Origin of the sequence: uncultured Agrobacterium sp., from assembly GCA_913777615.1 — a bacterium.
Classification (GTDB): domain Bacteria; phylum Pseudomonadota; class Alphaproteobacteria; order Rhizobiales; family Rhizobiaceae; genus Agrobacterium.
In genome coordinates, this window is record CAJYTK010000021.1 from 172,735 (window position 1) to 230,405 (window position 57,671).

Here is a 57,671-nt window from a genome sequence, read left to right on the forward strand (position 1 = left end):
CGAAGAAGCTACTCGCCCGGCTTGGCCTTTCGCAAGAGCAGATCGACGTCATTGAACTCAACGAAGCCTTCGCCTCCCAAGGCCTGGCGACGCTGCGTGATCTCGGCATCGCCGATGACGATCCGCGCGTCAACATCAACGGCGGAGCAATCGCTCTCGGACACCCTCTCGGCATGTCCGGTGCCCGCATTGCCGGCACGGCGGCGCTTCAATTGGGCTTGTCCGGAGCGCGTTACGCGCTTTCCACCATGTGTATCGGCGTCGGGCAGGGCATCGCAATTGCTCTTGAGCGGGTTTGACGTCGATGACAAAGAAGCAAAATACGGCTCCGCCCTGCACTGGCTCGATTTCAAAGCTGATCAAAAGGCTTCCCAGCCATAGGCGCTGTTTTGGTGAAGAGCAGGTCCTGGTGTTGCCATTGCTCCTCGAAATCGGCGATGGAGCGTGCGCTCATTTGAGGGTTTAGCGCGCCCAACTCTGCAGAGATGGCTTCCGCAAGCCCGATGCCGGGGACGACGGTCGCGTAGAATGAGGTGCTTTCTGCTGGCGCCAGCAGCAAATAGTCGGCATTTTTTGCCAGCGCATCCACGGCAGCGTCAGTGATCACGCATGTGGTTGCGCCCTTGGCCTTGGCCTGAGCGGCAGCTCTGATTGCGGAATTGTAGAGGCGCCAGAAGGTGAAGATGATGACGACATCGTTTTCCTTCACATCGCCTAGCGCATTGGCGATCATTACCCCGTCGGTCGCCAGTTCCATGCGGTAGCCGCAAAGCGTGGCGTGGTGCGCGAGTATATTGGCAATCGAAGCGAAGCTGCCCGACCCAAGAACGATTCTGCGTTTTGCGCCTGCAATAAGTTTTGCAATCTCTTTGATCGAGTTGCGGTCGGTACGCCGACGCAACGCCGTCAGTTGCTCGATCTGCCGGTTCATAGCCGCATCGAACGGGCGCTCATTGCCGGTTTCCTGTTGGTGGACGACGCTGACCTCAGGTGCCGAAAGCTTGCTCATGAAGCGTGTACGGATTTCCTGGCGAAGCTCCGGCCATCCTGAAAAACCAAGACTCTGCGCGGTCCGCGTGATCGTCGCAACGTTGACGGAAGCCTTTTGAGCAAGTTCGGCGGCGGATGCAAAAGAGGCGTGCCGCGGGTCGTTGATCACGGCCTGTATCACCTCGTGCGCTGCTGGCGTCAGCGAAAATTTCTCATCGAGATGACGCAGCCAGTCCTCTAGCGTTCCCGCAAAATCGTCTGCAGCGTTTTTTGCATATTGCATTAATTATCGTTCCCGTGCAAAAAATGTTGCGCGACGAAAAGACGCGCACACCATCCGCAACGCGGCGGAGGTGACACACTATAATGGTGGGAACCAAAAATGTATAATACTGCTGCAAGACTGGAGAGGCTGCCCGTCGGGCGCTTTCAATACAAGCTCCTCATGATGGGCGGGCTGGGCTACATGTTCGAGGCGTGGGACGCGGGCATTATCGCTTTCCTGCTTCCGGCACTTCGGGCGCAGTGGCAACTGACGAGCCTTCAGGTCGGCTATCTTGCCAGCAGCACCTATGTAGGCTTCCTCATCGGCGCTCTCATTGCCGGTGCGATCGGCGATCGCTATGGCCGCAAGAACGTCATGCTCTGGGCGCTCGTCCTCTTTTGCCTGGCGAGTCTTGCTGGTGCTGCCGTCAATGACTGGCACCAGTTCTTTGCCTTGCGCGTTGTCGGCGGTATCGGCATGGGTGCCGAGGCGGCGATCATCGCGCCGTTCCTCTCCGAATTCGTTGGCGCCAAGTATCGCGGACGCTTCACGGCTTCGCTGGCGGCCTTCTTCTCCTTCGGCTTCGTCATTTCGGCGGTTCTCGGATATCTGCTCGTGCCCGCCTCCGACGATGGCTGGCGCTATGCTTTGATCGTCACCGCGATGCCGGTCGTCGTGGTCTTGTGGTGGCGCCGTGGCTTGACGGAATCGCCGCGTTGGCTGGAAAGCCAGGGGCGTCATCAGGAAGCAAACGACATCGTCACCGGCATCGAGCAGCAATATGCGGCGCGCGGCATCGTTCTGCCTGCACCGGAACCTGCGGCGCAGGTCTCTGCAACGCCCAATACCTCGCTGATGGCTAACTTCAAGGCGCTGCTGTCGCCCCGCTTCCTGCGCATCACCATCATGACCTGGCTTCTCTGGGTATCGGTCACTTTCAGCATATACGCCTTCATGACATGGATCCCGAGCCTGCTTGTCGAGCGTGGCATGACCATGACCAAAAGCTTCTCCTTCTCGATTCTGATCTATGCGGCGCAGATCCCTGGTTACTTCACAGCCGCTTGGTTCTGCGAGAAGATCGGTCGTCCCTATACGATCGTGCTCTATATGGCGTTGGCCGCTGTTTCGGCGCTCTCGCTTGCTTTTGCCACTGGTGATACGCAGGTCATCGCGCTTGCCATGACACTCTCCTTCTTCATCAATGGCGTTGCCGCTGGAGAATACGCCTACACGCCGGAAGTGTTTCCAACGCGCATCCGTGCCACCGGCGTCGGCACCGCCTCGGCCATCGGACGTATCGGAGGAATCGCAGCACCGATCCTCGTGGGAGCCGTCTATCCGATTGGCGGTTTCGCTGGTGTGTTCGGCATGACGACGGTCATCCTGTTCATCGGTGCGATGTCCGTGCTCGTTCTCGGCATTCCGACAAAGAACCGGTCGCTGGAGGAAATCGAGGCGGAAGAGTTTGCCGCGCGTTGAGGCTTAGATCGAAGAAGATGGAGCGTCCTTCGAGCGCCCAATAGGACGCATGGCGTTCCAGGCACATAAGGGAGCGGCAATTGCTGCTCCCTCATCAGCAAAAAGGATCACGACATGCACAATGAGATCAGCCTTTACGAGGCCATGAAGCTGCCCGATCAGCCAGCACCCTTCTTCCAGGCACTCGACGAATTGTTCCAGCGCGAGGTGGGGCATGTCCTCTTCACGCTGCTCGCGGTCGATGGTGGTGAAGTCGTCCGCATCTACTCCTCTGACACTGAGCATTATCCGGTCTCGGGCCGCAAGCCTATGACGGACACGCCTTGGGGCCGCCACGTTATTGGGCAGCACAAGAGTTTTCTCGCCAAGGATATGGACGGCATCAAATGGGCCTTTTTTGACCATGAACTCATCGCAAGTCTTGGCGGCGGCACGCAGATCAACGTGCCCGTTGTCTTCGATGGCTCCTGCATTGGCACGATCAATCTGACCCATCGCGCTGGAGTTTATGACGAGCGTCATCTGGACCGTGCGGAGGCGCTAGCGCCGTGGTTGGTTCCATACTTCTTGCTGACAGCGAACCAGCGTTGAGCCGCTGTGCGCCTTTCTAAGACATCGATCGAAAGTGAATCCAATGAGTTCAATTCTTCTCAAAAACGCCCGCATCGTTGATGGATCGCAGGGTGAACCGACCGCTCCCACGGATGTGCTCATCCGTGACGATTTGATCATCGAAGTTGGCCCGGCGCTCTCGGCCACTGCCGACCGAGTTGTCGATCTGGCTGGCAAGATCCTCATGCCGGGATTGATTGATGGACATGTCCATGTCATCGCCACCAAACTCGACCTTGGAGCCAATGCGGATCTGCCGAATTCTCTGGTGGCGCTGCGCTCGGCGACCATCATGAAGGCGATGTTGATGCGTGGCTTTACCACGGTTCGTGACCTCGGCGGTGCCGATCACGGTCTGGTTGAAGCGCTTCACGAGGGCACGATTGTTGGCCCGAGACTGATCATCTGCGGCAAGGCGCTGTCCCAGACGGGCGGCCATACCGATTACCGAGGCCGGTTCAATCGTCGTTCGGTCGAGCATTATCCTGACCAACTGGGTGCGCTCGGTCGCATCTGCGATGGGGTCGATGCAGTTCGCCAGGCCTGTCGTGAAGAGGTCAAAGGTGGCGCACAGTTCATCAAGCTCATGGCCAATGGCGGCGTGTCTTCGCCGACCGATCCGATTGCAAACCTAGGCTTTTCAAAAGAAGAGGTGCTCGCCGCCGTTGAAGAGGCCGAGAACGCGCAGACTTACGTGGCTGCCCATCTTTACACCGATGCCGCCATTCGCCGCGCGATCGAATGCGGGGTTAAGTCGATCGAGCACGGCAACCTGATCACGCCGGAGACGGCAAAACTTGCCAAGGAACGCGGTGCCTTCGTCGTGCCGACCAACATAGTCTATGATCGCCTGGCAAAGGACGGTGCTTCGCTCGGCCTGCCGCCAGTCTCTGTCGCCAAGATCGAGGATGTGCGCAGCGCTGGCTTCGAGGCGCTGAAAGTGCTGCACAAGGCGGGCGTGACCATGGTCTATGGTACGGATTTGCTGGGTGAGATGCACGAGCATCAGTCGGAGGAGTTCGTTCTTCGCGGCCAACATCTACCGGCCGCAGATGTCATTCGCTCTGCAACGCTTGATGCGGCAAAGGCACTAGGTTTTGAAGGCAAACTGGGAGCTGTGGCGCCAGGGGCTTACGCCGATCTGATCGTCGTGGACGGCAACCCACTCGACGATCTCTCACTTTTGACCGGTCAGGGTAAGCACATGCCGTTCATCATCAAGGGCGGAGAATTCGTCAAGCAGAGCTGATGCGGTCAAAGGTGTGGGGTGTTTTGTGTTCACCCTGCCATTTTCTGCCACGTTTCGGCATAGGCAGCGAGGTTTGCAATCGTGTCGCTCACTCGCTCGACAGGCACATTCGACTTTGTTCCGGTGAGAAAGCTGGCGCCAAGCGATGTGCCTGTGTGCGAGGCCGAGGCGTACACCTTCCGGGCGGACAAGGTGGCGAGTGCTGCGCGGAACACGCGGTTGGCGGCAAAGGGGCCTTCCACCACGATAGGGCCGCGTGATCCAATCAGGTCGAGGCAGGTCATCGTCATCAAAGCTTGATAGAGGCTGGCAGCCGCGCGCCGGCCTTCATCCGTTTGTGGCTCATTGCGCCACCCGCCCGTCGTGCCCGGAAACGGGCCGGTGCCGCTGACGACACTCGGGAGCAGCATCTGGCCTTGCGCTATCACGTCGTTTACCGACGCCCACTCTGATTCCGGTGTGACTGGCCCTAAGGTCTTGTTGACCAGTTCCCATTCCCGGCCACCCATGTACCGGGCAGAAGGCACGGGTTTTCCGAATGCATCCACATTGACCAGCGTGTCACGCTTTTCGTCAAGATCGACCGCCTGTCCGCCAGCGGCAAAACACACCACCCATGTGCCGGTCGATACGACGGTGCAGGGAATGCCAAAACCCACGAGATGCGGGAGCAATGAAGCATTGGAATCATGGATCCCGCAATAAACGGGAACCGGTGCGGGAAGGCCGAGTTGCTCTGTGACGGCAGGCGTCGTTTCTCCCAGAACATCGAAAGCAGACCGGATGGGCGCCATAAGGTCGGCAATACCGAGACGCGCAACGAGGCTTGAGTAGCTTCTCTCAAAGGGGCGCCATAGATCGGTGTGGCAGCCGAGCGAGGTGGCCTCATTCGCAGCAATCCCGGTCAAGCGGTGGGCCCAATATTGCGGGTAGGTTAGGATGGTCGCGACGGGGGCGAACTCCTCAGGAAAGCACGTACGCTGATAGTGGAGCTGCGCACCGAGGTTCAGACCTCCTGTCAGCCGCGGCGAAAATGTCTCCGCAAAATCCGGGCGGATCGTCTCATAGGCTTGGACAATCTTGTCCGGGAATGCGAACTCGTAATCGAGAACGGGCAACGCCAAATCGCCCGAAGCATTCAGGAGCGCTGCACTTGCGCCATGTGTGGTGATCGAGATTGCCTGATAGCCGAGCGACTTGTGCAGTCCGGCAAGCCCTCCCAGAATGAAACGCCACAGCGCATCGGTATCGTAATGCGGATATGGCGGACCGCTGACGATCCTGTTTGCAATCTTGCGGGATGCCAGTTCCTGGCCGCTTTCGCCATCAACGACGATCAATTTGGCATGCGTCTTGCCGATATCGATGACGGCAACGGTTTGGATCGGCTGGCTCATGGCAGATGAAAGACGGTAACGAGATCGGTCGCGACTGGAGAGTTATCCGGATTGCTTTCCATGATATCGGCCATATGTGCCCACCATTTCTTCATCACGGGATGGTGGGGCAGCGCCGCCATGCCGTGATCTTTCGGACGTGTAAGGACGCCAAAGAGCACATTGGTCTCAGGGTCGAGGTGGATCGAATAATCGGTCACGCCAGCCTCGTGCAGCAGGTCTACGAGCTCCGGCCAAATCTCGTCGTGACGCTTCCTGTATTCCGCTTCCTTGCCCGCAAAGAGCTTCATCTTGAAAGCGTATTTTTCAAGCTCCTGCATCACTTACCTCATGGCTTTCAGGCGGCGCACGACGATTGGAATGGCGATGGTGATGATCAACAGAAGGCCGACAAAGATCGACATGACAATGCCCGGAACGTTGAGGAGACCAAGACCGAATGTAACCAGCCCCATGACGAAAGCGGCAATCACCACTCCGCCGATTGTTCCGGAGCCGCCCAGGATCGACACGCCCCCGAGCACGACCATCGTCACGACTTCCAATTCCCACCCTTGAGCGATTGAGGGGCGCGTGGAGCCGAGCCGCGAGGTGAGGCAGACGGCGGCGATACCGCTCATCAGGCCGGTAAGGAGAAAGAGAATGAACTTGACGCGCTCCACGGCGACGCCGGAAAATCTTGCGGCGAACGGATTGTTGCCGATGACATAGACCTGTCGTCCAAAATTCGTCGCATGCAGTAGGATCGCAAAGGCGATCGCCATCAGCACAAAGAGAACGAATTCGAAGGAGATCGCCCAGAACACGTAGCCCTGGCCGAAGTAAGCGAAGTCTTCGGGATATTTGCCGAAGGCCTGGTCGCCCAGAACCATGTAGGAAACGCCGCGAAACAGGCTCATGGTGCCGATGGTGACGACGATGGACGGAAGCTTAAGTCCTGCAACAAGAAAGCCATTAAAAGCGCCACAGGCCAAGCCAACGCCAATGCCGATTGCCACCAGCCCAGGCGTTCCCACACCCATCTGTACCGCGTAACCCATAGCAGTGGAGGCGAGTGCGATGATGGCCGCAACCGACAGGTCGATTTCACCGGCGATAATGAGAAGCGCCATGGCAAAGGCGATCATCGCCTTTTCGGTGAAGTTGAAGGTGGCGTCAGAGAGGTTCCAGGCGTTGAGAAAGTATGGTGAGGCCAGCGAGTTGGCGATGAAGATCAGGATTGCGACGCCAAGCAGCAGCACTTCCCAGCTTGCCATGATGCGGCGGAAAGGCGTGCCGAGCTTGTCCGGAATGATGCGAGGTGACACCTGCGGTTGGAATTGATCGATGCTCATGCCGCAGCCTCCTTGCTATGTTCCGTGGCGGCTCTGTCACGCAATATGATGCGGCCTTTGCGCGCTTCTGCGCGCGCGTTGAAGACCACGGCCAGCACGATCACGATGCCGGAGATCGCCATCTGCGCGAATGGAGAGATCCCGATCACCGGAAGCGCGTTCTTGATGACGCCGAGGAAGAGCGCTCCAAGCACGGCGCCAAGTACCGAGCCGATACCTCCCGCAATCGAGATGCCGCCGATCACATTTGCCGCGACACTATCCAGTTCGAAGCCTTGAGCGATATCCACATAGGCAACCGCATAGCGTGACACCCATAGATAGCTTGCGAGACCGGCCAGCGCCCCGGACAGGACAAAGGCGAGAAAGCGCGTGTGACCGACATCGATGCCAGCATAGATCGCAGCATTGGGGTTACCGCCTGACGCATAGGCCGCCCGACCGAAGGCGGTTCGCTTGAGGATGATCCAGGCAGCGACGATGACGAGGATCGCCACCCAGGAGAGAACCGGCATTCCGAGGAGCGGCGTGCGGGGCACGTTGAGAAATGTCGGGGACATCTGATGGGCGTTGACCCATGCGCCGCCCGACAAAACGAAGGCCATGCCGCGATAGATGGTGAGTGTACCAAGTGTCACCACGATGGAGGGAAGGCCAAGCCACCAGACGAGAATACCGTTAATCGAACCGAGCAGCGCTCCGATGCCGACAGCCATGGCGATCAAGAGGGGAAGTGGCACGCCGGGGAATGCGGCATTGGTCATCGCCACCGCCATGCCGGTAAATGCAAGATTGGCCGCCACCGACAGATCGATCGATTTCGTCAGTATCACCGTCATCTGTCCCAAGGCCAGAATGATCAGGATCGAGGTATCGTTGAAGATATTGACAAGATTGGCTGGTCGCTCAAAGCCCGCAGACCGCTGCGAAAAGCCGATGATGAGCAGAATGATGATGCCTGCCAGCAGCCATTCACGGTTCTTCAAAAGTGTCTTCATGCGCATTTCCCCTCACGCATTTCCGGTGGCGGCGCGCACCAGCTTTTCCGGCGAGAACTCCGCCCGGTCGAATGTGCCGGCCATCAGCCCTTCACGCATCACGATCGCGCGGTCGGACATGCCAAGGATTTCCGGCAGTTCGGACGAGATCATGATGATGGACAGGCCCTCCGCCGCCAATTCACTGATAAAGCCGTGGACAGCGGCTTTCGAGCCGATGTCGATGCCTTTTGTAGGCTCGTCCAAAATGATGACCCGCGGCGCAGTCGCCAGCCATTTGCCGATCACCACCTTTTGCTGGTTGCCACCGGATAGTGTTCCTACAGGCACGGAAAGCGCGGCTGCACGCAAATCAAGGCGCGTTGCATATTTGCGTGCGAGCGCAAACTCGTTTGCCGCTTTCAGAAATCCCTTGCGCGATGTGCGGGAGAGGGAGGGTAGAGACATGTTCTGGTAGATCGGCATCTCCAGCGCCAGGCCATGACGTCCCCGCTCTTCCGGCACATAGGCGATACCGGCCCGGATTGCGTCTTCGGGTGAGTGGATTGTCACGGTTTTGCCGTCCATCTTCAGTGTACCGGATGCAGGTCGGGTCATGCCGAAGATAGACTGGCAGACTTCCGACCGCCCAGCGCCGATCAGGCCATAGAGCCCAAGAATTTCGCCCTGTCTCAATTCGAAGGAGATGCCGCGAAACTCCGTTTCGTGGCAGTAATTATCGACTGACAGCACCGTGCCGCCAATGTTGACGGCTTGTTTCGGAAACGCGTCCTTTACATCGCGACCGACCATCAGCCGAACGATTTCGTCCTGGGCTGTTGCGGCGAGCTTTCCCGCGCCGACCATGCGTCCATCGCGAAAGACGGCGTAATTTTCGGCAATTTCGTAAACTTCATCGAACTTGTGGCTGATGAACAGGATCGCCTTTCCCTGCCGCTTGAGATTTTCGACAATGCGGAAAAGATCGTCGATTTCCTTGCGTGACAAAGCCGCCGTCGGCTCGTCCATGATGACGATGCGCGCCTCCACCGACAGGGCACGGGCAATCGCCACCAGATGTCGCTGTGCGATGGACAGATCCTTCAGCCGGATGGTGGGGTCGATCTTGCTTTCCAGCCGTTCCAACAAGGCGCGGGATTTCTCGTTGATCGTTTTCCAATCGATCAGCCCAAAGCGGCCCTTTGGGGCATGTCCGAGAAAGATGTTCTCGCCAACCGAAAGCTCGTCGAACAGAACCGTTTCCTGATGGATGGCGGTTACACCCGCATCGATGGCATCCTGCGCGCTTTGAAACTGAACGGGCTTGCCATCCAGAAGGATCTCGCCCTCATTGGGCCGATAGATACCGGTCAGAATCTTGACCAGCGTGGATTTGCCCGCGCCGTTTTCGCCGATCAGTGCCGTCACTTGTCCGGGGTAGAGCTGAACGTCGACATTATCCAGGGCCTTTACGCCTGGAAAAATCTGGCTGATGCCGCGCATCTCGAGAACGGGGTTCAAACGTTCCTCTTCCGTCGCGTAAAGCGCTGCCGTTTCGGTCATTGTCTCTACTGTCATTTTCTCACGGACCTGCGCGCTCATGATCGAGCAGAAGAAGCGAAGCCTTCACTCAACGGCATCCCGATGGGTTTACTGATGCAAACATCCGGCATGCATGATCGATGCTTGGTGCACGCTCGAGGATGACGTCGACTGAGGGCTGTTGGAAACATCTCCCGGCGGCTGGTGTCGCCGGGAGATGTCGTCGAGGATCAGAAAATCTTGGAGAACTGATCGATGTTCTTCGCGTCATAGACGAACGGATCGGCCATCGCGGCTTCGCTGTTTTCGCCGACCTTGATCTTGCCCATGCGGCCAGCTTCGATTTCCGAGCCCGGCTTGCCGTCGGCATCACCCTTCACGAGGTGGTAGGCGATCTGGGTCGCAGAATAGCCCAGGTCGATCGGGTTCCAGATGGCGAATTCCTTCGTCGCGCCGGACTTGATCGCGCCCGCCATTTCAGAAGGAAGACCAAGGCCCGTCACATAGACCTGGCCGATCTTGCCGGCATCCTTTACGGCCTGCGATGCGGCCAAGACACCGACGGTCGTCGGCGCGACGATAACCTTGACGTTTGGCTGCGAGGTCAACAGACCTTGCGCTTCACGGTAGCTCTTGTCGGCCAAGTCGTCGCCGTAAACGGTCGTCACCAGATTGAGGCCGGGGAAGTCCTTCAACTGCTTCTTCATCTCCTCGATCCAGATATTCTGGTTCGTGGAGGTGGTTGTGGCAGAAAGAATGGCGAAGTCGCCCTTGCCACCTTCGAGATGATCCGCTGCAAGCTGCAAGCACATCTTGCCGATCAGCGCATTGGAGGACGGGTTGAGCTGGAGAGTTCGACCTGCCGGCGCTACACCGGAATCCCAGGAAATAACCTTGATACCACGCTGAGCGGCCTTCTTCAGTGCCGGAACCACGGCGTCCGGATCGTTTGCCGAGATCGCGATCGCATCGACGCCCTGGGCGATCAGCGAGTTGATGACTTCGATCTGGCCTTCCGCGGTGGTGGTTGTCGGGCCGGTATAGATGATCTCGACGCCGCCAAGTTCCTTGGCTGCTTCCTGTGCGCCCTTGTTAGCCGCCTCGAAGAAGCCGTTGCCGAGCGACTTGACCACGAGTGCGATCTTCATGTCTTTCGCCTGGGCGACACTGCCCATACCGGCAACGCCCAATGCCACACCGAGCGCCAGGGCGCGGGTCAGTTTTCTGCGTGTAAGTTTCATTCCCTTTTCCTCCCGTTAAACCTTCCCTTCGGTGCTCCTCAAGCAACCGAAGCGGAATCCTCCTCTGTCGGCGGTTTGTCCTCCGCCGGCGCGGCCGCTGTTCCGGCGATGACCAGCGTCACTCCCGCGGCCTCCACCATGCGTGCGGCCTCGTCTGAAATGTCCTCGTCGGTGATGATGGTCGATACCGTATCCAGTGGCGTCAGGATCAGGCTGGAGCGTTTGCGAAACTTTGAGGAATCGACCATGACGATCAGCTCCTCTGCTTGGCGCATCAGCTTCTGCTCACTCTGGATCACCATTGCATCGGATTCCATGATGCCGAGCGCGCCCACGCCCTGCGCACCGATAAAAATACTCCGCGCATAGAAATTGCGGATCGCATCATTTTCAAAAGGCGACAGGATCAGACTCTGGTCGCGATAGATCGCGCCGCCAGGCACACTGACATTGCACTTCGAGTGCTTCACCAGATGCTCGGCAATGGCGAAAGAGTTGGTCATCACCTGCAGGCGCCGGGCCGACATGTAATGCACCATCTGGAAGGTCGTCGTCCCGCCATTGATGATGATGGCGTCACCTTCCTCGCACAAATCGACGGCCTTGCGTGCAATTGCGCGTTTCTTATCGATATTGACCGATTCTGACACGCGGAATGGACGTGCCGCCAGATTTCCAAGCTGTGGCGGATGTACCGCTTCGGCGCCGCCGCGCACTCGGCGCAGTTTTCCCTGAACATGAAGCGAGGCAATATCACGCCGGATCGTCGCTTCCGACGCATCCGTCAGCTCGGCGATATCCTGCACCGTCACCACAGGCTTTTCCTGTATGGCGCTCAAGATGATGCGATGGCGTTCGCTCTCGTACATGGGGTCCTCCTGACCGCAATCTTTCGTAAACTTCTTTCGTTGTCAATCAAGTTCGATCAAAAATATCAATGTTGCGGCGCACAATGAAAATTTATGATCGTTTATGATTGACATGAAGCTTTTAAATGCGCGATATCTGCGCTTAAGGGAGGCGAGTTCCTTTGAGAGACTCGCGACAATCGATGTGGGAGGATACTGCGATGGGACAAACCCGTCTTCTCGAAAATCGCTGGGACGACGCTTATGCAGGAACGCTGGATGAGCCGGGAAAGCTGCTCTATCGCTCCAACCTGCTCGGTGCAGACAAGCGGATCACCAATTATGGTGGCGGCAATACCTCTGCCAAAGTCTGGGAAACCGACCCGCTCACCAGCAATAAAGTCCGTGTCATGTGGGTCAAGGGATCTGGCGGCGATGTCGGCACGATCAAACTTGACGGTTTCGCCACCCTCTACATGGAGAAACTTGAAGCGCTGAAGGGCATTTACCGCGGCGTAGACGATGAAGACCGTATGGTTGGCTTCCTCCCCCATTGCACGTTCAACCTCAATCCGCGCGCCGCCTCCATCGATACGCCACTGCATGGTTTCGTTCCGTTCGATCATGTCGATCACATGCATCCCGACGCAATCATTGCCATTGCGGCCTCGAAAAACTCCCGTGAACTGACAAAGGAAGTTTTTGGCAGCGATATCGGCTGGCTACCGTGGCGTCGCCCCGGCTTCCAGCTCGGTCTCGATCTTGAAGCTTTCGTCAAGGCAAACCCTGATGCCAAGGGCGTCGTGCTGGAAAGCCATGGCTTGTTCACGTGGGATAATGATGCAAAGGCCTGCTACGAGCTGACGCTTTCGATCATCAACAAGGCGATCGAATGGTTCGCCGCCAAGACCGAAGGCAAGACGATTTTCGGCGGTGCCGTCGCGAGCGCCCTCCCCAAGGAAGAGCGGCGGGCGATCGCCGCGCGCCTCATGCCGGAAATTCGGGGACGCATCGGGAAGGACGAACGCAAGCTCGGCCATTTCGACGATCAGGATGCGGTGCTGGAGTTTGTCAACTCGAAGGAATTGAAGCCGCTCGGCGCGCTTGGAACATCGTGCCCAGACCACTTTCTGCGCACCAAGATCCGGCCCCTTATCCTCGACCTCGATACGTCGAAACCCGATGTCGATGCGCTGCTGGCTGGCCTCGATCAGGCCCTTGAAGACTACCGCGCCGACTACACCCGCTACTACGAGAGCTGCAAACACGCAAATTCGCCGAAGATGCGCGATCCGAATCCTGTCATCTTCCTTATCCCCGGTGTGGGTATGTTCTCTTTTGCCAAGGACAAGGCAACGGCTCGTATTGCCGGTGAGTTCTACGTCAACGCCATCAACGTGATGCGTGGCGCCTCCGCCGTTTCGGAGTACCAGGGACTGCCGGAACAGGAAGCCTTCGACATCGAATACTGGCTACTGGAAGAAGCAAAGCTTCAGCGCATGCCGAAGCCGAAGAGCCTGGCCGGGAGGGTGGCATTCATCACCGGTGGCGCCGGAGGTATCGGCCGGGCCACGGCAGAGCGGCTTGCAAGCGAGGGTGCATGCGTCGTCCTTGCCGATATCGATGAAGGTGCACTCGACAACACAAAGGGTGATTTCGAAAAGAGGTTCAGCGCTGATGCCGTTCGTACGGTCAAGCTGGACGTCACGCAGGAAGATGCCGTCCTTCGGGCGTTCGCCGAGGCGACCGTCGAGTTTGGCGGCATCGATATCCTTGTTTCCAATGCGGGCATTGCCTCGTCTGCACCGGTTGAAGACACCACACTTGCCATGTGGAACAAGAATATCGACATTCTTGCAACGGGCTATTTCCTCGTGTCGCGAGAAGCCTTCCGTCTGTTCCGACGTCAGAAGCTAGGCGGAAATGTCGTGTTCGTCGCGTCCAAAAACGGTCTGGCATCTTCACCCAACGCATCTGCCTATTGCACGGCGAAGGCCGCAGAAATCCATCTTGCCCGCTGCCTGGGGCTTGAAGGCGCTGATGCCGGCATTCGCGTGAATACGGTCAACCCCGATGCGGTTCTGCGTGGCTCGAAGATCTGGAACGGCGAGTGGCGCGAGCAGCGCGCGGCATCCTCCAAGATCGAAGTGGACGATCTGGAAGAACATTACCGCAAGCGCTCCATGCTGAAGCTGAACGTCTTCCCGGAAGATATTGCCGAGGCAATCTACTTCCTGGCCTCGGACGCCTCCGCAAAATCGACGGGTAACATTATCAATGTCGATGCCGGCAACGCCCAGAGCTTCACGCGCTGACGCTAAAACGCCCGCCTGTTAACGCGCGGGCGTCTCTCAGATGAGACCGATACGTTCAAAAAAGCAAGTTCCACAATCGAGCTCCGGTCCTGCGCGCCAAGAATAATGACTGTGCGGGCAGCTTGAAAAAAGTGGTGCAGAGGGAGGATGAAATGACGGAACTGAGGATTGCCGCCGATGTGGTCGGTCGCGAAAACGAGAAGCGCGCGAAGGCTCATGAGGCCGACTATTCGGCTCTCGGTGAACATCTGTCGCGCCGCAATGTCGATATCCATGCAATTACCGCCAAGGTCGCAGAATTTTTCGTCGCCGTTCCCTCCTGGGGGGTCGGCACCGGTGGGACCCGCTTTGCACGATTTCCGGGCCTGGGTGAACCACGCGGTATCTTCGACAAGCTGGACGACTGTGCCGTCATCAACCAGCTGACGGCTGCCACGCCGACCGTCTCTCTCCATATCCCGTGGGATAAGGAAGATCCTGCAAGGCTGAAATTGCACGCCGACGCCCTTGGCCTCGGCTTCGATGCGATGAATTCTAATACCTTCTCCGACGGTGCGGATCAGCAGCATTCCTACAAATATGGCTCGTTGAGCCACACGGATGCTGCAACGCGCCAGCAGGCCGTCGAGCACAACATCGAATGCATCGAGATCGGTAGAGCACTTGGCTCTAAAGCCCTGACCGTCTGGATCGGCGACGGCTCGAATTTCCCAGGCCAAAGCAATTTCACCAAAAGCTTCGAGCGCTACCTTGCCGGGATGGCCGAGATCTACAAGGCTTTGCCGGACGACTGGCGGATTTTCTCCGAACACAAGATGTATGAGCCTGCCTTTTACTCGACCGTGGTGCAAGACTGGGGCACGAATTACCTGATCGCCAACACGCTGGGTGAGAAGGCCTTCTGCCTTGTCGATCTTGGGCATCATGCACCCAACACCAATATCGAGATGATCGTCGCGCGTCTGATCCAGTTCGGCAAGCTCGGCGGCTTCCACTTCAACGATAGCAAGTATGGCGACGACGATCTCGATGCGGGAGCCATCGAGCCGTATCGCTTGTTCCTCGTCTTCAACGAACTGGTGGATGCAGAGCATCGCGGCGTGAAGCAATTTCATCCCGCCCATATGATCGACCAGTCGCATAATGTGACCGATCCAATCGAAAGCCTGATCTCCAGCGCAAACGAAATTCGCCGGGCCTACGCGCAGGCATTGCTCGTAGACCGCCAGGCGCTCGAAGGGTTCCAGCAGGAGAATGATGCGCTCATGGCGTCCGATACGCTGAAGCGCGCTTATCGCACTGATGTCGAGGCCATTCTTGCTGAAGCACGAAGGAGGGCGGGTGCGGCAATCGACCCGATCGCGACTTACCGCTCCAGCGGCTATCGCACACAGGTTGCAGGTGAGCGGCCCTCACAGCGTGGCGGATCCGGTGGCATTGTCTAGGCGTGGCGAGATAAGGAACTTCATGATCAAATCGTGCTCAACGAGTGAATGAGCGCGACGCAGCCATCATCCGACCGAAACCACCTCATCGTGGCGGATTGCACGCTCTTCCCGGCATCCTCGACTTCGTTGCCGGCCGACTACTCCCACTCCCCGGACCCATCATCGCCAGCCGTCGCCCAGGTTCTACATCGTGCGCGAAGTCGGCGCCGGGGATGGTGACGCCAGGCCAAATGGGCAGCGCTTTCAATGATGGTAGGCGTTCCAAAACGCTCGGCCATCTCGCCGACAAAATCGATGTTGACTTCGCGCAGTACTGATCTGAATCATACCTTTCCGGTTCGGTGCTCGATCACGCCGGGCGGGCCGGCAAACCCTGTCGACGTCCTCGAGCGAAAACCCTGCATCGACAAAGCTTGGAGGCCTCAAGACGCTCGGTGCTCTGCCTCTCAATCCCTTCAGTGTGTCAACTGAATGGCAGGGGGCGAACGACGAAGATATCCTGCTTGGAAAGCGCTACTGGCCGGGCACTTTGTCTGAATGTTCGCGGCGCGTGCAGTTGTCACGAGCGCCGGGAAGTCTTGTTGCCAGACCGTTATCATGTGACCGGAATTTAGTAAAAATCCCCGGAATGATCGCATCTTTCCGGGAATTTGTTTGACATGCCGCAATTTCAGACGGCTTCGCTCATCTTATAGTCTGTGTTGGCAGGCTCTTCCTTATGCTGGACCAGCGGTCGGTTGCCCGAAAGTCTGCGGACGAGCACGTAGAAGACAGGAGTCATGAAGATGCCGAAGAATGTGACGCCGATCATGCCGGAAAATACCGCAACGCCCATGGCCGCTCGCATTTCCGCCCCTGCGCCAGTGGAAATGACCAAGGGCACCACGCCCATGATGAAGGCGAGCGATGTCATCAGGATGGGACGGAGGCGAAGTCGGCTTGCCTCAATTGCGGAAGCGACAGGTGAGCGTCCTTCGAACTCCAACTCCCGCGCAAATTCAACGATCAGGATGGCATTCTTTGCCGAGAGCCCGACGAGGACGATGAGCCCGATCTGGGTGAAGATGTTGTTGTCTCCGCCCGTCAACCAGACACCCGTCATGGCCGCAAGCACGCCCATTGGCACGATCATGATAATCGCGAGCGGCAGAGTGAGGCTTTCATACTGCGCAGCCAGTACGAGATAGACCAGCAGCAACGCCAGTGGAAAAACGAGAAAGCCTGAGCTTCCGGCCAAAATCTGCTGGTAGGTCAGATCCGTCCACTCGAAGGAGATGCCCGAGGGCAGCGTTTCGCTTGCGATGCGTTCGATGGCGGCCTGGGCTTCGCCGGAGGAGAAGCCAGGGGCCGGGCCGCCATTGATGTCGGCCGAAAGAAAGCCATTATACCGTGTCGTCCGCTCTGGTCCCGTCGTGGCATCCACCTTTAGCAGTGCGGACAAGGGGATCATCTGACCGTTAGATGACCGGACCTTCAAATGACCGATATCTTCCGGTTGCGAGCGAAATTGGGCATCTGCTTGTAGGCGAACGCTGTAGGTGCGACCAAATGCGTTGAAGTCATTTACGTAAAGAGAGCCTAGATAAATCTGAAGCGTCTCGAAAACGTCCGTCACTGAGACACCCAACTGCTCGGCCTTGGCGCGATCGAGATCTGCATAGAGCTGGGGCACGTTGATCTGGAAGCTGGAGAACAAGCCGGCCAGTTCGGGTGCCTGATAGGCTTTCCCGAGAAAGGCCTTTGTGACCTCGTCAAGCGTCTGATAGCCAAAGCCCGCACGGTCCTCGATCTGCATTTTGAAGCCGCCGGTGGTGCCGAGTCCGTTGACGGGCGGTGGCGGGAACATTGCGATGAACGCGTCCTGGATAGCGCCGAATTTCTGGTTGAGGGCCATGGCAATGGCGCCGCCGGAGAGGTCCGCTGTCTTGCGTTGCTCAAACGGGCTCAATGCAACGAAGACGACACCCGCGTTTGAGCTGTTCGTGAAGCCGTTGATGGACAGGCCAGGGAATGCAATCGCATGCTCCACGCCTGGCTGGTGCATGGCGATGTCACTCATACGTTTGATGACGTCTTCCGTGCGGTCCAGACTTGCGGCATCCGGCAACTGGGCAAAACCGATCAAGTACTGTTTGTCCTGCGCGGGGACGAAGCCGCCGGGTACTGCACTGAACATGCCATAGGTAGCACCGGCGAGAGCGAGATAGACGACCATCACAATACTTTTGCGGTTGAGCAAGCCGCCGACGCTTTTACCGTAGCCGTTGGACGCTGCGCCAAAAGCGCGGTTAAAGCCACGGAAGAAGCCACCGAACAGCTTGTCCATGCCACGGGTCAACCAGTCCTTCGGCGCATGGTGATCCTTAAGCAGAAGAGCAGCGAGCGCAGGGGATAAAGTCAAGGAATTGATGGCTGAGATGACCGTAGAAATCGCGATGGTAAGCGCGAACTGACGGTAGAACTGTCCCGAAAGGCCCGAGATGAAGGCAAGCGGGACGAAAACCGCCACAAGTACCAGCGCGATCGCTATGATCGGACCGGACACCTCCCTCATGGCGCGATAGGTGGCATCGCGTGGCGACAGGCCGTTTTCAATGTTTCGCTCGACATTCTCCACGACGACAATAGCGTCATCCACGACAATGCCGATCGCAAGAACAAGCCCAAACAGGCTGAGCGCATTGATCGAAAAGCCGAAGACATACATGACCGCGAAGGTGCCGATGATCGATACCGGAACGGCAATCAGCGGGATAATCGAGGCACGCCATGTCTGCAGAAAGAGAATGACGACGATGACGACGAGCGCGATGGCCTCGAGCAGCGTGTCGATAACCTTGTCAATGGAAGCGCGGACAAACTGCGTGGTGTCGTAGACGATTTCATATTTTACACCGTCAGGCATAGCCTTTTGCAAATCCTGCATGGTTGAAGCGACCTGGTCGGAAATGGTGATGGCGTTGGAGCCGGGGGCCTGGAAGACCGGGATCGCCACGGCGGATTCGCCGTCAAGCAGCGAACGCAGAGCATAATCTGCGGCACCGAGTTCGACACGCGCGACGTCACGCAGACGGGTGATTTCACCGTTCGTGCCGCTCTTGACGATAATATTGCCGAATTCTTCCGGAGTGGAAAGGCGGCCCTGAGCGTTGACATTCAGCTGCAGATCGACGCCGTTCGGGCTTGGAGAAGCACCAATCGTGCCAGCCGCCGCCTGAACATTCTGTTCGCGGATCGCGTTGCTGATATCGCTCGCCGCAAGATCATGCTCGGCGGCCCTCTGAGGATCGATCCAGACTCGCATGGAGTAATCCCCCGCGCCGAAGATCTGGACTTGTCCGACACCCTCGATGCGGGCCAGCCTGTCCTTGATGTTGAGAACGGCATAGTTGCGCAGATAGGTGAGGTCATAGCGGTTGCCCGGGGACACGAGATGCACGACCATCATCAGGTCAGGCGAGCTTTTGACCGTGGAGACGCCAAGGCTTCTTACTTCCGCGGGCAGGCGCGGCTCGGCTTGCGAGACGCGGTTTTGTACCAATTGCTGCGCCTTGTCCGGATCCGTTCCCAGCTTGAAGGTGACAGTCAGTGTCATGACGCCATCCGAAGTCGCCTGGCTGGACATGTACAGCATGTCCTCGACGCCGTTGATCTGCTCCTCTAATGGCGTTGCCACAGTCTCTGCAATGACCTTTGGGTTCGCACCCGGATAAGTGGCGCGGACGACGATGGATGGTGGTACGACTTCCGGATATTCAGAAATCGGCAGCGCGCGCATGCCAATGAGGCCGGCGATAACGATGAGGACCGATAGGACCCCAGCAAAGACTGGACGGTCGACAAAAAATCTGGAGATGTTCATGGGTTTGCCCTCTCCTGGTGAAAATTGGATGCAAAAGATCTTTCCGGTGACGTTTCGCCACCAGTCGAAGGTCTTTCTGTTGTTACTGGCTCTAGGCGGACCGGGACGATCCGCCGGATCGACTATTGCGCGACGGCGACCTTGTCTTCGGCCTGCGGAGCGACGATGGCACCGGGCCGTATGCGCTGCAGACCGTTGACGACGATCCGGTCACCTGCGGTAAGACCGCTCTCAACGACCCGCATTCCCTCTTCCGAGGGACCAGGCTTGATCTGCCGGTAGCCCACCTTGTTTTGGCTATCGACGACGAACACGAACTTCTTGTCCTGATCGGTGCCAATGGCGCGGTCTGTGATGACGATACGTCTCTCCGATTTCGGCTCGCCGAGGCGAACACGTACAAACTGGCCAGGGATGAGGTGCCCGTCAGTATTGGCGAAGACCGCACGCACTCCGATCGTTCCGCTGGCGCCATCGACCTGGTTGTCGATCAGGTGGAGCGTGCCTTTGATCGGCGTACCCTCATCGGCAAGCGTTCCAACCTCTACCGGGATCTGCTCAAGCGGCTGGACTGGGCCGTGCGATGTCGGAAGTTGCGACAAGGCTTTGGAAACGACCTCTTCGCTTGCATTGAAGCTCGCATAGATAGGATCTACCGACACGAGCGTGGTAAGCGCGGGAGAGGCAGACCCGGCGGCAACCAGATTACCCACAGTGATATCAAGCTTGCCAACGCGCCCCGAAATCGGTGCGCGAAGTTGCGTGTAGCTCAGATCGAGCTGCGCGGTGGTCAGGGTTGCGCGGGCTGCCCGCAGTTGTGCTTCTGCTTCTGCAACATTGCTCTGACGCTGGTCGAAGTCGCTTTGCGAAATGGTGCGATTGTCAGATAGGCGTTGGCCACGCTCAAGTTCGGTTTTGGCGAGATCAACTTTTGCTTCCGCTGAGGCAACTTGTGCTTCTGCTCCCGCGACTGCTGCCTGATATGGTGCCGGATCGATCGTGAAGAGCAGGTCGCCCGTCTTTACCAGCGCGCCCTCCCGGAAGTGGACCGCTTGAATCTGGCCCGCAACACGGGAGCGGATTTGAACTCGCTCGACAGCTTCCAGCCGACCGGAAAACTGCTCCCAGTGGGTGATGTCGCGGTCTTCCACCACCGCAACAGTGACAGGGATTGCAGGCGCGGGCGCCTCTGGTGCTGCGGCCACCGCGCCGGTGCTCACAGGAAGATCGAATAGCAATGCCGCTGCTGCAACAGACATAGCAAGGCCGATGCCGGCACCCGTAAGGGCGCGGCGCTTGTTCTTGACCGTCATGGGATACTCCTTGGCTTCATAAGGAAGCCGATCAGTGATTGTCTTTAATGCTAATGCTTGAGGTCTTGAACAAACCCCGAAAATTCATCGCAAACCGCCGAAAGCCATTTGCCACCTTCACATCGATAAAGCCCCGTCCAGCCGGAACCGGAGGGGAAAACATGCAGCCTGACAACTATTCCTGCATCGCGCAGCCGACTGGCATAATTGATAGTCTCGTCACGCAAAGGATCATCTTCTGCGGTAAAAATCATGGCTGGAGCCACACGGTCCAGCCTCGTACACAGACATGGTGCCGCGTAGGGATGCGCCGCCCCACAGGCCTTGGCCAAATATCGGCTCCAGCCTTCTGCCCAGCGTTGCCGCATGCCGATCCTGTCTGCATCTCTCATCGATATCGATGCCATAAGCGGATCGATCATCGGCGACAGAAGGATTTGCCCAGCGAGTTTTCCCGGCATACGATCCCGCGCCTTTAACGCCAACCCTGCAGCAACATTGCCACCTGCTTCTTCGCCCGCAACGAACAGCAGAGATTTGGCGCTGCCATACTGCTTTCGGCTGTTGCTTAAGCAATCAAGCGCTACAAAAGCACGATCGATCACCGCTGGGAACTCATTGGACGAGCCAGTGCTATAGTCCGCCTCGATAACGACGGCACCGCTACTGGCCAGCGCCTTTGCAACAGGCAGTTCCGCTGGCTCGGCCTTATCTTCAAGGAAAGAGCCGCCCCTTAGATAAAGGACCAACGGAGGCGTACGAGCTTTCCCCTCAGCACTGTACACGCGCACGGAGACAGGCGGGCTCGCTGTGCAGCTTATCTCGATCGTGTGCCACCGGCTGTCCATCTTTCATCCCTCAGAGGAGATCGCTTCCTCTCTTGTAGTGATTTCAAATATTGATATATTGTTCGGCGTAAGTCGCGCAAGCGCGCAAAATCGAAAACACTATTCCAAATTCGTGGATAATCTGTGGGGATGACATGGATCAGTTGGCGGCGATGCGCGTATTTGCGAGGGTGGTGGAGACGGGAAACTTCACCAAGGCAGCCAATGCTCTCAATATTCCGAAGACCACCGTGACGAATATGGTCCAAGGGCTTGAAGCACATCTGCGCACTACCTTGCTGAACCGCACGACGCGGCGCGTGATGGTGACGACTGACGGCGCTCTCTACTATGAGAGAGCCACTCAGATATTGGCGGAGATCGACGAACTGGATGGCAGTGTCTCAAACGCCAACGTACAACCTTCGGGTCGCCTGCGTGTTGAAATGTCTGGAATGTTTGCAGATGAGATCATTATTCCCAACCTGTGTGATTTCCATCAGCGCTTCCCGCAAATCAGGCTCGATATCGGGGTCGGAGACCGCTTGGTGGACTACATAGCAGAAAATGTTGATTGTGCCTTGCGCGTGGGAACACTGCGCGATCAGTCGCTTATTGCCAGGAAGGTTTCCGAACTCAGTTTCCTCACGGTCGCTTCGCCTGCTTACATCGAACGCTTCGGCATGCCCCAGGCGCCAGAAGATCTTGAGGTCGACCATCACTGTGTCGGATATCTGAATGCCAATGCGGGCCAAGTCATGAGCATGGCCTTCGACAATGGTATCCGTTCAGTCGAAATAAATCCGCGCTACATTGTCTCGGCGAATGATGCGCGCACTTATCAGCATGCCGTTTTTGCCGGAATGGGAATCGGGCAATTGGTGCCATTCGCGATCCGAGAGGAAATGAGGCAGGGGCAGTTGGTTCGCGTGTTGCCGGAATGGAAAAGCGAAGCCATGCCGATCTACATCGTCTATCCACAGACGCGCCACGTCACGAACAAGGTTCGCGTATTCGTGGACTGGGTGGCAAAGCTCCTGAACAAAAACGCACTGGGAAGTTTGTGAGCGGTATCACTACGATCACTATCGATTGCCTGGCAGGCGCTTGAAGCTAAAAAATCGCAGTTCTTCGATCATAGCGCGGTGTCTGGTGTGGATACTCCAGTTCTGCGCCCGAGATATAAAGCGGCTTGGGAGGAGAGTGATCGCCTTTTCGTTTCTGCTGGAGCATCCTTTGTGCGTTTTAAGAGATGCACAAACGGTGCTCCATCTTCTTTAAACTACGCAACGTGCTTTCTGGAAAGTCGTGTTCGATTTTCGGGCCGTTGGCGTAGAGCTTTTCCCGCTTGCGAGAGAAAATCTTCGAAATACTTCAATCGTTCATCACTATTGTGACTAGCAATCTCGAAGATAATTCGGTCATCGGTGCGGCGACCGGCGAACTCTTTCACCAAAAGCGCGATGGCCTTGGCTGGCGCTTTTGCAGTGACGCTCAAGGCCAGTGCCTTCGGACCAGCTTCAAGCCTCGAGAAGCCCAGCCGTGCTGCGGTAAGCTGAAGCCGAGTCGTGCGTAGTAGAAGCAGGACCTGTGGCGGTGGTTCACCGAAGCGATCTTCGAACTCTGCTTCAAGATCGTCTACTGCGCTCAGATCAGACGCTCGAGAAAGCTTTGCATAAAGATTAAGCCTCGTCGCCGGATCCGCCACATATGCTTCCGGTATTGTTCCTGACGCGTCGAGTTGTAGAACCGTTCGTTGAAGAAAAGGGGGAGGGCGCTTGGTGAGGTCTGCGACCGCAGCGGCCAAGAGCTTCTGATAAAATCCGACACCGAGCACCCTCATATGACCGGCCTGATCATCGCCGGCCATGTCGCCGCCGCCACGCAGATCAAGATCGCGCAGGCTGATCGCCAAGCCGGACCCAAGCCGGTCACCTTCAATAAGGGCGGTAAGTCTGGAGGACGTATCGTCGTCCAACTCCGCATGCTCATCCGTCAAAAGAGTGACGTGGCCTTGCGCACCTGAACGACCAACGCGGCCACGCAGTTGATGGAGTTGTGCAAGTCCGAAACGCTCCGGGTTAAATATGAACATCGTGTTGGCTCGTGGTATATCGAGCCCGTTTTCAATAATATTCGTCGCGAGTAGTATGTCCCCGTCACCTGCTGCAAAGCTGACAACGGTCTCATCTATTAGCGCTGCAGGCATCTTTCCGTGTGCTACTTTGACCGACAGCTCCGGAACAGTGGTCTCAAGCAGTCGTTGGATCGCATCTATGTCCTCGATCCGAGGCACGACGACAAAACTTTGCCCGCCGCGGCGGTGTTCCCTCATCAGTCCCGCTCTAATTGAGGCATTATCGACCGCAGTGATAGAGGTTCGCACTGCTCGCCTTTTCGATGGCGCTGTTGTGAGAAGGCTGACCTCCTGAACGCCGACCATTGCCGACTGGAGAGTGCGCGGAATTGGTGTTGCCGACATCATCAGGGTGTGAAGCGAAGGCGCGAGCTTCGTCATGGCTCTCTTTTCCCTCAGGCCGAAACGATGCTCTTCGTCCACAATCAGCAAACCAAGCTTGGCAAATCGTACATCCTTCGCAAAGATCGCCTGTGTCGCCACGATCACGCCCAGCTTCCCTTCCGCCAGAGCCGCTTTCGTTTGCTTGGCTTCAGCAGGCTTAAGAAGGCGAGACAGCATGCCGACCGAAATGCCTGTACCCCTAAAGCGTTGCTCGAACGTGTGAAAATGCTGGCGTGCCAGCACGGTGGTGGGAGCGATAACGACAACCTGCGCGCCGCAGAGAGCCACAGCGGCTGCTGCTCGTAAAGCCACCTCTGTTTTTCCGAAGCCGACGTCTCCGCAAACAAGACGGTTCGTGACGCGTCCTGACCCGAAATCAGAAAGGACGTCACGGATTGCGCTGGCTTGATCGCCGGTTTCGACAAAGCGGAAGCGACGGGTGAAGGCCGTGAATTGCGCACGTGGAGGGACGAACTTTTCCGCTTCTAATTCCCGCCTCTCTTTTGCAACCTTGGAGAGATGGCGCGCAGTGGAAGCGATATCCTCGGCGATCTTCTGGCGTCTTTTGCTCCAAGCCTCGGTATGAAGGCGATCGAGAGACACCGCGTCGGGCTCGGAACCGTAACGCCAGAGCTTGTCGAACTCCTGCATGGGCACGAGGATTGAATCACCATCGCGATACTCCAGTCGAGCGGCGTCGCGTGGTACATCCTCGACGATGATGGTCTCTAGCTCCTTAAGGACCCCAATACCGTGGTCTTCATGAACGACAACGTCGCCGATCCGAAGCTCGGGCTCCGATAGCAACTCGTTGGGATTTTCGGCAGGCGATCCGCTGGGCGCTGCAATGACGACGATGTTAAGCGATTGATCGCAAAATCCCTCTTGTAGCGAACAGCTGCTTTTGAGCAGGCTACCCGGCTTGGCTCCCAACAAATCGCTCCACTGAACGAAAGAATCGGTCTTGAATTTTGCGGCATTCCCCAATCGCCGATAAAAAGCTTCTGCGCTCTTTCCTTCACCAGCAACCAGAACTTTCTTCTCCTGCTGCAATGCCTCCCGTGCAAATTTTGTAGCCAACCTTCCATAGTTAGCCTCATACGTCCGTACCGGCAGGCCGCTGCCCCCTTCGAGGTCCAAGGTCTGTGTTTTGAAACGGTCTACCTCCTGATCCCATTCTTCGCGACTGAGGTAGAGCGAGCGCCGCGGCGAGGTGTTAGTTTCGTCGAGGTCTGCACTGCCCTGATAAGCGTCTGCAATTATCTCCAAACACCGTTCGATCCTCGTATGCATGTCTTGGCCCAGGATCAGGTCTGCGTCGCCAATGAGATCGAACACACTTGCCATGACATCGTAGTGGCTCAGCAGCAAATGCTCGATGTTGCGAGCCGACAGGCCAGTATCTTCGCAATTCTCGGTGGCCCAAACAACTTCCGATGCAGGGCCGATCGACACGTTTTCCAAAGAACTTTCTGTCCGTTGAGATATGCGGTCAAAGCCGTGCAGCTCCAACACTTCGTTATTCTCGCCAAGCACAATTCGCAGTGGACCAGGGGCGCCAGCAGGATAAACATCGATTACGTCCTCATGAAGAGCGAATTCTCCGGGATCGTCCGCAACGCCTTCTTCGGAATATCCATGACGCACGGCAAAATCGACGAATGCGTCGCGATCCAACGTCTTTCCAACTGCCAGCTCAAAGTGCGCGTGCGCGATCACGTGTAATGGCGGAACACGTTGAAGCAATGCCTCCAAAGATGTCAGAAGCAATCGTTGGGCGGATGTCTCATTGGTCCAGAGCCTCAACGCGTCCATTCGTCGTCCCATGGAATGTCGCGAGGGCGGCGCACGATCATACGGCGGGCAGTCCCAAGGCGGGAGAACGACGTGATCTATCGCCGGAAAAAGCGCGCTAATCGTCTGCGCGATGCCGTCTGCCTCTTCCTCATTCCTTGCAATATAACATATCGGCTTGTCCGATCTGCCGAGCCATTCTGCAAGCCTGGTCGCTATGAAAGCGGGCGGTGCCTTCAAAACTCTGCCTGCTTCAAGCTCTATTGTGGGCGCAGCGGCCCTTTTTTCCCGGCGTTTCGTCGCGCTCACGTCCATCGGCATTTCTTTCATTGGCAATTCGACCGTCAGCGCGAACAAAGTTCACCGCGACTTGTTCCGTTGCCAGTACAATACGTGCTTATAGGGCTCAGCCTTCCAGGCGCTTTAAGACAGGAAGCGCCTTGACGAGACGGATACTCTCTCTGCGGGCAGGTCCAACCTCAACAACATGCCAGTAAAGTCATTCAGCTTAGTCTTGCCGACGCTAGCGAAGGCAAAAGCTGAGCGTATTGGTATCGAACTATAAAACTTGCACCATGATATGCGCCCAGCGTCAATCGGATACGATGTGTCGTTGATACTGCGGCTGCAGTAGCCTTGAATTCGCCGACATTTAAGGTCGTGTTAAGGAATACAGTCCTCTTCCGGAGAAAAATTTATGGCGCTTGGCGCATCGCATCGCTTGCAGGAGAGCCTGGCGGCGGTCGAAACGATGACACGTTTTGCCCTTGCTGTTCTTGCTCTCGCTTCCGGCGTCTACACATATCTTGGTGTACGTAGTATTCTCGACGGCTCGCCAACAGCGATCTTTTTCGCGGCCATCATCTACTCCGCTTCAGTTTCTGTCGGAATCTACGCGTTTTGGACCTACATGGCGCGATTTTATCCGCACGTCACCAGCCGTTCCAGCCGCACCGCAATGCTGGCGGTGATGGCCGTTGGCTGCGTAATGATCCTGGCGATGTCGAGCTGGTTGAATGCTGCTGCGCTCGCAGGATCGGCAGCTCTCGAACAGCATCTGGCAGAGACGGTCGAGGATTACACGTCGGATCTGGAGCAGGCACACCAAAACGCGCTGGCTGCACAAAGCCTGCTGCCGGACATTCAACGCGCAAAGGAGCGTTTCGCCCAGCTGGCGTCCTCCGAGCAACAGTCTGGGGCGCTGACGGGCACGACAGGTTCCGGTAGCGTTGTCTCGCTGTTGTCGCAGATGTCTTCGCAACTAAACGAGTTGGAAAACGGCATTAATGCATCGCGTGAGCAGGTCACCAGCTTGTTCAACGAAGGACAGAAGCGCCTTGAGACCATGCGTGGTCTCGTCTCAGCACCCGGTATTGTCGAACCCCGGGCAGATAAGTTTTCGTCGGAAGCCGTGGCTCTAACCGGCGTAATCACCTCGCTCCAGCAAACCTCTATCGCTCCCTCGATCCGCCGCGCGGCAGATGATCTGTCGCTCGGCTTCATAGCTCCAATCCCGGATGGTGGCGAACAGGATCTCATATCGCGCCAAGATCGGGTGATGGAAACGATCCGCACTTCCGTTGCAGCACAATCAAAGGTGCTGTCCGATGCCGCAGATGAAATTCTATCGCGTTCACCCGTGGCGGAGCGGAGGTTCGTGCCGCTTTCATCGGCGGAAGCCGTTCTGCGCTATGCGTCAGACTTCATTCCTGCATGGGCCGGTGCTATTTCCATCGATCTGTTGCCAGGGGTCATGGTTTTCATCCTTGCTGTCGTGAACGGCGCGATCCGCAGGCAAGAGGAAACGATGCCTCTTGCTGAGAGGATCACAGTGGCAGAGCTGATGCAGGCGCTCGCCATGCAAAAGGCGATCGCCGGAGAAGGCATGTCAGCCAGAGAGGAGCAGGATATCGAAGACGCTCTCGCCAAGGCCGGAGATGACAAAGACGACGCCGAGGTCAATAACATCACGAGTCTCGGCCTTAACAAAGCACCGCGCAAAGGCCCCACGGCATGAAGCCGGCAACTGCGCTAAAGGCCATGACGAACATCAACGATGGGATGCTTATGCGCGGCGCCTTCTATCTGCTGCTCGCAGCGGCGGCGACCTTTTTGGTAATTGACATAAGAGAGATCAGCGAAGTCGAAGCAGCCCGACCAAGCGTGGAAACAGTCCCGGACGTGCCCACCTTTTTACCGCCGAAGATTGCGCCAGATGCCCCCGGAGCTCCACCGGTTAAACCCTCAAGCCCTGAGGCGGTTCTTCGCAAACCAATGACGTTCAATTTGATTTCGGGCGGAGTGCTCTATGCCGAGGGAACAATCGATCCGGGCGCAGCCGAACGTTTCGCCCACGAGATTGAGGCCCGAGGCGAATACATCAAATTTGTCGCGTTGAACTCGCCGGGAGGTTCGGTCGATGATGCAATCGCGATGTCCAAGCTGATCCGGCAAAAGGCAATCGGTACGAAGATCGACGAGAGGGCGCTTTGTGCCTCATCCTGCCCAATCGTTTTTGCTGGTGGTGTGACGCGAACAGCCGAAAAAGACGCCGTGATAGGCGTGCATCAGGTTTTCAATGGCGGCATCGAGCCTGTTTCACCAGACCAAGCTATGTCCAGTGCTCAGGCCGTCACCGCACGGGTCGCGCGACATCTCGACGAAATGGGTATTGGCGCTGGCTTGTGGATTCATGCGCTGGAGACTCCCCCCGATCAGCTCTACTATCTCACGCCCGAAAAAATGGCGGAATACCGGCTGACCACAAACGCAGCTGCAGTTGTGAAACCGAACCAAGGCTAACACTGATAAGATATATAAATTAGGGTTATGGCACACGATTTCTATGCCGCCCCGTCTGAATGGCCACGTAATCTATGGGTTATGGATTGAGAAACGGGTTCGATCGCGCCGAGCTTGGTAACCAGTAGTTTTTCGGTATTTTCCGGGCAGGGAGTGTAGTTTGCCTGATGCTATGCAGTCAGATCGGATTTCAAATTTGCGACAGGTCTTGCATCTGATACGCGCCAGCGGTCACCTGGCGCGCCATACCAACGAGGGCGGAATTTCATTCGCCGGAGCTCGCGACATTCCTGCGTGACGCCTGGACGAACGAAGCGTCTGAGGTAACGGCGAGGGACGTGGAAGCAATCAGAAGCCCAGTAACGCACACTGATCTCAACGCACATTTGGGTAAGGAGCCTGCTGCCAATACAGCGGACTCCTTCGCATCCCAATGACATCAATCTTTGAGTGGATCGTGGCCCCAGTTCATGAGCGAGTGCCGCCAGGTGGAATTCTCTACATCTTCTTTGGGCCCGCCTTGGGCCACGTGACGGTGAACATAGCCGACGACCTTCTTCATGTGGGCAAAGTCGTCATCCGTGAGTTCCGATTTTGATTTGTGCTTGATTTCCACGATACGACGACCAGACTTATGACCAACGGTTTCGCTCTTGCCGTCTCCGGACCAGCCAGCTTCCTTGCTTTCTTCAGTCTTTAGCCACTTCTCTAACGCGGATGGTGTCATATTGACGGCGTCGGAAAACTCTTTCCAAATCTTCTCGTGCTCGGTCTGCTCGCTACTCACACTGCACCTCTCATGGCGGCACTGCTTGCTCGCTCGATTGTTCCGTTTTCCTCGCCATCCCAGAATTCGATGGTGCCGGCCGATACCTTGATCAGAACGATTCGTGGCGTATCGGCGCCGTGCGGAAACCATCTGTCTAGATCGCGCGACCAGTGAGCTTCGAATTGTGCCTTGTCTCGAATCAGCCTCGCCTGACCGTTCACAGATATAAAAATTCCGGGCTTGCCGAGCATGCTTGGTGGAGCGGTAAAAGTCAGAGTGACCGACGCGTCTTGCTCGATCTCTTGAACCTTCTTGGTGTCTTCATAGGAGAAGAACCATGAGTCACCGTCATATTCCACATCGCCATTATTGCTCATCGGTCGGCTGTTAATGTGCCCAGCTGGATCGTGCGTGTTGAACATGCAGAAGTCGATCTTGCTGAGCTTTTTAGAAAGCTCTTCCATCTTCATTGGCAAATCCTCGTTTCATATCGTGAATTTCAACCCATGATGACGCTCGAAGTTCCTTCGGATCCGTTCGCGGATCGTTGCAAACCGACGACTTTCCTGCGGTCGTTCTGTCCAGTCTTGAGCTATTTCAGAAACCAGCGGATAAAAATTGCTATTGCGGCGAGCGTCCCGACGCCGGCGAGCCACAGGACGATGAACCACATTGTCTTTCGAAGGCCATCGCTCATCAATGATATCCTTCCTCCGGGTCGATTTTGCCGCGAAAGACCCAATACGCATAAGCCGTGTAGGCGAGGATCATGGGGAGGAGTACCACGGCGCCCACGAGGAGGAACATCAGTGAACTCTCCGGAGCCGCGGCCTCCCTGATTGTGAGGACGCCGGGGATAATATAGGGATAAAAACTGATCCCAAGTCCGGCGAAGCTCAACACGAAGACGCCGAGCGCTGCCAAGAACGGTTGCAGGTGCTTCCCACTGTTAAGGCCGTTCCAGAGCAAGAAAGCGCAACCAGCTAGCAGCAGCGGTACTAATGACGAGAAGAACGCGGTGGGCCAGCCAAACCACCGTTCGAAGTAAATCCGATTGATGAACGGTGTCCAGAGAGAAACGATTCCGATCAGCACCAAGAGCGCGACGCTCAGAGGACGCGCGAGCAGTGCCGAGCGTGCCTGGATATCGCCGGAGGTTTTCAGATTGAGCCACGTTACGCCAAGCAGCGCGTAGCCTGTGAGAACGGCGACGCCTGTCAGGATCGAAAAGGGCGTCAGCCAGTCCCACCAGCCGCCCGCATACTGCCTGCCATTAACTACGATGCCCTGTACCAAGGCGCCAAGGGAGATGCCCTGCATGAGGGCCGCGATCGAGGATCCTATCCAGAAGCCGAAATCCCAGAGATGCGATTCGTCATGGGTGCGCCATCGAAACTCGAATGCGACTCCTCGGAAGATAAGGCTGACCAGCATCAATATGATCGGCATATAAAGTGCTGGCATGATGATGGCGTAGGCGAGCGGGAACACGGCCATGAGGCCACCGCCGCCCAGCACCAACCATGTCTCATTGCCGTCCCAGACCGGAGCAATCGAATTCGTCATGATGTCGCGGTCGCGACGCTTTCGGAAGAATGGGAAGACGATCCCGATCCCGAGGTCGAAACCGTCCAGCACAACATAGGCAAGCACGGCGAAGGCAATGATCCCCGCCCAGACAAAGGAAAGATCAATGTCCATGGCGGCCTCCAGGCTGATGGTCCTGCGTTACGCCGGGCGCAATACCAGCAGTTCGGATTGGGCCGGCGTCGAGCTCCTGATCCATATCGAGCGGGGTCGGTGGCCGCCGCATAAGCTTCAGCAGGTAGTAGACCCCGACGCCGAAGACCACGAAATAGACGCCGATGAAAATGAGCAGGGAGGTCCCGACCGCGAGGGCGGAAACCGGTGACAGACTGTCGACAGTTCGCAGATGTCCATAGACCGTCCAAGGCTGGCGACCGACCTCGGTCGTGTACCAGCCGGCAAGCACGGCCATAAAACCAGAACCGCCCATGGGCACAGCGATGCGATGGAGCCACGGCGTGCTATACAGCCTACCCTTCCATCGAGCCCAGAGCGACCACAGCCCAACGCCGATCATAAGGAAGCCGAGGCCGACCATGACGCGGAAGGTTATGAATGGCATGAGTGCAGGAGGGCGCTGATCGCGGGGCCATTCCTTCAGGCCTTTGATCTCCCCGTTAAGTTCGTGGGTCAGGATCAGCGAGCCGAGCTTCGGAATCTCGATTGCATAGCGGGTGGTCTCTGCCTCGTCGTCCGGTATGCCGAAAAGGACGAGAGGGGCACCTACCTTATGTGTCTCGTAATGTCCCTCCATTGCTGCAATCTTTGCGGGCTGGTGTTCGAGTGTATTCAGACCGTGGAGGTCACCAACGAAAATCTGAACGGGTGTGACGATTGCCGCCATCCACATCGCCATCGAGAACATGATGCGAGCCTGGCGGTTCGTATTGTCCTTCAGCAGGTGCCAAGCGCCGACCGCGCCTACGGCGAAAGCGGTGGTTAGGAAGGCCGCCAGCACGGTATGGGTCATTCTGTAGGGGAAGGAGGGGTTGAAGATAATATTCCACCAGTTTTCGGGCACAAAGACGCCGTTAGAATCGATGCTAAAACCTGCGGGCGTGTGCATCCAACTGTTGGCTGACGTGATCCACGTAGCGGAGATCAGCGTGCCTAAAGCGACCATGGCGACGGACACCATATGTGCTGAGTCCCCGACGCGCTTGCGACCGAAAAGCGCGATACCGAGGAAGCCCGCTTCAAGGAAAAACGCCGTCAAGACCTCGTAACCCATCAGCGGTCCCATGACCGGTCCGGCCTTGTCTGAAAACGCGGACCAATTCGTCCCGAATTGATAGCTCATCACGATTCCGGACACGACACCCATCGCGAAGGTGACTGCGAAGATGGTCTTCCAGTACTCGAAGAGCTTCAGGTAGGCTTCGTCACGCTTCCACAGCCATAACGCGTTGAGAACGGCCAAGTAGCTCGCCGTCCCTATCGAGAAGGCAGGAAAGAGAAAATGGAATGAGACGGTGAACGCGAACTGTATCCGCGCCAGCATGTCCGCTTCTAGGCCGAGGAAGGTCATGGTAACTCCATCATGCAAACCCTCGAACTTTGCAACGCGACCCCATGTTCCGGGCGGGCACTGCAGTTTCACAGAGTCGATGGCGAGCATCTTAAGCTCATGTCAAATGAGCCCAAGCCCCCATAGTGTCGCGTGACGCAATGTCACGTCTAGAGGGGGCTCAGAAAAGGTCCACCCACGGAAATACATTGCCCGTTCCCCGAGCTTGTACAAGAACCTATAAGGCCTCGTGTGTGGATATGACCTTTGGTGACATCTGGTATTTATAGAAGAGCCGTGGGCGTCATTACCCAGCTTCGTCCAAGCAGTGCCAGTTGGGCCAATGCCACTCTAAATCATTTTCCGCTTCCCTCATTCTATGGTGCGATGTCGTAAATAGACGTATTCCCACTTCCCGCGTTAGCCCTCAAATCTCGCGACCCGTTGGTTGCTATCAAGAGGTTTTTGTCAGTCTGACGAGACTGGTGCTTCTGCCAAAGGACCTCTCAAACGCTCGCGAAAACTCACTTCGCGAAAAATATTTAGGGTTTTTTTATGGACATTGGAAAAAAATTATCTTATGTAGCGCCTATCAGTGAGTTTGATGCTCACTATCCCGCGTCTTTATCGGACCAAATCGTGCGTGTGCGAAGTCGTCATCACGAATTTGGATCCGCGTTTTTGAAGCTTGCGCTATCGGTGATGTCGCAAACGAGCTTTTATCCTGTCGATATCCCGCGTCTTAAGCGCTGAGGGTGTCAGGTGCAATTGCGGTAAGAAGGAGAGCGCCCCTGCTCTATGCTGGGCTGAATAAAATATATGAATTCTCAAACTGAAAATGACGCACTGGCTCCGCCGGTTACGACCAAAATCAGTCTCAATAACGTCTACAAGATCTTCGGTGAGGATACCGACAAGGCGCTGGATATGGTTCGCGCCGGGAAGACGAAATCTGAAATCCATTCTTCAACCGGATGCTCGGTCGGAGTCAACAAGGCAAGCTTTGACATTCAAGCCGGCGAAATTTTCGTCATCATGGGCCTCTCAGGCTCGGGCAAATCCACCCTCCTACGCCTGCTCAACCGACTGATCGAGCCCACAGCGGGTTCAATCAAGATCGACGGCCAGGATATCACGAAGATGTCCCGCCGCGACCTAATAGAGGTGCGTAGGCGCGATATCAGCATGGTATTCCAGTCCTTTGCTCTTCTGCCCAACCGCACCGTTATCAACAATGCCGCTTTCGGGCTTGAGGTTGCCGGTATGGGGGAAGACGAACGTAAAGCAAAGGCGCTTCTGGCGCTCGAGGCTGTTGGTCTCGCCGGTTACGCAGACAGCATGCCCGATCAGCTGTCAGGTGGAATGAAGCAGCGCGTCGGCTTGGCTCGCGCACTTGCCAGTGAACCCACAATTCTGCTCATGGACGAAGCATTTTCCGCTCTCGATCCTCTAATCCGTACGGAAATGCAGGATGAGCTGGTCCGCCTTCAGGCCGAACACAGCCGAACCATCGTTTTTGTCAGTCACGATCTCGACGAAGCCATGCGCATCGGTGACCGGATATGCATCATGCAGAACGGCGATGTCGTTCAGGTCGGCACGCCGGACGAAATCGTCATGAACCCGGCAAACGACTACGTCCGCTCCTTCTTTAGGAACGTTGACGTGAGTCACGTCTTCAAAGCTGGCGACGTCGCTCGAAAAACACAGGTGACGATCATCGAGCGACAAGGTGTAACCGCTGCCGCAGCACTCGAGCGAATGAAGACATTCGATCGCGAATATGCGATCATTCTGGGGCGCGACAAAACCTATCATGGCGTTGTCAGCCAAACCACGCTCGTCGAGAATATGCGTTCTGGACATTCGGATCCCTATAGAGCGGCGTTTCTATCCGAGATCGAACCGATTTCGGCTGACGAGCCATTGTCGAACGTACTGGGACGCGTAGCGGCGAGCCCATGGCCAGTTCCCGTTGTCGACAACTCCAGGCGCTACCTCGGCTCTATCAGTAAATCGACACTGCTTGAAACGCTCGACCGCGCGAGCTGATTTCAGCATTTCCCCCAACCGGCCAACAACCGGAGTCTGACTATGAATTTCGATATAGGGGACGGCGTCGATGCCGTCGTCAATTACATTCTGGACAATTTTTCACCCCTCTTGGATTTCGTCGCCACTCTGATCGGGTTCGTGACCAGTAACATCCAGGACACGCTCACTGCCATTCCCATGCCAGTGGGCATTCTCATCTTCGTCATCCTGTCATTTTGGCGGGTCGGCGCAGTTTTTGGTGTCTTGGCTGGACTTGCGCTCTGGCTCGTCGACCACATGGGTCTTTGGACCGCGATGATGGAGACTCTATCACTCGTCATAGCTTCAACGCTGATGGCTATGATCATCGGTCTTCCGCTTGGGATCGCCATGGCGCGGAAGGATTCGGTTGCTGCGATCATCCGACCGGTCCTCGACCTGATGCAAACCATGCCTGCATTCGTCTATCTTATTCCTGCGGCGATGTTTTTCGGACTTGGTGCAGTACCCGGCGCTATCGCAACTGTCATATTCGCTATGCCGCCGGTGGTCCGCCTCACCAATCTAGGCATTCGCCAGGTGCATGTAGAGTTCATAGAAGCTGGAAACGCATTTGGCTGCACGCCCTCGCAGTTGCTCTTCAAGGTCCAACTGCCGAACGCCATGCCCTCCATTATGGCGGGCATCAACCAGACGATCATGCTGTCGCTTTCCATGGTTGTCATTGCATCCATGATTGGCGCAGGCGGTATTGGGAACACGGTTCTCACCGGCATACAGCGCCTGGACGTGGGCACCGGTTTTGAGGGCGGTCTTGCTGTCGTGATTCTCGCGGTGATCCTCGATCGCCTGACACAAAGCCTTGGAAAGCCTCAAGCTGCCTTTTGGTCGGGGCTTTTCAACAGAAAGAGCGAGCGCAAACACTTGTCTCCGGCAACTGTCTGAGCACCGCGCCGCCCAACGATGCGGATGCTGAATCCGCAAATTCAAACCTCCCAAAAGGAGAACATATGTTCAAGACACTTTCCTCGACCCGCCGGGCTGCACTTGGTGGCGCCATTGGCTTTGCTGCCGCTGTGCTTTTTGGCTCAGCAACGCCAACGATGGCTGAAGATGCGAAAACTGTGAAGCTTGGCTTTGCCCCGTGGTCCGACGCTGAGTTCGTCACCAAACTCGCCGCCAAGCTGATCAAGGAGAAGCTCGGCCAGGATGTGGAACTCGTTCAGACGGATGTCGCGCCGCTTTACCAAGGCGTCAGCCGAGGCGATATCGATGCAATGATGATGGCGTGGTTGCCGGCAACTCATGCGGATTACTTCGCAAAGGTGAAAGACAAGGTAGAGACGCTCGGCACGGTCTATGACGGCGCGAAGCTCGGTTGGGTCGTGCCTGCCTATATTCCTGAAGCAGAGATTTCTTCGATCGAGGACCTGAAGAAGCCTGAGGTTCAGAAGAAGTTGTCTGGCACGATACAGGGCATCGATCCGGGTGCTGGTTTGACCCGCCTTTCGCAACAGGCGGTCAAGGATTATGCGCTCGACCAGTACAAGCTGCAAATCTCCAGCGAAGCGGGCATGCTCACGACAGTTGACCGCGCGATGCGAGGTGAAAAGTGGTTCGTCGCTACGTCCTGGAGCCCGCACTGGATGTTTGGAAAGTACAAGCTCCGCTATCTTACTGATCCGAAAGAATCCTTGGGTCAGGCCGAGCATGTCGATATCCTTGCATCGAAGAAATTCAGGCAAGAAAACCCCAAGGCTGCCGACTTTCTTTCGCGCATGAAGGTGCCGCTTAACGACCTGGAAGCGGCGATGTTCACAGCCCAAGAGACGTCTTACGACGCAGCTATCGAAAAATACATCAAGGACCATCCAGATCAGGTGAAGGCCTGGGTTGGGGAACAGAGCTGATGCAATCCGGCCTTCTCGTAAGATATTCGAGGAGGCCGGATCATTTTCGGGGGCAGGGATGGCACTAGAAACCAATCATAGAGCGCTCACCGAAACTGACACGCTCGGGGGACGCATCTCATTGGCGCGAGATGCATCTACGCTCTCTATCGATAATGCTGCGAAGATGGTTGGGGTGGAAAGCGACGTTTGGAGCGCTTGGGAGAATGATCGAAGCGAGCCGGGCTGCGAGTACCTTGAGCCGATCGCCGCTTCTCTCGAGGTCAGCGAAGCATGGCTTTCTACAGGCATCGGTGTCGGGCCGCGATGGCCAGATAATGAGACGTTGTTCTAAAATCTGTCCAGGTGGATTTGGACGCTTGAAGTGCTGTGGACGGCCTGCTCATCGCCTCTGACGAATTCGATCAGACCGTCGGCCGCGTTGTCAGAATCCTTTGGCAGCCATTGTTTTCACGGATCGCCTTGCGCGAAATCGCGTTGCTTACCTTCAAATCGAGCTCTGTTGCTCAGTCTGGGTATTTGTCCGCTTCGAAGATGTTGTTGCAGGATAAGCTAGACGCGTGCTTGGCTACACATGGCGCCCCTCGATCCAGACACTCGCTAGTGTTCTAGATATTCGGGACTGGAGCCGCTTGCTACGATGTCGCTGGACACGATCATGTCCGGCTTTGTGCCGACCATTTAGCACAACCTATCATTCGAGCCCTCGAGGAAGCATCTTTACGGGGTGCAAGGTTTCTGAGCGAATAGGTAGGGAGTACAAGAAGTCACTAAGCAGCATCGCTTGCCTGTTCTGTTTGCGAACAGGCTGCGGGAAAGCTGACGAAAACGGATAGGGTGTTTATTACGTCATAGCCATTAGAGACGACTTTGGGGCTGCTTGGATAGCCGGATCGAATAAGGTCATAGGCGCCGTCAGTCTTCTCTACGGAACATTGGCATGGCTTGCCCGTTTTATCGCCAGAAATGTACGGGGCCTCCATCCATGAAAATCAGAGTGAACTCTGTCCGGCTTAGCCTTTGGGCCTTGCCGACAGTCGGGATGTTAGTGACGTGCGGCGCCGCCTTTGCCGCCGATGGAAAATCCCCCGGCCCCTCAGAGGCCTTATTTCTAATCCAGATCATTGTACTTGTGGTCGTCGGGAGATTGCTCGGCGAGGCTATGGTGCGCATTGGGCAGCCGTCTATCATGGGCCAGATCATCGGCGGTGTCTTGCTAGGTCCTTCAGTATTTGGCCTTGTGTTTCCCGAAGCCCAGTCGACGCTGTTTCCGGATGGCGAGGCGCAAAAGGCGATGGCAGACGCCGTTGCTCAACTCGGTATTTTGTTCTTGCTTTTGCTCGCAGGTATGGAAACGGACCTTGGTCTGGCGTTGCGGCTGCGTCGTGCGGCGGCTGGAGTTTCGCTCTCTGGGATCGTGGTGCCTTTTGCACTCGGTTTTGCTTTGGGGGAGGTCATCCCCGCAAGTCTGTTGCCTGATCCCGACGCGCGATTGGTCACGTCGCTCTTTCTTGGAACCGCACTGTCGATCTCTTCGGTGAAGATTGTGGCGTCTGTGGTGCGGGAGATGGACTTCATGCGCCGTAATGTCGGTCAGTTGATTGTCGCTTCTGCTATTATCGATGACACGATCGGCTGGGTTATCATCGCTGTGACCTTCAGCCTGGCCACGAGTGGCGTTGTTGATGTTGCAATCCTCGCAAAGAGCGTCATTGGCACGATCGCGTTCATGGCCTTCAGCTTCACGATCGGACGGCGCATCGTTTTTGAGATCATTCGATGGGTCAACGATACCTTCAAAAGTGACCTGCCAGTGTTGAGTGCGATTATCGCCATTATGGGTGGCATGGCGATAATCACCAATTTGATCGGTGTTCACACTGTCTTGGGCGCATTTGTCGCGGGCATTCTCGTCGGTCAATCCCCAATCCTGACACGCCAGATCGAAGGACAGCTACGTGGATTGACGACCGCGCTGTTCATGCCGGTCTTCTTTGGTCTGACGGGTCTGAATACTGATCTCGGCCTCTTGGCTGACCCATCTATATTGCTTCTGGCGGTAGGACTGATCCTGATCGCCAGTCTTGGAAAATTCGGTGGTGCCTTTGTCGGTGCTAAAATGGGTGGGTTCTCCAATCCAGAAGCTATCGCGCTTGGGTGCGGAATGAATGCCCGGGGATCAACTGAAGTTATTGTCGCTTCCATAGGGCTATCGGTCGGCGTGCTCGACGAACGTCTGTTTTCCGTGATTGTTGCTATGGCAGTCGTAACGACGATGGCTATGCCACCCACCTTGCGGTGGGCATTGGCGCGGTTACCGATGCGGGAAGATGAGGAGGATCGCCTGCGGCTTGAATCCTTCGAGGAAAAAAGCTTCCTGTCCAATTTCGAGCGTATCCTGCTTGCGGTCGACCATTCAGCCAGCAGCGATCTTGCTGCCCGCATCGCTGGACATTTCGCTGCCGTGCGCAAGATGCCAATTACCGTTCTGGATGTCTTGGACGAACCCGGCGATGGTCGAGCTGACGAATTGGCGGGACGTATGCCGGACAGTCGCGCGAAAGAGGTCAGCGAGCGCGTGCAGAGCACTGCTGATGCGGCCCTGCAAATGGACGACGTCAAGCAAGCTTCGGCCGATGGCGAGGTCCATGTTACGATCCGAGCAAAGGACGGAGAACTGGACGACATCCTGTCGGAGACTGCAGACAAAGGCCATGACATGATGTTCGTGGGCGTTGAGCCGAGCACTGCCGAGGGCGGTGGGTACGGTGGTCGTCACACAACGATGGTGGATGCATTCGGCGGGACGACGGCGATTGTTTCGGCTCGAGGACATCTTCCAGAAGCGGATACTCAACTGCGTATACTTGTACCTGTCAGCGGGACAGAGCGTTCGCTGAACGCAGCAGAGTTTGCATTTGTCATCGCAAAGGCTACCGGCGGATCGATCGCTGCAGTGTATTTCAAGGATCCTGCACAGGCAGCGTCTCTGTCAAGAGTGAGTGACACGAGTGGTGTCCAGCAATCGGCGTTCGAGCAACTTGACCAAATTGCAGAGTTCTACGGTCTGCCATTGGAGAAGGTCACGTCGCAGCAAGCATCACCGGAGTTGGCCATACTTAAGCATGCTCGAAGAGGCCGCTTTAATCTGATCATTTTGGGGGTCAACAGGCGGGCAGGCACTGACCTTTCGTACGGCACTGTTGCTGACACGCTCTTGGAAACCGCCGACCGCTCGGTCGTCTTTGTCGAAATTTGATGGCCCTATTCCTAGGAACAGAAATCGCTCAGAATGACACTCCTTCCGCGATAAAGGAGATCATCCTCGCGCGTCATAACACGGGACACTGATCAGAATGCGTGACACAGGGGCGCGAAGCTCGGCAGGCGGACATCCTTGCTTGCGTGACAGATGCGAGCCGCTGTGTCACTTTCTGCTGTCTAGAGAGCGAAATTATTGAAAGCTTGTCGGTGAGCGGTAGCTGAAACTCGGATTGTCAGACCCCAACTCGAAGACTGCGCCTGTGAAAAAATTCGGTGTTCCGTCCACGTCTTTGATACACCGGCCGAAGGCGCCGAGCCTTAATAGGCCTGATCGTCTTGTGACCCTGAAGGATATTGTGCCGAATAATCCATCAAGAATGGAGGCATGGGTCCGCTCGGCGACAATTTCTCTATCCTCTTGCAGGATTTTGGACAAAAGGGTCTCGATGTCGATTCCAGCAGCAAGTTTGTCTGGATCAAACCCGTAGAGATAAGAGTAGTACTCATCGCCAACGAGGCTGTTTCGAGACAGATCCCACGTGTACATACCGAGCTTCGCACCATTCAATTGAAGCCACATATCGTTTGCCAACTCTGCCCCCAGCGGTAGTCGTTACAGTTTTTTACAATATACTAGAACATTATTCGCACACTACACTCTTTCGACACATGGACTGTGCAAGGATCTGTAAACAAGAATGCCTGCAGGCGGACACGGGCCAGATGCTGGTGTCGCTGCGTAGTTGAAGCCAAATCATTCCTGGCGTCGCTGACGGCGAGGTTACATTCGAGCTGAAGAATTCCTGCCTGCTGGCGAAGCTCTGGCTCTGCAAGCGTAGACTTTTCGCCAGTAGTTCGAAAACGCTTTTTTGGCTCCTCACAAACCACGCGACTTTCTCTTCGAAGGAGGCAGCCGTCATTGCTTCAGCCGGCGTCAACGTAGCGTCGGCCAGCCGTTTCCTAGCCCGTGGGACATCTCTTGTATCGATCCTTGCGCCGATCTCCATTCTTTCGAGAATTTCCTGACGTGCCTGCTGCTCAGCAGCGACCAGAGCTTTGACGCCGCGGCACGATGCTCGCGTGTTGCGAAGAACGAGCTGCGAGCCTTTAAGGGGCTTCGCGTCCCATGTAGGTCGATAGCTCGATGACAGACAAATTACATCGAGCCCTAGGAAGGCTTTCACTTCCGCGGCAAACACGATTTCCCTCAGCCTCTCTCCCGTCATCGCCAAGACAAGTTCGGTTATCTGACGCTGCAGTTCGGCAATCCGTTTTACCGCGAGTGGAAGCGCCTGCGCCTTTAGTCCGATGTCTGCCAATGGAGTTGCTCCATTCTTGAGACGTCCATAAGACATCGGACCCTTCATGGCCGGTGAAGCGATCGCTAAAATGCGAACGCCGGTGAACGTTCTGAGGACGGCGGTAAGCTCGGTATGTGGCTCCGTCGGTTAGCGCTCTCACACCGGATTTATCCTGCGGCCCGTCTTAGGATCAAAAAGATGAAGACTTTCGGTGCGCACTCGGAAATGTAACGTCTCACCAACATTCACGTCACTCGTTCGAGGGAACTCCGCGCAGAGCATCTTCGAATGACCGATCTCCACGTAGCCATACGTCTGACTGCCCAAGCGTTCTGCAACTACTAACTCTCCGGTTACCCAGGCGTCTTCCTCAGAACACTGTATAAGGTCTTCAGGCCGAATGCCGACCACGATCTGACCGTCGATCCTGCCGTAACCAACCGCATCATCTAGGTGGATCGACTTGTTGAGTAAAGTGAGCAGGCCACGAGCAAGGCTCGCAGGAAGGGTATTCATAGTCGGGCTGCCGATAAAGCGGGCGACAAACAAGCTTGCTGGTCTGTGATACAAATCCAGAGGTTTGCCGATTTGCTCGATAAGGCCAGCATTCATCACAACGATGCGGTCCGCTAATGTCATCGCCTCCACTTGATCGTGCGTAACGTAAATGGTGGTCGCCTTCATGCGATGATGGAGCTTAGCAATCTCAAGCCGCATCTCGACACGGAGCGCTGCGTCAAGATTGGACAATGGCTCGTCAAAAAGAAACGCGGCAGGTTCCCGGACAATTGCTCGACCCATAGCGACGCGTTGGCGCTGACCACCGGAAAGCTGCGCAGGGCGGCGGTCCAAATAGTCTGTGATCTTGAGGATATCAGCCGCGTGAGAAACACGGTGACCGATTTCCTCGTCTTTGCTGCCACGCATCTTCAGACCGAAAGACATATTGTCTCTCACGCTCATGTGTGGATAAAGCGCGTAGTCCTGGAAAACCATTGCGATGTTGCGTTCTGCAGGCGGCAGACGATTTACTGCCCGTCCTTCAATGTGCAACTCCCCACCGGAAATCTCCTCCAGTCCGGCAATCATTCGAAGAAGGGTGGATTTTCCGCATCCGGACGGGCCAACCAAGACGAGAAATTCGCCGCTTTCAATATCAATATCGATGTCGTGAATGACTTTTAGACTGCCATAAGACTTCTGGATTTCCTTCAGCGCAATTTCGGCCACGTTTTCCTCCCTGGTCGCAACTTCGTGCTTGACGATCATTATCGATGTCAATATCGATAATGATAAGTTCATCGATACGCAACAGCGCAGGCACATTCGGATGGCATATTTTCCACCCAGGCAAACCGCGACGAAATCCCTCAAATCCAGCGCAGCGTTTGACACGCTGAAACGGGACATCATGCTTGGCGTGCTTGAACCGGGAACGGGATTGACCGAACTCGATCTTGCGACGCACTTTCAATGCAGTCAGGGCACTGTGCGCGAAGCCTTGTTGCAGTTGCAGGAAGAGGGCCTTGTGCTTCGAAAGGGTCGTCGGGGCACGCAGGTTTCCGAGTGTACCGCTGACGAGGCAATCGAAATGTTTCGGCTGCGGCAGCAGATCGAGGGTAGCGGCATTGCCAGGATGATGCGCGCTCCGAGCCGAACCCTGGTCAAAGACCTTGAGGACCTGTTGAGCAAAATGTTGGATGCCGCGGACGCTGCCGACGAACTGGAGCTTGCAGCTGTCGACCGTGATTTTCATCGTCGTATCTTCGAGGATGCCAATCTGCCCGCCCTCGATCCCATTCTTCATCGCTGCCTGGTTCATAATCATCGGTTCAAGATTTCGCGTAGCCCGATGTCGCGCGACTTGAAGGCAACCGCACTGCGTCACCGCAGCATCATCGAGTCTATCGAAAGCGGTGACGCGCGGCGCGCAGCCGCTTCCATGCATCACCACATTGCAACGATCGTCGATTTTGGTCCTGAGGTATTTCCGGAGAGCGTTCAGTGAGCGCCGCCCAGGTGCTATCGGGTGCGTTGTCGGCAGAGACCGCTGCTTTGATGGCAAAGACGCTGGCGGAGCTTGGCCCGTTACCAGACCCAACGACGTTGGCGGCTAGAGAGGGAAGGGCCCAGGCGGCGTTCGCGAGCGCGCGTTGCAATGTCGATCTGCCGCCGATGCAGAGCGTCTCGGAAGTCTGGGTCGATGAAGATCAAGAACTTGGTGCCGCCCGCTGTCGCTTGAAAATTCTGGTGCCGAAAGGTGCTGGGCGCGGAGCAATCCTGTTCGTACATGGCGGAGGCTTCGCATTCGGTTCTCCGGAGACGCACGAGCGCTGTGCACGAGTCCTTGCGATTGAAAGCGGGATGCCTGTGGTGTTGCCGGACTACCGGCTTGCGCCCGAATGTCCGTTTCCTGCAGGTCTGAAGGACGTGGTATCGGCACTCCGTCACGTCTTTAGCACAACATCTGCTTTCGGAGTTTGCCGTGGCCCTTTGCTAGTAGCTGGCGACTCCGCGGGTGCCAATCTCGCATTGGCAGCCATGCTGCACGAAGAGCAGGATGGACGGCCACTCCCAGACGGTGGGCTGCTGTTCTACGGGAACTATGCGTGTTCATTCGAGACGGCCTCCTACATGCGCTTCAGCGAAGGGCCCGGACTGACGCGTGGCAAGATGCAGCGTTATTGGGGCTTCTATGCCGGGGGGGAGAAGATCGAAGCTGACCCTTTGGCATGTCCGCTCGTCGCAACCGATCTGCAACTGTCATCGCTGCCGCCTCTTCATTTGATGGCCGCGGAGGTTGACCCTCTTCTGTCGGACACGCTGGCTCTTAGCGAGCGTCTTCAATCGCTTGGTCGCAGCGATGAGTTGTTGATCATCCCGGGCGTGATTCACGGCTTTTTGCAGAACACATCCGAGCTGTCTGCCGCGCGGGAGGCGTTGGCGGCAGCGGGCAGTGCAGCTAGGCGACTAACCAGCCGCTAAAACAAAACAAACCTGGAGGAGGAAGGCATGAAATTTCTGAAAGCAATGGCGCTCGGCGCTGCACTGGCGGCGTCGGCGGCGCTATCCCAGGCAAAGGCGGAAACGGTCCGCTTTTGGTATCACTTCGACAATCCAGCCAACCCGATGGCTGACCTGGTCAAAAAGTTCGAAGCAGCCAATCCGGGCATTACAATTCAGGCCGAGAATGTCCCGTGGAACAGCTATTACGATAATCTATACACGTCGCTTGTGGGCGGTAACGCACCTGATGCCGCGATGGTGAAGCTTTTCGCTCAACCGCGTCTCGTCGAAATGGGCGCGCTTGAGCCGATCGGCGACAAGATCGATGCCTGGAAAGGCAAAGCCGATCTTCTCGATAACGTACTCGAACTGAACAAGGGGCCGGACGGCACTCAATATTATCTGCCTATCCAGTATGTCGCTCTTTATCTCTATTATCGGAGCGATCTTTTTCAGGCGGCTGGTCTGCAGCCACCCAAGACCTGCGAAGATTTCAGAAACGCCGCTATCAAGCTGACAAAGGCACCTGACACCTATGGATTTGGCCTGCGCGGCGGCAAGGGAGGCTGGGATCAGTGGGGCGCGTTTGTCTTTTCTCAGGGAGCAGAACTGAAGCCAGGCGGCCTGATCAAGCCCGAGGCGATTGCGGCCAATCAGTGGGTGATCGACCTCTTCCAGAAGGACAAGGTAATTCCGCCATCCGCCCCCAATGATGGGTTCCAGGAAATCATTGCAGCTTTCAAATCGGGCAAAACGGCGATGACGATCCACCACATCGGTTCATCGAAGGATCTCGTTGCTGCGCTGGGCGATAAGGTATCCGCGGTGCCCGTTCCGAAGTGTGGCAACGGTCAGTGGACGTCCTATGGCGACGAGTCTCTTGCGATCTTCTCCAGTTCCTCAGTCAAGGACGCAGCCTGGAAGTGGATTTCATTTCTCGCAGAGGGTGAGAACAACGTCGCTTTCAATAGCGCCACTGGCCAGATGACCGTGACCAAGAGCGGTTCGGCGAATTGGAAGCTTCACGAGCGCCGCTTCGTTGATGCGACGGTCCAATCGCTGCCGTTTGCGAAGGTACTGCCCCAAACCTCGAATGTTTCCGAATTCGTCAATAGCGCGTGGCAGACGAATATGCAGCAGGCGCTGACGGGGCAGGTAACCTCTCAGCAGATGATGGAGCAGCTGCAGGCGCTTTTCGCTGAGTAGTAGCCGCCACCTCCTTGCCCCGACAACTGTGTCGGGGCTTCTTCCCGGCAATGAAACGGACGCAGTATGTCTTTGTTAGCAACATCTTCCTCGCAGCGCCGCGCGATTTTCGACTGGCGCTCGGAACGGCTTCTTCCATATGTCCTGCTTGCGCCTGCATTTGTCGTGACGCTGGTCATTGTCTTTATGCCGATGGTGCAGGCGGTGTGGACGAGTTTCTACGATCTCATCCTTTTTAAACCGAATGCCAGCAAGTTTGTCGGTTTCGGAAACTATGTGAAGCTCTTCAACGATCCCGTTTTCTGGGCCGCACTCTGGAACACCCTGTTATGGATCGGTTTGACCGTACCGCTTCAGATGGGGCTCGGCCTTCTGACGGCTTTGCTCTTGAACCGGGAGTTTCCGTGGCGTGGTCTGGCGCGAGCGCTGATCATTATTCCCTGGGCCCTACCCAGCGTGGTGATCGCCCTGATGTGGCGTTGGATTTATGATCCCAATACAGGTGTGCTGAACGACATCCTCATCTATCTGTCGGTCGTCCAAGCGGCAGTTCCTTGGCTCGCCGATCCAAAGGTCGCGATCTATGCGATTATAGCAACGCTGACATGGCAAGGCTTCCCCTTTTTCGCGGTCATGATCCTCGCGGGGCTGCAAGGCATACCGAAGAGTCAGTACGAAGCTGCGTCGATCGACGGAGCGTCATCATGGAGGCAGTTCCTGCATATAACGTTGCCTGGGATCGCGCCGGTTCTTGCGACCGCAGGGCTGTTGCGCGTGATCTGGGTCGCGAATTCGATGGATGTCATCTTCGTGATGACCGGGGGTGGGCCGGGATATGCCACCTACACCCTGCCGCTCTATGCTTTCATAAAAGCTCGCCAAAATCTCGACTTCGGATACGGCACGTCCATTGCCGTTACCTTTACCATCCTTCTTGGCGCGTTCGTGGTTCTCTATCTCGCTCGCACCATGCGCGAGGTAGAAAGATGACACAGAAAAGCACGCTTCGCCGGATCCTCACAACAGATTTGCCTGTTCTTGCGATCGTCCTGTTCGCCATGGCACCGTTCGTGTGGATGATACTAACGTCACTCACGCCAACAGCCGTCCTTTCGGCTACCGGGGTCTCGCTGTCGCCCATGGGTTGGAGTATGGACAACTATGTTCGGCTCATCGAGCAGACGTCGTTTCTAAAAAACATGGGAGATAGCCTGATCATCGCCGGAGGCACGGTCGTCATCGGACTGATCGTTTCGGTCACCGCTGCCTATGCATTCTCGCGCTTTCGCTTCCGTGGGCGGAAACTATTGATGATGCAGTTCCTGCTAATCAACATGTTCCCGATGGTCCTGCTTATCCTGCCGCTTTTTGTGCTGATGCGCCGGTTCGGCATTCTCGACACGCATATTGGGCTTATTCTCGCGAATGCGACGGTCGCCATTCCGTTCGCGGTCTGGATGCTGACAAGCTATATCGCCGCGATCCCTAAAAGTCTCGATGAAGTGGCGATGACAGACGGATGTTCACGTCTGACGGCTCTCCGGAAGGTGGTTCTGCCTCTGACAATGCCGGGGATCATTTCGACCGGGATCTACATCTTCATCACTGCCTGGAATGAATATCTCTACGCGTTAACGCTTGGTGGCCGCAATGTTCGGCCTGTGACAGTCGCTATCCAGACGTTGATCGGTGAGTATCAAATCGAATGGGGCCTGCTTGCCGCAGGTGCCGTGGTCGGGGCCATGCCAGCAACAATTCTTTTCCTGCTCGTTCAGCGTCGGCTGATCGGCGGTCTGACGCAGGGCGCCGTGAAGGGCTGAGCGTCCTCGCAGAGGTCTTCGCGGCAATGGAATTTTATTCAATCATAAGGACACAAAGATGAACCCCATAGGGTTGATATCCATGCAGTATGCCCGCCCTTTCACGGCTGAGCATTTCCCGCTGTTCATGAAAATGCGCGATCATGGCTATGATTTCGTTGAGCTTCTTGTTCCAGAAATCGGTGAGCTCGCTATCACTGAGACAAAAAAGGCTCTCGACGATGCCGGAATTGGCGTTGTTCTCGCCGCTCGTGTCAATCTGCAGAGGAACCTGTCGTCCGCCGACGTGGATGCGCATCGTGCCGGTATCGATTATCTCAAATACACGGTCGATTGTGCTGCTGGTCTCGGCGCGACGGTGGTTGGGGGGCCATTGACAGGAAACCCGCTGGTCTTCGCAGGTCGTGCCCCACAGGTCGTGGAAGAAGCTGAGCGCCTTGCACGAAAAGATCGATGTGTCAGAGGGCTGAAGGAGGCGGGAGACTACGCGCAGAAGGCCGGCATTGTTCTGGCGGTGGAGCCCCTCAACCGTTTCGAGAGCGACGTGCTATGTACGACGCAGCAGGCGATGGAACTGCTTGATGCCGTCGATCATCCTGCTGTGAAGCTCATGCTCGACACCTTCCACATGCACATGGAAGAAAGTTCGCTATCAGAGGCCATCCGGCTCGCAGGGGATCGCCTTGTCCATTTCCAGGCGAACGAGAACCATCGTGGCTTCCCTGGGACGGGCTTGACGGACTGGGTCGACGTCTGCCGCGCCCTCCATGAGGTTGGTTACAAGGGGCCGATCTCGCTCGAACCTTTTCGTCGTACCGATGACCGTTTCGGTGTTCCGTTCGCCCAGTGGCGGGCGCCCCACGAAGACGAGAGCAATCGCCTGTCTGCCTCGTGCGCGTTCATGAAATCTCACCTCCTGCTGACGGAGTATCGTCGATGACTATAAAAATCGGTTGGATCGGCTGCGGCATTCACGCCACGCAGATGCTGCTTCCGCAGCTTGTTCGCCATGACGTCGAGCTTGTCGCGCTTTGCGATATCGACGGCGCGCGCCTTAAAGATGCTGGCCGGCAGTTCGGAGTGACCAATCTGGTCAGTGACGTTGCCGATCTGCTGAAGACGCCGGGCATCGACGCCGTTGGCATGGCGGTTGGCCCCGACCAGCACCTGGCTTTCGGAAAGATGGCTCTTGAGCGAGGCTTGCCTGTTTTCATGGAAAAGCCGCCGTCGGGTAGCGCTGCAGGCGCTCGTGAACTTTTGGCTGCTTCGGAAAAATCCAAAAAACCGCTCCTTCTGGGCTTCATGAAACGGTACTCGATCGGTAATCGCATGGCCGCCAATATCGTCAAGTCGGGTCGTTTCGGCGATGTACTGGGATTGACTGGCTACTACATGACCGCACCGGGCTACTTCGTCGGTAACGTCGACTATACCGGCTTCTTCCTTCACCATTGTGTTCATTACATGGATCTCGTGTCTTTCCTGGTTTCCCCCGTCCGCTCGATTAACGCCCGCAAAGTCGAGAAGACACCGGGGCGCGTACTCTTCCATGTTGGCTTCGAATTCGAATGCGGGGCTATCGGGAATGTGGCGATGGGCACCATCCAATCGCGCGGCACGCCGGTCGAGCGCATTGAGCTCATGGGCGATCACCAGCGGATCGAAGTGGACGACGTGATCGATATCAAATGGCACCGCAACCCGCCGTTCAAGATCGATGATCTCGGTGCAACACTGAACGAGGATTGCGACACGCTGACATGGAAGCCGAATTTTACGGCAGCGGCCAATGAGGATCCCAAAGGCTACCATTCTCTGCTTGCAGATGTGGTTCCCGCCCTTGCTGGAGCAAGTACCCCCGCGCCGACGATCGTCGAGGGAGTTATCGCGATGGAGCGTCTGGAAACGCTTCGCCGTCAACTTGCGCTTTGATATACGTGGGGGAGTGTCGTTCCGAAGATCGGAGCGACCTCATTCAATGATAGTCTTTGCGTCGAGTAACAGGCTAGTGCCCGCTATTGATCTTTCGAATGCGGTGCGCTGCCTGATTTGGTAGATACACGAGAGGAAACAGCAAATGTTGGTCATCAAGCGTTTGGACATAGAGGACGCGCGCAGCCTGATTGCAGGAGCGCGAGCGAAAGCAACGGAAATTGGCGTGCCAATGTGTATCGCTGTTGTCGATGAATCCGGTCAGTTGATCGCATTTGAACGAATGGATGGGGGTAAGATAACCAGCACCATCATTGCCCAGGACAAAGCGTACACGGCGGCCGGCGCCAAGCGCACGACCGAGAGTTACGGCGCGGCAAGCCAGCCAGGCAACCCCGCCTATGGCATCAACTCTGCGATCGGTGGGCGCCTGGTGGTTGTAGGCGGTGGCCTGCCAGTGATCGTTAATGGCGAGGTCGTGGGCGGAATTGGCCTGAGTTCAGGCACGCCGGCCCAGGATACGCAATGTGCTCAGGCCGGCATTGACCACTTCCTGGCGTCCAGACTACAGGCGTAGGACAAGTCGCGGTGATGCTTCGCTTGTTGTTGGGCATTACCCGACTGGAACCACCGCAGCAGGCGGACTTGCTTGTCACCCAGCAAGCATCTTTGCCAGCATGAAGCCAGAGCCGGCTCCCGTTCCTGCACCCGGCCACGTCGCGGCCCCGCACATGTACAGGCCATCGATGGGGCTCTTGTAGCGCGAATAGCCTGCAACGGGGCGAAAGAGGAAGTTCTGGTCAAGATGATGCGAGCCGGACAAACTATCGCCGCCGATGAGATTAGGGTTTTCCGCCTGTAAATCGACGGGTGACCAGACCGAGCACCCTCGAATTTTAGACCGAAAGCCTGGCGCGTAGTTCTCAATGATCGAGATGACGCGCTCGGCATAGGCGTCTTTTACCGACGCCCAGTCCGTGGCGTTGATCTCGCCTGCAGCGTCGCCCTTGATCTCTGCCGGGAGCACGCGCACCTGTACCCACAGCACATGCTTGCCATCAGGCGCGCGGGTTGGATCAACCGCGGTAGGCTGACCGACGACGAGAGCCGGTTCTTGAGGCAGAAGACCAGAGATTGCTTCGTCGTAAACCTTCGTCATCATCGAAAGAGTGGGCGCTATGTGGACGTAGGCGTAGGTTTTCAGTTCTGGAGAGGCTATCCAGTCCGGCAAGCCGTCCAGCGTCAAATGGATCATCATTGCGCCTGGTCCAGACCGGTAGGACTTGATGCCTTCGGCGAATTTGGGCGGCAACCGACCGGTCTTTACGATTCCGTCGAAGAGAAGCTTGGGGTGAATGTTGGAGATGATGGCACGTTTCGCCGTAAGTCTGCGTCCATCTGCAAGTGTGACGACTTTCTTTGTGTTGCTGAAGATTTCCACAGAGGTGACAGGAGAATTGAGGAACACCTCGCCACCTTTGCTCTCCAGCAGGCTCACCATCGCCTTGATGATGATATCCGCGCCGCCTTCACCGATCACCATGCCGAAGGCCTGATCAGCCATCGTTTCCAGATAAGGAAAGAGTGCGCCACCGGAAGCATCTGGCGGGAAATCCAGATGGAGGCCCCACGTCGCCATGGTGACCTTCAGCTTCTCATTGTCAAAATGCCGATCGAGAAAACCGCGTGGCGAGGACAGTAGCAGGCGGAGCAGGTCGGTTAGCAGCGGAATGCCACCTGCTCGCCAGGCTTTCCAGATCGTCTTGACGCTGAGAAACGAAGGCATGGGTGCCCCAAGCAGTCCAAAGAGATGCGGAGCCTTGGCGCCGAACTCTGCCGACATGGCGGCGAAGCTTTCGGCATCTTTCGACGAAAGGGCAGCAATTGCCGCTTTATTGGCTGCAAGGTCAGTGCCAATGCCGAGATGGGTTCCGTCTGGAAAAACGCTGGCAAAGCACTTCGCGGCGGGGACGAACTTCAGACCATGCGTTGCGAGGTCTTGAGCGTAGGTTTGATGAAAAGCGGAGCCAGCGAACATCGAAAGGTTCATCGCTGCCAGATCGTGCCGGAAGCTAGGTTCGATCACTTCCTGCGTCTTCACCGCACCGCCGGCAGTGGCCTTTGCCTCGACTACTGCGACCTTCCAGCCCCTCGCGGCCAGATGAACCGCCGCTGCCAGCCCGTTGTGACCTGCTCCCAGAACCACCGCATCGAATTCAGCCATCTCATTCCACCAGTATTATGATTTTATTTCTGTATGCATACATTTTCTCGATAATGCATCAAGCTTAAAATAAATTGCCTATGTGAGAGCTCGATGGTTTGCGATCAGCGCGGCGTTTTATGTTGCGAACCGCTCGGCCCAACAAGCCTTTGCATAGCTGTACTATCCAGAAGTACCAGCAGAAACGCGACTGGCGGCGTGCCGGAAGTGCCGCCAAGAAATATTCCCTTTCATATTATTTTCTAAAAATGGATGACGTGGCTCTTGTCAAAATCCTGATTTTAATTTTAAGTTTAAAACAATAACTAATCCGGGAAACACCGGAAGTCCTTCAAGGGGAACTTTAGGAGTCCAAAATGACTGACATGACGCGTCGTGGCGTACTGGGACTAGGTGCGGCTACCGTTCTGACCGGCATCCTTGCCGGGCGCATCCCGGTTCAAGCTGCGCAAACAAACACTCTGACGATTGCCTTCAATTCTAACCTGCCATCCTTTGACGGGACAGTTGGGCTTTCCGGCGTTAACCCCGCCATCCAGGCGATCTACCGCTCCATTTACGATCAATATATTGGCCAGAAGCCGGATCTTTCCTTCGAGCCCGGTTTACTGACCGACTGGGGCTGGAACGACGACAAGACCAAGGTCTGGATGGATGTGCGCGAGGGAGTGAAGTGGCATGATGGCTCGGACTTCACCCCAGAAGATATAGTTTGGTCCCTGACCCGCGCCGGCAAGCCAGACAGCGGCAATCCTGTCGCGAGCGTCTGGGCCAGCATCGGTAACTACAAGGTCGAAGGCAAGCGGATCACAGCCGATGTTCTCAACTTCGATCCGACCATATTCAAGTGGATGGCGTTCCTGACCGGCTATGTGTTGCCCAAGGCCTATTACGAAAAGGTCGGGGCAGAAGGCTTCGAAAAGAAACCTATCGGCACGGGGCCATACTTGTTTGACGCCTATGAGGGCAATTCTTTCCTGCGCCTCAAAGCCAACCCGAACTACTGGGGCGGCAAGCCTGCGTTCGAAACCGTCATTTTCAAATTCGTCACAGATCCGACGAGCCGTGTAGCCGAAATCGAATCCGGCTCCTCCGATGTCACGCTCGAAATTCCCTATGAAGAATTCGACCGACTGAAGGCGAAGAAGGGCCTTGCTGGCGTCTCTTCGCCGATCTCCGATATCGGCATGATCTTTATTACCAATGTCGAGCCGATGCTGGACAAGAACGTCCGGCTTGCAGCTCATCACGCCATCGACAAGGCTAGTATCGTCAAGAAGCTTCTGCGTGGCTACGGCGTTCCGATCGACACACTGGAAGCTCCAGAATACGAAGCTTACGACGCCTCTATCAAGGTGGCCTACGACCCGGAGAAGTCTGCTGAGCTTCTCAAGGCTTCCGGCTACTCCAAGGAAAAACCGGTCAAGTTCAAGATCCAGACCACACGCGGCCTGAAGCCCAAGGATTACGAGATGATCCAGGCGATCGTCGGCATGTGGCGCAAGGTCGGCATCGAGGCTGAGATCGAAGTCTATGAGGTGGCGAAGCACTTTGAGCTGCGCGCCGGTCACAAGCTCGCGCCTGCCGCTTTCTACAATTGGGGCAACGCGATCGGCGACCCCACGACATCGACTGGCTTTGCCATGTTCTCCAAGTCACCACACTCAGCCTGGAAGAGTGACGATGTCGACGCCCTGATCGGACCGCTTTGGGGCGAGAAGGACGAGGCCAAGCGTATCGCCGGTTGGAAGGCCGCTGACAAGTATATTGCCGAGCAAGGTTACGTCATTCCGCTTTTGCAATATATGCAGCCCGTCGTCTTCAAGTCTTCGCTGAAGGTGACGCCGAACGTTTCGAGCGCGCTGCAGCCAACGCTGGTCTCCAAGGCCTGACGAGAGAGAGCAGCGTCGCGTCTCGTTCGTCGTGGCGCTGCTCACCCCTGTTCGCAGAACCGCGCGTCTGGCAGCCGCCGACGATGACGGCAACAGGAATGTTTGACAATGACCATCTTCGATCTTCTCAATCGTCTCGTGATGGCGGTGCTGACGCTTATGGGTGTTGCCGTCATCGTATTCTGTCTGCTGCGCATCGTTCCAGGCGACCCCATCGCCATGATGATTTCGCCAAGTGCGACCCCCGCCGATATTGCGGCATTGCGCGCCCATTACGGTCTTGATCTTGGCCTGCCACAGCAATTCGTCATCTGGTTTGGTGATGTCTTGAAGGGCGACTTCGGCACGTCGATTTCGCAACGTCGCGATGTCATGGAATTAATCGGTGGTCGCTTGCCGGCAACGCTGGAGCTTGCGTTTGCCGCACTCGTTTTCGGCGTGCTCGCTGGTGGCATGATTGCTGTACTCGGCGCGCTTGCGCGAGGCACAAAGCTTGATCCTGCGCTGGATTTTATCAATGGGCTGTTTCTTGCTGTGCCAGATTTCGTCTGGGCGTTGGCGCTCGTTCTCTTGTTGGGCGTGTTTTGGCCGGTCTTTCCTTTGTCTGGACGCATCGATCCGGGACTGACGACGGACTTCCACACGGATTTCTATCTGATCGAGAGCCTCGTTACATTCAAGTTCGCGGCTTTCGCGGACGTCCTCGGCCATATGGTGATGCCCATGCTGGCGCTCGGCCTGCCCTTAGCGGCCATTGTCGTTCGCACGCTGAAGGAAGCGCTCGCAGAGGCAATGGTCCAGGATTACGTCCTGCTGGCGCGACTGAAGGGCATGTCGCCATTGCGGCTCGTGCTTCAGGAGGCGCTGCGCAATGCCGTGGGACCAACGCTAACCCTCACCGGCGTGCAGTTCACCTTCATGATCGGGGGCACGGTTATCGTCGAGCGCATCTTTTCCTATCCCGGTCTTGGCAACATGGCGATCGACGCGGTCATCAACCGCGATCTACCGCTGATCCAGGGCATCGTGCTGACCTTCGGCGCCATCTTCATTCTGTTGAATATTCTGGTCGATCTCATTGCAGCATGGCTGAACCCGAGGAGCGCCGCCCATGGCTGAGATGTCCAAGATCGTGACTGATATGGAAACGCCTTTCCGCTTGTGGAGCCTGCCGATGAAGACGATCAAACCGCTTTTGCGAGAGCCGCGGGTGGTGGTTGCCGGCGGCTTCCTCCTCATCCTGCTGCTCATCGCTGTCTTTGCGCCCTACATCGCACCCAAAGACCTGCTCGAGCAGGATTTGATGCTGGGCAACATGCCACCTGTGACCTATCCAGGGGCAGAGCCTGGCTACTATCTCGGCACCGATGATCTTGGCCGTGACGTTCTTTCCCGTGTGCTCTACGGGTCAAGGATCGCGCTGACCGTTGCATTCGTAGCTGCCAGTCTGTCTGCCATCATAGGAACGCTGCTCGGCCTTGCTGCCGGTTGGTATGGCGGGTGGGCGGATCGCATCATCTCGCGCCTTGTCGATATCTGGATGGCCTTTCCGCCGGTCCTTCTTTCCGTGTTGCTGGTGGCAGTCATGGGCTCGGGCCTTCACTCGGTCATCGCCGCGATCGTCATCATCGACTGGACGCGCTTCTGTCGTGTCGTGCGAACCGAAACCATGGCGCAGGCACGCCTTGATTATGTGATGGCCGCTCAGACGATCGGTTTTTCCCGCAGCCATATTTTATGGCGTGAGATTTTGCCGAATGTGGCGCCCGTCCTCATTGCTCTTGTCAGCCTTGAAATGGGCATTGCCGTCATCGTCGAAGCAATCCTTTCCTTTGTTGGCCTGTCGCTTTCTTCGGACATTCCAACATGGGGTGGCATGATCGCCCAGGGCCGCCAGATGATCCACCAGGGTTGGTGGGTATTCGTTTTTCCTCTTGTCGCGCTCTTTGCCACCGTTCTCGCTTTCAACCAGCTGGGCAACGGTTTGCGCAAGGCGCTTGATCCGGTGATGCGCCGATGACCCAGTCGCTTGTTGCTATTAAAGGCCTAAACGCCATCTCCACCCGTGACGCTGGCGCGCCTGTGCTGCGTGATGTTTCGCTCACCCTCAAAAAGGGTGAGGTGCGCGGTCTCGTGGGTGAATCCGGTGCTGGCAAATCCACGATTGCCAAAGCGCTGCTTGGCATTTTGCCATCCACCGTCAAGGTCACCGGCGGCTTCATCCGCTTCGAGGGGCGTGACCTTCTTGCCATGGCGCGCCGCGAACTCGCCGATATCATGGGTCGCGACATCACGCTGATCCCGCAAGACCCGCAAACGGCACTCAATCCGGCGCGGCGGATCGAAGCACAACTGACCGACGGGCTAAGGCTGAGGCTTGGTATGGGCAAGACGGATGCCCATCAGCGCGCACTTCAGCTTCTCGATGAAGTACAAATCCGTGATCCAAAGCGGGTGCTGGAGGCCTATCCGCATGAACTGTCCGGGGGCATGCGCCAGCGCATTCTGATCGCTTCGGCCTTTGCGTTGAACCCCAAGCTCGTTGTCGCCGACGAGCCAACGACCGCGCTTGACGTCACCGTTCAAAAGGAAATCCTGCGCCTCATTCGTCGTATGCAGGAAGCTCATGGAACAGCAGTGATTTTTGTGACCCATGACCTGGGTGTCGTCGCCAAAATCTGTGACAGCGTGACACTCCTCTATGCCGGCAAGGTGATCGAAGATGGTTCGACCCGAGATCTGCTGATGGCACCGAAGCACGCCTACACCCGTGCACTGATCGCTGCAGGTCCACGCTACGATCGACCCAATGCAGGGCTTGAGCCTGTGCCCGAAGCTGTATTCCGTCAACTGCGCGCTGAAATCGGCATCGCCGAAAGGAGCATCAGATGAGCGATCTTCTCTTTGAAGCCAAAGGCGTCGAAGTGACATATGGCGCGAGCAAGGGGCTTTTCGGTCGAGGCCGGACGGGCGTTCGTGTCCTGCACGGCGTGGACTTGTCGATCAGGCGTGGCGAGACGGTTGGCATTGTCGGGGAGTCTGGCTCAGGCAAGACGACGCTTGGTCGCGCGCTTCTGAAACTGGTGCCGCTGTCGGCCGGCATCATTCGTTTCGACGACCATGACATCACCCACGTTTCCCCGGAGACGATGCGGCCGTTGCGCCGACGTATGCAGATGATCTTCCAGGATCCGATGGCATCTCTCAATCCGCGTCATACAATTCGGCGGATTCTCACCGAGCCGCTTTTTCTGCACGGCCTTGCGAGTGACCGTCGTGACGCGGAGCGACAGGTGCGTGCCGTGCTCGAACGCGTGGCGCTGCCCGCCGTTGCATTGGATCGCGCGCCGGATGAGTTATCCGGTGGTCAGCGTCAGCGTGTCGGTATTGCCCGCGCAGTGCTCATGAAACCGGATTTCGTGCTCGCCGATGAGGTCGTGTCCGGTCTCGACGTTTCGACGCAGGCGCAGGTGTTGAACCTGCTGAAAGAGCTATCGCAGGAGATGGGGCTCGCCATGGCCTTTATCAGCCACGACCTGTCGGTCATCCGCGCGATATGCGACCGCGTGACGGTCATGCGCTTCGGCGAAGTTGTGGAGGAGGGGACATGTGGAGCTGTGTTCGACGCTCCGAAAACGCCCTACACGCGCTTGTTGCTTGACGCCATCCCGCTTCCCGAAATCGACGATGCGTGGCTGACACGGCCGGTGCCGGCGCTTGAGCCAGCCGCGTGAGGGCTCGCACTCCAACTAGGACACAGGCTAAAAGGAGATCTGTCATGACAGCTTCCACCCAAAAGGGCCTACCAGGCCTCGTTGGCCACGACCATACCGGACTGACGGTCCCCAACCTCGATGAGGCCATCGACTTCTTCGACCGGGTGCTTGGCTGCATCCACGTGCTCACTTTCGGCCCGATCGGCGATCCGGAAGGGAGCTTCATGACCGCAGCACTCGGCGTTCATCCGCGAGCGCGTATCGAGCGCGCAGCAATGATCCGCTGTGGCAACGGTTCAAATCTTGAACTCTTCGAATATTCCGCACCCGATCAACGGGATCTGAAGCAGAAGAACAGCGACATCGGCGCTTTCCACATTGCCTTTTATGTCCAAGACATTGCTGCCGCCAAGGCGTATTTGGACGAGATGGGCGTGGAGACCAGGCTCGGCCCTTTGCCTATTCAAGATGGCCCTATTGCAGGCCAATCCATTCTCTATTTCCAGGCGCCCTGGGGTCTGCAGTTTGAGGCGATTAGTTACCCGAACGGCATGGCCTATGAGAGTATAAGCCCGGTCCGGCTGTGGAATCCTCAACTGCCCGTCGATTGATTTGAATGACCGATCGAGCGCAGTAGCGGCGGTAACGTGTGGTGAGGTGTCTCAGCGATTGGCAAGCACCCGC

At 56.6% G+C, this 57,671-nt stretch carries 48 protein-coding genes and 2 pseudogenes (1 of these 50 running past the window's edge); 28 read left to right on the forward strand and 22 right to left on the reverse strand.

Annotated elements, in window-relative coordinates; genetic code table 11:
* On the forward strand, positions 1-299 hold the 3' end of the coding sequence (gene pcaF, locus QZ862_RS19165; RefSeq protein WP_296101394.1) for a 3-oxoadipyl-CoA thiolase. Its footprint begins 907 nt before the window's first position; 299 of the gene's 1,206 nt are visible here — the last part of the coding sequence; the start codon falls outside the window, past its left edge; it ends in the stop codon at positions 297-299.
* Between the two features lie 50 nt (positions 300-349).
* Here the strand turns inward: pcaF and QZ862_RS19170 are convergent, their stop codons facing one another.
* The gene (locus QZ862_RS19170) at positions 350-1,273 is read right to left on the reverse strand and encodes a MurR/RpiR family transcriptional regulator (protein ID WP_296101395.1); all 924 of its coding nucleotides are present in this window, start codon (positions 1,271-1,273) and stop codon (positions 350-352) included.
* A gap of 99 nt (positions 1,274-1,372) precedes the next feature.
* Between QZ862_RS19170 and QZ862_RS19175 the strand changes: the two genes are divergently transcribed.
* From QZ862_RS19175 to QZ862_RS19185, 3 genes are all read left to right on the forward strand, one after another.
* Positions 1,373-2,737, forward strand: coding sequence for an MFS transporter (locus QZ862_RS19175; RefSeq protein WP_296101396.1), 1,365 nt, complete (start codon positions 1,373-1,375; stop codon positions 2,735-2,737).
* A gap of 114 nt (positions 2,738-2,851) precedes the next feature.
* The gene (locus tag QZ862_RS19180; protein ID WP_296101397.1) at positions 2,852-3,328 is read left to right on the forward strand and encodes a GAF domain-containing protein; all 477 of its coding nucleotides are present in this window, start codon (positions 2,852-2,854) and stop codon (positions 3,326-3,328) included.
* Positions 3,329-3,371: 43 nt separating this feature from the next.
* On the forward strand, positions 3,372-4,598 hold the full coding sequence (locus QZ862_RS19185) for an amidohydrolase family protein (RefSeq protein ID WP_296019010.1): 1,227 nt from the start codon (positions 3,372-3,374) through the stop codon (positions 4,596-4,598).
* 29 nt (positions 4,599-4,627) lie between these two features.
* Here the strand turns inward: QZ862_RS19185 and QZ862_RS19190 are convergent, their stop codons facing one another.
* From QZ862_RS19190 to QZ862_RS19220, 7 genes are all read right to left on the reverse strand, one after another.
* Complete coding sequence (locus QZ862_RS19190) at positions 4,628-5,995, reverse strand: FGGY-family carbohydrate kinase (protein WP_296019013.1); 1,368 nt, start codon at positions 5,993-5,995, stop codon at positions 4,628-4,630.
* Entirely contained in the window at positions 5,992-6,315 is a 324-nt protein-coding gene (gene rhaM / locus QZ862_RS19195) for an L-rhamnose mutarotase (RefSeq protein ID WP_296019015.1), read from the reverse strand. The genes QZ862_RS19190 and rhaM overlap by 4 nt, the downstream gene beginning before the upstream one ends.
* Before the next feature lie 3 nt (positions 6,316-6,318).
* Complete coding sequence (locus QZ862_RS19200) at positions 6,319-7,329, reverse strand: ABC transporter permease (RefSeq protein ID WP_296101398.1); 1,011 nt, start codon at positions 7,327-7,329, stop codon at positions 6,319-6,321.
* Positions 7,326-8,327, reverse strand: coding sequence for an ABC transporter permease (locus QZ862_RS19205; protein WP_296019019.1), 1,002 nt, complete (start codon positions 8,325-8,327; stop codon positions 7,326-7,328). The genes QZ862_RS19200 and QZ862_RS19205 overlap by 4 nt, the downstream gene beginning before the upstream one ends.
* Before the next feature lie 12 nt (positions 8,328-8,339).
* The gene (locus QZ862_RS19210) at positions 8,340-9,869 is read right to left on the reverse strand and encodes a sugar ABC transporter ATP-binding protein (protein WP_296101446.1); all 1,530 of its coding nucleotides are present in this window, start codon (positions 9,867-9,869) and stop codon (positions 8,340-8,342) included.
* A 209-nt stretch (positions 9,870-10,078) separates the two neighbouring features.
* The gene (gene rhaS, locus QZ862_RS19215) at positions 10,079-11,089 is read right to left on the reverse strand and encodes a rhamnose ABC transporter substrate-binding protein (protein WP_296101399.1); all 1,011 of its coding nucleotides are present in this window, start codon (positions 11,087-11,089) and stop codon (positions 10,079-10,081) included.
* Positions 11,090-11,127: 38 nt separating this feature from the next.
* The gene (locus QZ862_RS19220; protein WP_296101400.1) at positions 11,128-11,958 is read right to left on the reverse strand and encodes a DeoR/GlpR family DNA-binding transcription regulator; all 831 of its coding nucleotides are present in this window, start codon (positions 11,956-11,958) and stop codon (positions 11,128-11,130) included.
* A 200-nt stretch (positions 11,959-12,158) separates the two neighbouring features.
* Here QZ862_RS19220 and QZ862_RS19225 point away from each other — a divergent pair, with 200 nt between their 5' ends.
* Both QZ862_RS19225 and rhaI read left to right on the forward strand, forming a co-directional pair.
* Positions 12,159-14,252, forward strand: a complete 2,094-nt coding sequence (locus QZ862_RS19225) for a bifunctional rhamnulose-1-phosphate aldolase/short-chain dehydrogenase (RefSeq protein ID WP_296101401.1) — start codon at positions 12,159-12,161, stop codon at positions 14,250-14,252.
* A gap of 152 nt (positions 14,253-14,404) precedes the next feature.
* A complete protein-coding gene (rhaI, locus tag QZ862_RS19230; protein ID WP_296019027.1) occupies positions 14,405-15,697 on the forward strand; it encodes an L-rhamnose catabolism isomerase in 1,293 nt (430 codons plus the stop codon).
* 233 nt (positions 15,698-15,930) lie between these two features.
* On the opposite strand, the pseudogene QZ862_RS19235 reads toward rhaI, so the two are convergent.
* Positions 15,931-16,108 (reverse strand): annotated as a pseudogene (locus tag QZ862_RS19235) (ROK family transcriptional regulator); the annotation flags it as partial.
* On the opposite strand from QZ862_RS19235, the pseudogene QZ862_RS21375 reads away from it, so the two are divergent.
* Positions 16,104-16,220 (forward strand): annotated as a pseudogene (locus QZ862_RS21375) (carbohydrate ABC transporter permease); the annotation flags it as partial. The pseudogenes QZ862_RS19235 and QZ862_RS21375 overlap by 5 nt on opposite strands.
* Positions 16,221-16,370: 150 nt before the next feature.
* Here QZ862_RS21375 and QZ862_RS19240 read toward each other — a convergent pair.
* From QZ862_RS19240 to QZ862_RS19250, 3 genes are all read right to left on the reverse strand, one after another.
* Positions 16,371-19,562, reverse strand: a complete 3,192-nt coding sequence (locus tag QZ862_RS19240; RefSeq protein WP_296101402.1) for an efflux RND transporter permease subunit — start codon at positions 19,560-19,562, stop codon at positions 16,371-16,373.
* A gap of 122 nt (positions 19,563-19,684) precedes the next feature.
* Complete coding sequence (locus QZ862_RS19245) at positions 19,685-20,875, reverse strand: efflux RND transporter periplasmic adaptor subunit (protein WP_296101403.1); 1,191 nt, start codon at positions 20,873-20,875, stop codon at positions 19,685-19,687.
* A 50-nt stretch (positions 20,876-20,925) separates the two neighbouring features.
* Positions 20,926-21,723, reverse strand: a complete 798-nt coding sequence (locus tag QZ862_RS19250) for an alpha/beta hydrolase (RefSeq protein ID WP_296101404.1) — start codon at positions 21,721-21,723, stop codon at positions 20,926-20,928.
* Positions 21,724-21,857: 134 nt separating this feature from the next.
* Between QZ862_RS19250 and QZ862_RS19255 the strand changes: the two genes are divergently transcribed.
* Complete coding sequence (locus QZ862_RS19255) at positions 21,858-22,769, forward strand: LysR family transcriptional regulator (protein WP_296038660.1); 912 nt, start codon at positions 21,858-21,860, stop codon at positions 22,767-22,769.
* A 215-nt stretch (positions 22,770-22,984) separates the two neighbouring features.
* Here the strand turns inward: QZ862_RS19255 and QZ862_RS19260 are convergent, their stop codons facing one another.
* The gene (locus QZ862_RS19260) at positions 22,985-26,257 is read right to left on the reverse strand and encodes a DEAD/DEAH box helicase (RefSeq protein ID WP_296101447.1); all 3,273 of its coding nucleotides are present in this window, start codon (positions 26,255-26,257) and stop codon (positions 22,985-22,987) included.
* Between the two features lie 457 nt (positions 26,258-26,714).
* Here QZ862_RS19260 and QZ862_RS19265 point away from each other — a divergent pair, with 457 nt between their 5' ends.
* Both QZ862_RS19265 and QZ862_RS19270 read left to right on the forward strand, forming a co-directional pair.
* Positions 26,715-28,034: a hypothetical protein gene (locus QZ862_RS19265; protein WP_296081626.1), complete on the forward strand. Its 1,320-nt coding sequence runs from the start codon at positions 26,715-26,717 to the stop codon at positions 28,032-28,034.
* Positions 28,031-28,819, forward strand: coding sequence for a hypothetical protein (locus tag QZ862_RS19270; protein ID WP_296101405.1), 789 nt, complete (start codon positions 28,031-28,033; stop codon positions 28,817-28,819). Before QZ862_RS19265 ends, QZ862_RS19270 begins: the two co-directional genes overlap by 4 nt.
* 439 nt (positions 28,820-29,258) lie before the next feature.
* Here QZ862_RS19270 and QZ862_RS19275 read toward each other — a convergent pair whose 3' ends face one another.
* The 5 genes from QZ862_RS19275 to QZ862_RS19295 form a co-directional block, all read right to left on the reverse strand.
* Positions 29,259-29,606 carry a DUF3140 domain-containing protein gene (locus QZ862_RS19275; RefSeq protein ID WP_296101407.1) on the reverse strand — a complete coding sequence of 116 codons (348 nt, stop codon included), beginning with the start codon at positions 29,604-29,606 and terminating at the stop codon, positions 29,259-29,261.
* A complete protein-coding gene (locus QZ862_RS19280; protein ID WP_296101408.1) occupies positions 29,603-30,058 on the reverse strand; it encodes a pyridoxamine 5'-phosphate oxidase family protein in 456 nt (151 codons plus the stop codon). The genes QZ862_RS19275 and QZ862_RS19280 overlap by 4 nt, the downstream gene beginning before the upstream one ends.
* 122 nt (positions 30,059-30,180) lie before the next feature.
* On the reverse strand, positions 30,181-30,285 hold the full coding sequence (locus QZ862_RS19285; RefSeq protein WP_296101409.1) for a DUF2474 domain-containing protein: 105 nt from the start codon (positions 30,283-30,285) through the stop codon (positions 30,181-30,183).
* Entirely contained in the window at positions 30,285-31,289 is a 1,005-nt protein-coding gene (cydB, locus tag QZ862_RS19290; RefSeq protein WP_296101410.1) for a cytochrome d ubiquinol oxidase subunit II, read from the reverse strand. The genes QZ862_RS19285 and cydB overlap by 1 nt, the downstream gene beginning before the upstream one ends.
* On the reverse strand, positions 31,279-32,703 hold the full coding sequence (locus tag QZ862_RS19295) for a cytochrome ubiquinol oxidase subunit I (RefSeq protein WP_296101411.1): 1,425 nt from the start codon (positions 32,701-32,703) through the stop codon (positions 31,279-31,281). Before QZ862_RS19295 ends, cydB begins: the two co-directional genes overlap by 11 nt.
* 798 nt (positions 32,704-33,501) lie before the next feature.
* On the opposite strand from QZ862_RS19295, the gene proV reads away from it, so the two are divergent.
* The 4 genes from proV (at position 33,502) to QZ862_RS19315 (ending at position 39,885) form a co-directional block, all read left to right on the forward strand.
* Entirely contained in the window at positions 33,502-34,734 is a 1,233-nt protein-coding gene (gene proV / locus QZ862_RS19300; RefSeq protein ID WP_296101412.1) for a glycine betaine/L-proline ABC transporter ATP-binding protein ProV, read from the forward strand.
* Between the two features lie 36 nt (positions 34,735-34,770).
* Complete coding sequence (locus QZ862_RS19305; protein WP_296038726.1) at positions 34,771-35,661, forward strand: proline/glycine betaine ABC transporter permease; 891 nt, start codon at positions 34,771-34,773, stop codon at positions 35,659-35,661.
* 65 nt (positions 35,662-35,726) lie between these two features.
* Positions 35,727-36,626, forward strand: a complete 900-nt coding sequence (locus tag QZ862_RS19310; protein WP_296081649.1) for a glycine betaine ABC transporter substrate-binding protein — start codon at positions 35,727-35,729, stop codon at positions 36,624-36,626.
* 985 nt (positions 36,627-37,611) lie between these two features.
* Positions 37,612-39,885, forward strand: a complete 2,274-nt coding sequence (locus QZ862_RS19315; protein WP_296101448.1) for a cation:proton antiporter — start codon at positions 37,612-37,614, stop codon at positions 39,883-39,885.
* Between the two features lie 195 nt (positions 39,886-40,080).
* Here QZ862_RS19315 and QZ862_RS19320 read toward each other — a convergent pair whose 3' ends face one another.
* The 3 genes from QZ862_RS19320 to ugpC form a co-directional block, all read right to left on the reverse strand.
* Positions 40,081-40,482, reverse strand: a complete 402-nt coding sequence (locus QZ862_RS19320) for a hypothetical protein (RefSeq protein ID WP_296081651.1) — start codon at positions 40,480-40,482, stop codon at positions 40,081-40,083.
* A 49-nt stretch (positions 40,483-40,531) separates the two neighbouring features.
* Positions 40,532-41,209 carry a hypothetical protein gene (locus tag QZ862_RS19325; RefSeq protein WP_296101413.1) on the reverse strand — a complete coding sequence of 226 codons (678 nt, stop codon included), beginning with the start codon at positions 41,207-41,209 and terminating at the stop codon, positions 40,532-40,534.
* A 138-nt stretch (positions 41,210-41,347) separates the two neighbouring features.
* A complete protein-coding gene (gene ugpC, locus QZ862_RS19330; protein ID WP_296101449.1) occupies positions 41,348-42,421 on the reverse strand; it encodes a sn-glycerol-3-phosphate ABC transporter ATP-binding protein UgpC in 1,074 nt (357 codons plus the stop codon).
* Between the two features lie 100 nt (positions 42,422-42,521).
* Between ugpC and QZ862_RS19335 the strand changes: the two genes are divergently transcribed.
* The 8 genes from QZ862_RS19335 to QZ862_RS19370 all read left to right on the forward strand — a co-directional run bounded on the left by QZ862_RS19335 (position 42,522) and on the right by QZ862_RS19370 (position 49,732).
* On the forward strand, positions 42,522-43,199 hold the full coding sequence (locus QZ862_RS19335) for a GntR family transcriptional regulator (protein ID WP_296101414.1): 678 nt from the start codon (positions 42,522-42,524) through the stop codon (positions 43,197-43,199).
* Positions 43,196-44,176, forward strand: a complete 981-nt coding sequence (locus tag QZ862_RS19340; RefSeq protein ID WP_296101415.1) for an alpha/beta hydrolase — start codon at positions 43,196-43,198, stop codon at positions 44,174-44,176. Before QZ862_RS19335 ends, QZ862_RS19340 begins: the two co-directional genes overlap by 4 nt.
* Positions 44,177-44,203: 27 nt before the next feature.
* On the forward strand, positions 44,204-45,403 hold the full coding sequence (locus QZ862_RS19345; protein ID WP_296101416.1) for a sugar ABC transporter substrate-binding protein: 1,200 nt from the start codon (positions 44,204-44,206) through the stop codon (positions 45,401-45,403).
* A 66-nt stretch (positions 45,404-45,469) separates the two neighbouring features.
* Positions 45,470-46,393, forward strand: a complete 924-nt coding sequence (locus tag QZ862_RS19350; RefSeq protein WP_296081672.1) for a sugar ABC transporter permease — start codon at positions 45,470-45,472, stop codon at positions 46,391-46,393.
* Complete coding sequence (locus QZ862_RS19355; RefSeq protein ID WP_296101417.1) at positions 46,390-47,223, forward strand: carbohydrate ABC transporter permease; 834 nt, start codon at positions 46,390-46,392, stop codon at positions 47,221-47,223. Before QZ862_RS19350 ends, QZ862_RS19355 begins: the two co-directional genes overlap by 4 nt.
* Positions 47,224-47,281: 58 nt before the next feature.
* Entirely contained in the window at positions 47,282-48,163 is an 882-nt protein-coding gene (locus QZ862_RS19360; protein ID WP_296101418.1) for a sugar phosphate isomerase/epimerase family protein, read from the forward strand.
* Positions 48,160-49,155 (forward strand): Gfo/Idh/MocA family oxidoreductase, encoded by a 996-nt coding sequence (locus tag QZ862_RS19365; protein WP_296101420.1) that lies wholly within the window; start codon positions 48,160-48,162, stop codon positions 49,153-49,155. Before QZ862_RS19360 ends, QZ862_RS19365 begins: the two co-directional genes overlap by 4 nt.
* A gap of 145 nt (positions 49,156-49,300) precedes the next feature.
* Positions 49,301-49,732 (forward strand): heme-binding protein, encoded by a 432-nt coding sequence (locus QZ862_RS19370; RefSeq protein WP_296081680.1) that lies wholly within the window; start codon positions 49,301-49,303, stop codon positions 49,730-49,732.
* 75 nt (positions 49,733-49,807) lie between these two features.
* Here QZ862_RS19370 and QZ862_RS19375 read toward each other — a convergent pair whose 3' ends face one another.
* The gene (locus QZ862_RS19375) at positions 49,808-51,379 is read right to left on the reverse strand and encodes an NAD(P)/FAD-dependent oxidoreductase (protein WP_296101421.1); all 1,572 of its coding nucleotides are present in this window, start codon (positions 51,377-51,379) and stop codon (positions 49,808-49,810) included.
* 356 nt (positions 51,380-51,735) lie between these two features.
* Between QZ862_RS19375 and QZ862_RS19380 the strand changes: the two genes are divergently transcribed.
* The 6 genes from QZ862_RS19380 (at position 51,736) to QZ862_RS19405 (ending at position 57,598) form a co-directional block, all read left to right on the forward strand.
* Positions 51,736-53,271 (forward strand): ABC transporter substrate-binding protein, encoded by a 1,536-nt coding sequence (locus QZ862_RS19380; RefSeq protein WP_296101422.1) that lies wholly within the window; start codon positions 51,736-51,738, stop codon positions 53,269-53,271.
* Positions 53,272-53,379: 108 nt separating this feature from the next.
* Positions 53,380-54,390, forward strand: coding sequence for an ABC transporter permease (locus QZ862_RS19385; RefSeq protein WP_296101423.1), 1,011 nt, complete (start codon positions 53,380-53,382; stop codon positions 54,388-54,390).
* Between the two features lie 55 nt (positions 54,391-54,445).
* Positions 54,446-55,291 (forward strand): ABC transporter permease, encoded by an 846-nt coding sequence (locus QZ862_RS19390; RefSeq protein ID WP_296101451.1) that lies wholly within the window; start codon positions 54,446-54,448, stop codon positions 55,289-55,291.
* On the forward strand, positions 55,288-56,163 hold the full coding sequence (locus QZ862_RS19395) for an ABC transporter ATP-binding protein (protein ID WP_296101424.1): 876 nt from the start codon (positions 55,288-55,290) through the stop codon (positions 56,161-56,163). The genes QZ862_RS19390 and QZ862_RS19395 overlap by 4 nt, the downstream gene beginning before the upstream one ends.
* The gene (locus tag QZ862_RS19400) at positions 56,160-57,005 is read left to right on the forward strand and encodes an ATP-binding cassette domain-containing protein (protein WP_296101425.1); all 846 of its coding nucleotides are present in this window, start codon (positions 56,160-56,162) and stop codon (positions 57,003-57,005) included. The genes QZ862_RS19395 and QZ862_RS19400 overlap by 4 nt, the downstream gene beginning before the upstream one ends.
* A gap of 44 nt (positions 57,006-57,049) precedes the next feature.
* Positions 57,050-57,598, forward strand: a complete 549-nt coding sequence (locus QZ862_RS19405; protein ID WP_296101426.1) for a VOC family protein — start codon at positions 57,050-57,052, stop codon at positions 57,596-57,598.
* Positions 57,599-57,671: the final 73 nt, after the last annotated feature.

Coding starts and splice junctions, on each gene's coding strand:
- QZ862_RS19385 (WP_296101423.1), top strand. CDS start 53,380: ATGACCATCTTCGATCTTCTCAATCGTCTCGTGATGGCGGTGCTGACG.
- QZ862_RS19390 (WP_296101451.1), top strand. CDS start 54,446: ATGAAGACGATCAAACCGCTTTTGCGAGAGCCGCGGGTGGTGGTTGCC.
- QZ862_RS19285 (WP_296101409.1), bottom strand. CDS start 30,285: ATGAGCGATGGCCTTCGAAAGACAATGTGGTTCATCGTCCTGTGGCTC.
- QZ862_RS19360 (WP_296101418.1), top strand. CDS start 47,282: ATGAACCCCATAGGGTTGATATCCATGCAGTATGCCCGCCCTTTCACG.
- QZ862_RS19280 (WP_296101408.1), bottom strand. CDS start 30,058: ATGAAGATGGAAGAGCTTTCTAAAAAGCTCAGCAAGATCGACTTCTGC.
- QZ862_RS19250 (WP_296101404.1), bottom strand. CDS start 21,723: ATGGACAGCCGGTGGCACACGATCGAGATAAGCTGCACAGCGAGCCCG.
- QZ862_RS19295 (WP_296101411.1), bottom strand. CDS start 32,703: ATGACCTTCCTCGGCCTAGAAGCGGACATGCTGGCGCGGATACAGTTC.
- QZ862_RS19310 (WP_296081649.1), top strand. CDS start 35,727: ATGTTCAAGACACTTTCCTCGACCCGCCGGGCTGCACTTGGTGGCGCC.
- cydB (WP_296101410.1), bottom strand. CDS start 31,289: ATGGACATTGATCTTTCCTTTGTCTGGGCGGGGATCATTGCCTTCGCC.
- QZ862_RS19225 (WP_296101401.1), top strand. CDS start 12,159: ATGGGACAAACCCGTCTTCTCGAAAATCGCTGGGACGACGCTTATGCA.
- QZ862_RS19315 (WP_296101448.1), top strand. CDS start 37,612: ATGAAAATCAGAGTGAACTCTGTCCGGCTTAGCCTTTGGGCCTTGCCG.
- rhaM (WP_296019015.1), bottom strand. CDS start 6,315: ATGCAGGAGCTTGAAAAATACGCTTTCAAGATGAAGCTCTTTGCGGGC.
- QZ862_RS19335 (WP_296101414.1), top strand. CDS start 42,522: ATGGCATATTTTCCACCCAGGCAAACCGCGACGAAATCCCTCAAATCC.
- rhaS (WP_296101399.1), bottom strand. CDS start 11,089: ATGAAACTTACACGCAGAAAACTGACCCGCGCCCTGGCGCTCGGTGTG.
- QZ862_RS19210 (WP_296101446.1), bottom strand. CDS start 9,869: ATGACCGAAACGGCAGCGCTTTACGCGACGGAAGAGGAACGTTTGAAC.
- QZ862_RS19380 (WP_296101422.1), top strand. CDS start 51,736: ATGACTGACATGACGCGTCGTGGCGTACTGGGACTAGGTGCGGCTACC.
- QZ862_RS19175 (WP_296101396.1), top strand. CDS start 1,373: ATGTATAATACTGCTGCAAGACTGGAGAGGCTGCCCGTCGGGCGCTTT.
- QZ862_RS19240 (WP_296101402.1), bottom strand. CDS start 19,562: ATGAACATCTCCAGATTTTTTGTCGACCGTCCAGTCTTTGCTGGGGTC.
- QZ862_RS19190 (WP_296019013.1), bottom strand. CDS start 5,995: ATGAGCCAGCCGATCCAAACCGTTGCCGTCATCGATATCGGCAAGACG.
- QZ862_RS19345 (WP_296101416.1), top strand. CDS start 44,204: ATGAAATTTCTGAAAGCAATGGCGCTCGGCGCTGCACTGGCGGCGTCG.
- QZ862_RS19400 (WP_296101425.1), top strand. CDS start 56,160: ATGAGCGATCTTCTCTTTGAAGCCAAAGGCGTCGAAGTGACATATGGC.
- QZ862_RS19180 (WP_296101397.1), top strand. CDS start 2,852: ATGCACAATGAGATCAGCCTTTACGAGGCCATGAAGCTGCCCGATCAG.
- QZ862_RS19270 (WP_296101405.1), top strand. CDS start 28,031: ATGAAGCCGGCAACTGCGCTAAAGGCCATGACGAACATCAACGATGGG.
- QZ862_RS19350 (WP_296081672.1), top strand. CDS start 45,470: ATGTCTTTGTTAGCAACATCTTCCTCGCAGCGCCGCGCGATTTTCGAC.
- QZ862_RS19265 (WP_296081626.1), top strand. CDS start 26,715: ATGGCGCTTGGCGCATCGCATCGCTTGCAGGAGAGCCTGGCGGCGGTC.
- QZ862_RS19370 (WP_296081680.1), top strand. CDS start 49,301: ATGTTGGTCATCAAGCGTTTGGACATAGAGGACGCGCGCAGCCTGATT.
- QZ862_RS19405 (WP_296101426.1), top strand. CDS start 57,050: ATGACAGCTTCCACCCAAAAGGGCCTACCAGGCCTCGTTGGCCACGAC.
- proV (WP_296101412.1), top strand. CDS start 33,502: ATGAATTCTCAAACTGAAAATGACGCACTGGCTCCGCCGGTTACGACC.
- QZ862_RS19355 (WP_296101417.1), top strand. CDS start 46,390: ATGACACAGAAAAGCACGCTTCGCCGGATCCTCACAACAGATTTGCCT.
- QZ862_RS19245 (WP_296101403.1), bottom strand. CDS start 20,875: ATGACGGTCAAGAACAAGCGCCGCGCCCTTACGGGTGCCGGCATCGGC.
- QZ862_RS19170 (WP_296101395.1), bottom strand. CDS start 1,273: ATGCAATATGCAAAAAACGCTGCAGACGATTTTGCGGGAACGCTAGAG.
- QZ862_RS19395 (WP_296101424.1), top strand. CDS start 55,288: ATGACCCAGTCGCTTGTTGCTATTAAAGGCCTAAACGCCATCTCCACC.
- QZ862_RS19375 (WP_296101421.1), bottom strand. CDS start 51,379: ATGGCTGAATTCGATGCGGTGGTTCTGGGAGCAGGTCACAACGGGCTG.
- QZ862_RS19220 (WP_296101400.1), bottom strand. CDS start 11,958: ATGTACGAGAGCGAACGCCATCGCATCATCTTGAGCGCCATACAGGAA.
- QZ862_RS19185 (WP_296019010.1), top strand. CDS start 3,372: ATGAGTTCAATTCTTCTCAAAAACGCCCGCATCGTTGATGGATCGCAG.
- rhaI (WP_296019027.1), top strand. CDS start 14,405: ATGACGGAACTGAGGATTGCCGCCGATGTGGTCGGTCGCGAAAACGAG.
- QZ862_RS19365 (WP_296101420.1), top strand. CDS start 48,160: ATGACTATAAAAATCGGTTGGATCGGCTGCGGCATTCACGCCACGCAG.
- QZ862_RS19200 (WP_296101398.1), bottom strand. CDS start 7,329: ATGAGCATCGATCAATTCCAACCGCAGGTGTCACCTCGCATCATTCCG.
- QZ862_RS19255 (WP_296038660.1), top strand. CDS start 21,858: ATGGATCAGTTGGCGGCGATGCGCGTATTTGCGAGGGTGGTGGAGACG.
- QZ862_RS19205 (WP_296019019.1), bottom strand. CDS start 8,327: ATGAAGACACTTTTGAAGAACCGTGAATGGCTGCTGGCAGGCATCATC.